This is a genomic window from Streptomyces sp. NPDC054834, assembly GCF_053611185.1.
In genome coordinates, this window is sequence record NZ_JBSGZV010000031.1 from 56,048 (window position 1) to 110,613 (window position 54,566).

At 71.8% G+C, this 54,566-nt stretch carries 53 protein-coding genes and 1 pseudogene (1 of these 54 cut by a window edge); 22 read left to right on the top strand and 32 right to left on the bottom strand.

What is annotated here, in order from left to right; translation table 11 throughout:
- The 4 genes in view from ACWGJM_RS32700 to ACWGJM_RS32715 are tightly spaced (at most 34 nt apart) and all read right to left on the bottom strand, a layout consistent with a single transcriptional unit that may run on beyond the window.
- Nucleotides 1-666, bottom strand: the 5' portion of a protein-coding gene (locus ACWGJM_RS32700) for an SDR family NAD(P)-dependent oxidoreductase (protein ID WP_453415352.1). The gene continues 105 nt to the left of window position 1, outside the view; the window shows 666 of its 771 coding nt (coding positions 1-666); its start codon is at nt 664-666; the stop codon falls past the left edge of the window.
- Nucleotides 663-1,964, bottom strand: coding sequence for a histidinol dehydrogenase (gene hisD / locus ACWGJM_RS32705; RefSeq protein ID WP_453415353.1), 1,302 nt, complete (start codon nt 1,962-1,964; stop codon nt 663-665). Before hisD ends, ACWGJM_RS32700 begins: the two co-directional genes overlap by 4 nt.
- Before the next feature lie 34 nt (nt 1,965-1,998).
- Nucleotides 1,999-2,934 carry a VOC family protein gene (locus ACWGJM_RS32710; RefSeq protein WP_453415354.1) on the bottom strand — a complete coding sequence of 312 codons (936 nt, stop codon included), beginning with the start codon at nt 2,932-2,934 and terminating at the stop codon, nt 1,999-2,001.
- Nucleotides 2,931-3,896, bottom strand: a complete 966-nt coding sequence (locus ACWGJM_RS32715) for a fumarylacetoacetate hydrolase family protein (protein WP_453415355.1) — start codon at nt 3,894-3,896, stop codon at nt 2,931-2,933. Before ACWGJM_RS32715 ends, ACWGJM_RS32710 begins: the two co-directional genes overlap by 4 nt.
- Before the next feature lie 223 nt (nt 3,897-4,119).
- On the opposite strand from ACWGJM_RS32715, the gene ACWGJM_RS32720 reads away from it, so the two are divergent.
- The 8 genes from ACWGJM_RS32720 (at nt 4,120) to ACWGJM_RS32755 (ending at nt 11,922) form a co-directional block, all read left to right on the top strand.
- Nucleotides 4,120-4,443, top strand: coding sequence for an antibiotic biosynthesis monooxygenase family protein (locus ACWGJM_RS32720; RefSeq protein WP_453415356.1), 324 nt, complete (start codon nt 4,120-4,122; stop codon nt 4,441-4,443).
- Nucleotides 4,444-4,494: 51 nt separating this feature from the next.
- On the top strand, nt 4,495-5,619 hold the full coding sequence (locus tag ACWGJM_RS32725) for an FAD-dependent monooxygenase (protein ID WP_453415357.1): 1,125 nt from the start codon (nt 4,495-4,497) through the stop codon (nt 5,617-5,619).
- Nucleotides 5,616-6,623, top strand: coding sequence for an amidohydrolase family protein (locus ACWGJM_RS32730; RefSeq protein WP_453415358.1), 1,008 nt, complete (start codon nt 5,616-5,618; stop codon nt 6,621-6,623). The genes ACWGJM_RS32725 and ACWGJM_RS32730 overlap by 4 nt, the downstream gene beginning before the upstream one ends.
- On the top strand, nt 6,620-7,597 hold the full coding sequence (locus ACWGJM_RS32735; protein WP_453415359.1) for a cyclase family protein: 978 nt from the start codon (nt 6,620-6,622) through the stop codon (nt 7,595-7,597). The genes ACWGJM_RS32730 and ACWGJM_RS32735 overlap by 4 nt, the downstream gene beginning before the upstream one ends.
- 8 nt (nt 7,598-7,605) lie before the next feature.
- Nucleotides 7,606-8,976 carry an FAD-binding oxidoreductase gene (locus ACWGJM_RS32740; protein ID WP_453415360.1) on the top strand — a complete coding sequence of 457 codons (1,371 nt, stop codon included), beginning with the start codon at nt 7,606-7,608 and terminating at the stop codon, nt 8,974-8,976.
- Nucleotides 8,977-8,979: 3 nt separating this feature from the next.
- The gene (locus ACWGJM_RS32745; protein ID WP_453415361.1) at nt 8,980-9,936 is read left to right on the top strand and encodes a fumarylacetoacetate hydrolase family protein; all 957 of its coding nucleotides are present in this window, start codon (nt 8,980-8,982) and stop codon (nt 9,934-9,936) included.
- A gap of 143 nt (nt 9,937-10,079) precedes the next feature.
- Nucleotides 10,080-11,090 carry a LysR family transcriptional regulator gene (locus ACWGJM_RS32750; RefSeq protein ID WP_453415362.1) on the top strand — a complete coding sequence of 337 codons (1,011 nt, stop codon included), beginning with the start codon at nt 10,080-10,082 and terminating at the stop codon, nt 11,088-11,090.
- Nucleotides 11,091-11,145: 55 nt separating this feature from the next.
- Nucleotides 11,146-11,922 (top strand): SDR family NAD(P)-dependent oxidoreductase, encoded by a 777-nt coding sequence (locus ACWGJM_RS32755; RefSeq protein ID WP_453415363.1) that lies wholly within the window; start codon nt 11,146-11,148, stop codon nt 11,920-11,922.
- Here ACWGJM_RS32755 and ACWGJM_RS32760 read toward each other — a convergent pair.
- The 5 genes from ACWGJM_RS32760 to ACWGJM_RS32780 form a co-directional block, all read right to left on the bottom strand.
- A complete protein-coding gene (locus ACWGJM_RS32760) occupies nt 11,912-12,832 on the bottom strand; it encodes a hypothetical protein (protein WP_453415364.1) in 921 nt (306 codons plus the stop codon). The two genes, ACWGJM_RS32755 and ACWGJM_RS32760, sit on opposite strands and share 11 nt — an antisense overlap.
- Nucleotides 12,833-13,233: 401 nt before the next feature.
- Nucleotides 13,234-14,760, bottom strand: a complete 1,527-nt coding sequence (locus tag ACWGJM_RS32765; protein WP_453415365.1) for an MFS transporter — start codon at nt 14,758-14,760, stop codon at nt 13,234-13,236.
- Nucleotides 14,757-15,173 (bottom strand): VOC family protein, encoded by a 417-nt coding sequence (locus tag ACWGJM_RS32770; protein WP_453415366.1) that lies wholly within the window; start codon nt 15,171-15,173, stop codon nt 14,757-14,759. Before ACWGJM_RS32770 ends, ACWGJM_RS32765 begins: the two co-directional genes overlap by 4 nt.
- 6 nt (nt 15,174-15,179) lie before the next feature.
- A complete protein-coding gene (locus ACWGJM_RS32775; protein WP_453415367.1) occupies nt 15,180-15,950 on the bottom strand; it encodes an SDR family NAD(P)-dependent oxidoreductase in 771 nt (256 codons plus the stop codon).
- 138 nt (nt 15,951-16,088) lie between these two features.
- Complete coding sequence (locus ACWGJM_RS32780; RefSeq protein ID WP_453415410.1) at nt 16,089-17,303, bottom strand: cytochrome P450 family protein; 1,215 nt, start codon at nt 17,301-17,303, stop codon at nt 16,089-16,091.
- Nucleotides 17,304-17,844: 541 nt separating this feature from the next.
- Here ACWGJM_RS32780 and rho point away from each other — a divergent pair.
- Complete coding sequence (gene rho / locus ACWGJM_RS32785; RefSeq protein WP_453415368.1) at nt 17,845-19,035, top strand: transcription termination factor Rho; 1,191 nt, start codon at nt 17,845-17,847, stop codon at nt 19,033-19,035.
- Nucleotides 19,036-19,123: 88 nt separating this feature from the next.
- Nucleotides 19,124-19,987, top strand: a pseudogene (locus ACWGJM_RS32790) (D-alanyl-D-alanine carboxypeptidase family protein); the annotation flags it as partial.
- 11 nt (nt 19,988-19,998) lie between these two features.
- Here ACWGJM_RS32790 and ACWGJM_RS32795 read toward each other — a convergent pair.
- From ACWGJM_RS32795 to ACWGJM_RS32860, 14 genes are all read right to left on the bottom strand, one after another.
- Nucleotides 19,999-21,384, bottom strand: a complete 1,386-nt coding sequence (locus tag ACWGJM_RS32795) for a glycosyltransferase 87 family protein (protein ID WP_453415369.1) — start codon at nt 21,382-21,384, stop codon at nt 19,999-20,001.
- Nucleotides 21,381-22,775 carry a polyprenol phosphomannose-dependent alpha 1,6 mannosyltransferase MptB gene (gene mptB / locus ACWGJM_RS32800; RefSeq protein ID WP_453415370.1) on the bottom strand — a complete coding sequence of 465 codons (1,395 nt, stop codon included), beginning with the start codon at nt 22,773-22,775 and terminating at the stop codon, nt 21,381-21,383. Before mptB ends, ACWGJM_RS32795 begins: the two co-directional genes overlap by 4 nt.
- A gap of 125 nt (nt 22,776-22,900) precedes the next feature.
- Nucleotides 22,901-23,830, bottom strand: coding sequence for a glutaminase (locus tag ACWGJM_RS32805; protein WP_453415371.1), 930 nt, complete (start codon nt 23,828-23,830; stop codon nt 22,901-22,903).
- A 59-nt stretch (nt 23,831-23,889) separates the two neighbouring features.
- A complete protein-coding gene (gene aspA / locus ACWGJM_RS32810) occupies nt 23,890-25,302 on the bottom strand; it encodes an aspartate ammonia-lyase (RefSeq protein WP_453415372.1) in 1,413 nt (470 codons plus the stop codon).
- An 896-nt stretch (nt 25,303-26,198) separates the two neighbouring features.
- Nucleotides 26,199-27,215, bottom strand: a complete 1,017-nt coding sequence (locus ACWGJM_RS32815; RefSeq protein WP_453415373.1) for an asparaginase — start codon at nt 27,213-27,215, stop codon at nt 26,199-26,201.
- A 44-nt stretch (nt 27,216-27,259) separates the two neighbouring features.
- Complete coding sequence (locus tag ACWGJM_RS32820; RefSeq protein ID WP_453415374.1) at nt 27,260-28,696, bottom strand: amino acid permease; 1,437 nt, start codon at nt 28,694-28,696, stop codon at nt 27,260-27,262.
- Nucleotides 28,693-29,424, bottom strand: coding sequence for a FadR/GntR family transcriptional regulator (locus ACWGJM_RS32825; protein ID WP_453415375.1), 732 nt, complete (start codon nt 29,422-29,424; stop codon nt 28,693-28,695). The genes ACWGJM_RS32820 and ACWGJM_RS32825 overlap by 4 nt, the downstream gene beginning before the upstream one ends.
- 126 nt (nt 29,425-29,550) lie before the next feature.
- Nucleotides 29,551-30,387 (bottom strand): undecaprenyl-diphosphate phosphatase, encoded by an 837-nt coding sequence (locus ACWGJM_RS32830; RefSeq protein ID WP_453415376.1) that lies wholly within the window; start codon nt 30,385-30,387, stop codon nt 29,551-29,553.
- Between the two features lie 75 nt (nt 30,388-30,462).
- Complete coding sequence (gene crcB / locus ACWGJM_RS32835) at nt 30,463-30,828, bottom strand: fluoride efflux transporter CrcB (RefSeq protein WP_453415377.1); 366 nt, start codon at nt 30,826-30,828, stop codon at nt 30,463-30,465.
- Nucleotides 30,825-31,340, bottom strand: coding sequence for a fluoride efflux transporter CrcB (gene crcB, locus ACWGJM_RS32840; RefSeq protein ID WP_453415378.1), 516 nt, complete (start codon nt 31,338-31,340; stop codon nt 30,825-30,827). Before crcB (ACWGJM_RS32840) ends, crcB (ACWGJM_RS32835) begins: the two co-directional genes overlap by 4 nt.
- Nucleotides 31,341-31,418: 78 nt before the next feature.
- Nucleotides 31,419-32,381 (bottom strand): SMP-30/gluconolactonase/LRE family protein, encoded by a 963-nt coding sequence (locus tag ACWGJM_RS32845; protein WP_453415379.1) that lies wholly within the window; start codon nt 32,379-32,381, stop codon nt 31,419-31,421.
- Nucleotides 32,382-32,429: 48 nt separating this feature from the next.
- Nucleotides 32,430-32,717: an ArsR family transcriptional regulator gene (locus tag ACWGJM_RS32850; RefSeq protein WP_453415380.1), complete on the bottom strand. Its 288-nt coding sequence runs from the start codon at nt 32,715-32,717 to the stop codon at nt 32,430-32,432.
- Between the two features lie 193 nt (nt 32,718-32,910).
- Entirely contained in the window at nt 32,911-34,470 is a 1,560-nt protein-coding gene (locus tag ACWGJM_RS32855) for a glycosyl hydrolase 53 family protein (protein WP_453415381.1), read from the bottom strand.
- A gap of 121 nt (nt 34,471-34,591) precedes the next feature.
- Complete coding sequence (locus ACWGJM_RS32860; protein WP_453415382.1) at nt 34,592-36,619, bottom strand: beta-galactosidase; 2,028 nt, start codon at nt 36,617-36,619, stop codon at nt 34,592-34,594.
- Nucleotides 36,620-36,849: 230 nt separating this feature from the next.
- Between ACWGJM_RS32860 and ACWGJM_RS32865 the strand changes: the two genes are divergently transcribed.
- From ACWGJM_RS32865 to ACWGJM_RS32880, 4 genes are read left to right on the top strand one after another with little or no spacing between them, the layout of a single operon-like run.
- On the top strand, nt 36,850-38,166 hold the full coding sequence (locus tag ACWGJM_RS32865; protein ID WP_453415383.1) for an ABC transporter substrate-binding protein: 1,317 nt from the start codon (nt 36,850-36,852) through the stop codon (nt 38,164-38,166).
- Nucleotides 38,163-39,086 (top strand): carbohydrate ABC transporter permease, encoded by a 924-nt coding sequence (locus tag ACWGJM_RS32870; RefSeq protein WP_453415384.1) that lies wholly within the window; start codon nt 38,163-38,165, stop codon nt 39,084-39,086. Before ACWGJM_RS32865 ends, ACWGJM_RS32870 begins: the two co-directional genes overlap by 4 nt.
- Entirely contained in the window at nt 39,083-39,988 is a 906-nt protein-coding gene (locus ACWGJM_RS32875) for a carbohydrate ABC transporter permease (RefSeq protein WP_453415385.1), read from the top strand. The genes ACWGJM_RS32870 and ACWGJM_RS32875 overlap by 4 nt, the downstream gene beginning before the upstream one ends.
- A complete protein-coding gene (locus ACWGJM_RS32880; RefSeq protein WP_453415386.1) occupies nt 39,985-41,019 on the top strand; it encodes a LacI family DNA-binding transcriptional regulator in 1,035 nt (344 codons plus the stop codon). Before ACWGJM_RS32875 ends, ACWGJM_RS32880 begins: the two co-directional genes overlap by 4 nt.
- A 35-nt stretch (nt 41,020-41,054) precedes the next feature.
- Here the strand turns inward: ACWGJM_RS32880 and ACWGJM_RS32885 are convergent, their stop codons facing one another.
- Both ACWGJM_RS32885 and ACWGJM_RS32890 read right to left on the bottom strand, forming a co-directional pair.
- A complete protein-coding gene (locus tag ACWGJM_RS32885) occupies nt 41,055-41,738 on the bottom strand; it encodes a response regulator (RefSeq protein WP_453415387.1) in 684 nt (227 codons plus the stop codon).
- Nucleotides 41,735-42,583, bottom strand: coding sequence for a sensor histidine kinase (locus ACWGJM_RS32890; protein WP_453415388.1), 849 nt, complete (start codon nt 42,581-42,583; stop codon nt 41,735-41,737). The genes ACWGJM_RS32885 and ACWGJM_RS32890 overlap by 4 nt, the downstream gene beginning before the upstream one ends.
- Nucleotides 42,584-42,723: 140 nt before the next feature.
- Between ACWGJM_RS32890 and ACWGJM_RS32895 the strand changes: the two genes are divergently transcribed.
- From ACWGJM_RS32895 to ACWGJM_RS32910, 4 genes are all read left to right on the top strand, one after another.
- On the top strand, nt 42,724-43,431 hold the full coding sequence (locus ACWGJM_RS32895) for an ABC transporter ATP-binding protein (RefSeq protein ID WP_453415389.1): 708 nt from the start codon (nt 42,724-42,726) through the stop codon (nt 43,429-43,431).
- A complete protein-coding gene (locus tag ACWGJM_RS32900) occupies nt 43,428-45,737 on the top strand; it encodes an ABC transporter permease (RefSeq protein WP_453415390.1) in 2,310 nt (769 codons plus the stop codon). Before ACWGJM_RS32895 ends, ACWGJM_RS32900 begins: the two co-directional genes overlap by 4 nt.
- Before the next feature lie 117 nt (nt 45,738-45,854).
- Nucleotides 45,855-46,205 (top strand): VOC family protein, encoded by a 351-nt coding sequence (locus ACWGJM_RS32905; protein WP_453415391.1) that lies wholly within the window; start codon nt 45,855-45,857, stop codon nt 46,203-46,205.
- An 84-nt stretch (nt 46,206-46,289) separates the two neighbouring features.
- A complete protein-coding gene (locus ACWGJM_RS32910; protein WP_453415392.1) occupies nt 46,290-46,688 on the top strand; it encodes a MarR family winged helix-turn-helix transcriptional regulator in 399 nt (132 codons plus the stop codon).
- On the opposite strand, the gene pqqB is transcribed toward ACWGJM_RS32910, so the two are convergent.
- From pqqB to ACWGJM_RS32925, 3 genes are read right to left on the bottom strand one after another with little or no spacing between them, the layout of a single operon-like run.
- Nucleotides 46,685-47,575 carry a pyrroloquinoline quinone biosynthesis protein PqqB gene (gene pqqB, locus ACWGJM_RS32915; RefSeq protein ID WP_453415393.1) on the bottom strand — a complete coding sequence of 297 codons (891 nt, stop codon included), beginning with the start codon at nt 47,573-47,575 and terminating at the stop codon, nt 46,685-46,687. The two genes, ACWGJM_RS32910 and pqqB, sit on opposite strands and share 4 nt — an antisense overlap.
- A gap of 58 nt (nt 47,576-47,633) precedes the next feature.
- The gene (locus ACWGJM_RS32920; protein WP_453415394.1) at nt 47,634-48,749 is read right to left on the bottom strand and encodes a hypothetical protein; all 1,116 of its coding nucleotides are present in this window, start codon (nt 48,747-48,749) and stop codon (nt 47,634-47,636) included.
- A 48-nt stretch (nt 48,750-48,797) separates the two neighbouring features.
- Nucleotides 48,798-49,205 carry an SseB family protein gene (locus tag ACWGJM_RS32925; protein WP_453415395.1) on the bottom strand — a complete coding sequence of 136 codons (408 nt, stop codon included), beginning with the start codon at nt 49,203-49,205 and terminating at the stop codon, nt 48,798-48,800.
- A 227-nt stretch (nt 49,206-49,432) separates the two neighbouring features.
- Between ACWGJM_RS32925 and ACWGJM_RS32930 the strand changes: the two genes are divergently transcribed.
- A complete protein-coding gene (locus ACWGJM_RS32930; protein ID WP_453415396.1) occupies nt 49,433-49,558 on the top strand; it encodes a hypothetical protein in 126 nt (41 codons plus the stop codon).
- A 146-nt stretch (nt 49,559-49,704) separates the two neighbouring features.
- Nucleotides 49,705-50,166: a hypothetical protein gene (locus tag ACWGJM_RS32935; RefSeq protein WP_453415397.1), complete on the top strand. Its 462-nt coding sequence runs from the start codon at nt 49,705-49,707 to the stop codon at nt 50,164-50,166.
- A gap of 51 nt (nt 50,167-50,217) precedes the next feature.
- Here ACWGJM_RS32935 and ACWGJM_RS32940 read toward each other — a convergent pair whose 3' ends face one another.
- Both ACWGJM_RS32940 and ACWGJM_RS32945 read right to left on the bottom strand, forming a co-directional pair.
- A complete protein-coding gene (locus tag ACWGJM_RS32940) occupies nt 50,218-51,186 on the bottom strand; it encodes a pyridoxal-phosphate dependent enzyme (RefSeq protein ID WP_453415398.1) in 969 nt (322 codons plus the stop codon).
- A gap of 186 nt (nt 51,187-51,372) precedes the next feature.
- Nucleotides 51,373-51,849, bottom strand: coding sequence for an SRPBCC family protein (locus tag ACWGJM_RS32945; protein ID WP_453415399.1), 477 nt, complete (start codon nt 51,847-51,849; stop codon nt 51,373-51,375).
- 152 nt (nt 51,850-52,001) lie between these two features.
- Between ACWGJM_RS32945 and ACWGJM_RS32950 the strand changes: the two genes are divergently transcribed.
- The gene (locus tag ACWGJM_RS32950) at nt 52,002-53,180 is read left to right on the top strand and encodes a PP2C family protein-serine/threonine phosphatase (RefSeq protein ID WP_453415400.1); all 1,179 of its coding nucleotides are present in this window, start codon (nt 52,002-52,004) and stop codon (nt 53,178-53,180) included.
- 29 nt (nt 53,181-53,209) lie between these two features.
- Here ACWGJM_RS32950 and ACWGJM_RS32955 read toward each other — a convergent pair whose 3' ends face one another.
- Together ACWGJM_RS32955 and ACWGJM_RS32960 are read right to left on the bottom strand one after the other, a co-directional pair.
- Nucleotides 53,210-53,527: a DUF2795 domain-containing protein gene (locus tag ACWGJM_RS32955; protein WP_453415401.1), complete on the bottom strand. Its 318-nt coding sequence runs from the start codon at nt 53,525-53,527 to the stop codon at nt 53,210-53,212.
- Between the two features lie 91 nt (nt 53,528-53,618).
- Nucleotides 53,619-54,164 carry a hypothetical protein gene (locus ACWGJM_RS32960; protein ID WP_453415402.1) on the bottom strand — a complete coding sequence of 182 codons (546 nt, stop codon included), beginning with the start codon at nt 54,162-54,164 and terminating at the stop codon, nt 53,619-53,621.
- 172 nt (nt 54,165-54,336) lie between these two features.
- Here ACWGJM_RS32960 and ACWGJM_RS32965 point away from each other — a divergent pair, with 172 nt between their 5' ends.
- Nucleotides 54,337-54,531 carry a DUF2795 domain-containing protein gene (locus tag ACWGJM_RS32965; RefSeq protein ID WP_453415403.1) on the top strand — a complete coding sequence of 65 codons (195 nt, stop codon included), beginning with the start codon at nt 54,337-54,339 and terminating at the stop codon, nt 54,529-54,531.
- The last annotated feature ends 35 nt before the right edge of the window (nt 54,532-54,566 follow it).

A 54,566-nucleotide genomic window follows, 5' to 3' on the forward strand; every position in this document is an offset into this window, starting at 1 on the left:
GAGGCGGCCCAGGGCGGCCCGGGAGGCGAAGTCGCGTTCCGCCTCCTCGGCGGTGCAGCCGGTGAGGTCGGCCGTGAGCCGGAAGTTGCGGTCCATGCGCGGCCCCCTGACCGGGCCGGGCGAGAGCGAGTTGACCGCGACGCCCCGTGGGCCGGCTTCGCCCGCGAGGGTGCGGGTCAGGCCGATCAGCGCCATCTTGGAGGCGGTGTAGGGGGTGCGGTTGAGCAGGGGTCGCTTGCCGCTGACGGAGGCGACGTTGACGATGTCGCCGCGTCCCGCCGCGAGCATCGGCGGCAGGAAGGCCCGGCACATCAGGTAGGCGCCGCGTACGTTGACGGCGAACACCTCGTCCCACTCGTCGGGCTCGACCTCGGTCAGGGGCCGCACCGGGCCGGCGATGCCCGCGTTGTTGACCAGCAGCGACACGTCCTCGTCGGCGAGTCCGGCGGCCAGCGCCCGGACCGAGGCCGGGTCGGAGACGTCGCACACGGCCGTGCGCGCCAGGCCGCCCTTCCCGGCCACCCGGGCCGCCGCTTCCGCCAGGGCGCCTTCGGTGCGGCCGGCCAGGATCACCCGGGCCCCGGCCTGAGCCAGGGCGAGCGCGAACGCCCGCCCCAGGGGTCCCCCGCCGCCGGTGACCAGCGCCGTCCGCCCGTGGAGGCTCACGTGTGGTTCCACGGCAGCTCGTCGCCGGCGGCCCGGGCGGCCCGTACGTCACCGGAGCGCGCGTGCCCCTCGAACAGCTCCACGCGCGAGGCACGCCCGCACAGCCGGCCGAGCAGGGCCTGCGAGGCGGTGTCGGTGACCTCCTGGTACGTGACCGTCCTGAGGTACTTCCCCACCCACAGGCCGCCGGTGTAGCGGGCGGCGCCCCTGGTGGGCAGCACGTGGTTGGTGCCGATCACCTTGTCGCCGAACGAGACACAGGTGCCCTCGCCGAGGAACAGGGCGCCGTACTGGGTCATCCGCTCCAGGGCGAGACGCGGCTCGGCCGTGAGCACCTCCACGTGTTCAAAGGCGAACGCGTCGGCGAGTTCGTACAGCTCGTCGAGGGAGTCGACGACGTGCACCTGCCCGTGGTCGCGCCACGCGGGTCCGGCGAAGTCCCGGGTGGGCATGGTGGGCAGCAGGCGTTCGACCTCGGCGACGGTCCGCTCGGCCACCTCGCGGGAGGTGGTGATCAGGACGGCCGGGGAATCCGGGCCGTGCTCGGCCTGGGAGAGCAGGTCGACCGCGCACACGAACGGGTCGGCGTGCTCGTCGGCGAGGACCAGGATCTCGGTCGGCCCGGCGAACAGGTCGATGCCGATCTCGCCGAACAGCTGCCGCTTGGCCTCGGCGACATAGGCGTTGCCGGGCCCCGCGATCAGATCGACCGGCTCCATGCTCGAGGTGCCGACGGCCATGGCGGCCACCGCCTGGACCCCGCCGAGCAGCCAGATCTCGTCGGCGCCCGCGAGATGCATGGCGGCGACGGTGGCGGCCGGGATCTCGCCCCGGATGGGAGGCGTGCAGGCGACGACCCGGGGCACGCCGGCGACCTTGGCGGTGACGACGGTCATGTGGGCGGAGGCGGTGAGCGGATAGCGTCCGCCGGGGATGTACGCCCCCGCGGCCTGCACGGGGATGTGCTTCTGGCCGAGCTTCACACCCGGCAGGGTCTCCACCTCGAACTCCCCCAGGGAGTCGAGCTGGTGGCGGGCGAAGGTACGCACCTGCTCCTGCACGAACCGGATGTCGTCGATGACCTGCTGCGGCACCGACGCGACGATCTTCTCGACCTCCTCCTCGCTCAGCCGGAAGGAGTCGGGGCTCCAGTCGTCGAACTTCTCGGAGTACTCGCGCACGGCCTCGTCGCCGCGCTCGCGGATGTCCGCGATGACCGAGGAGACGGTCGCGCGCACCTGGTCGAGGGAGGCGGTGACCTCGGCCCTGGGTACGGCGTGCTTCAGGATCTCTGCCACAACGGCGGCCTTTCTCGGGAGGGAGTCGGTCGGATCACACGGGGGGCGCTTCGAAGAGCACGTCGGGGTCGTTGAACTGCTCCTTGGCGACCGACTCGCTCATCGGGTCGGCGGTCCCCCACTGGTCCTGGGTCATCGGGTCGTCGACGTCGTGCCGCCCCGGGTGCCACAGGTCCTCCTCGAGGACGGCGAGCTCGGTGGTGTACTCGACGGTGTTGCCGTGCGGGTCGTGGAAGTAGGAGAAGGTGTTGTCGCCCGCGAGATGACGGCCCGGCCCCCAGGTCAGCCGGGTCCCGGCCCGCAGCGCCCGCCCGGTGCCCCGCAGGTACTCCTCCACGCCCCGCATCTCGAACGAGGCGTGGTGCAGGGACACATGGGGCCCGCGCGCGATGGCGAAGGAGTGGTGCAGGGGGCTGCACCGCAGGAAGTACATGAGGTCGCCCATGTGCGTGGAGTACAGGGTGTCGGTGAGCCGGAAGCCGAGGTGGCGGACGTAGAAGTCGCGCAGGCCCTGCGGGTCCTGGGAGTTGACCACGCAGTGCGACAGGCGCACGGGGACGGCCTCGCGCTCCTCGATCCTGCGGTGGGTGCGGGTGGCGACCTCGGCGGAGACCTCGACGACCCGTCCGTCCGGGTCGAAGAAGCGGATGCCGTAGCCGCCGCCGGGGGTGTCCAAGGCCTTGGGTTCATGGACGAGTCGGATCCCGGCACGCCCGAGCCGCACCGCCAGTTCGTCGACGGCCGCCGGGGAGACGGCCCCGAAGGCGACCAGGTCCATCCGCTTCCGCTCGTCCCGGCGGATCCGGACGACGTAACTCTCGGGGCTGCCCTCGGCGGCGAAGAAGGCGAGGCCGCTGTCGTCGGCGACCTCGGTCAGGCCCCAGGTGGTGCCGTAGAAGGCGCGCTGGATGTCGAAGTCCGGTACGGCCAGGTCGACATGGCGCAGATGGGTGATGGGCTGGAAGCTCATGCGTGGCTCCTGACGGTGTTGCGCTGGTGACCCAGGCCCGTGATCTCCGCCTCCAGCACGTCACCGGGGCGCAGGAAGACGCCCCAGTGCGCGCCGTTGCCCGCCGGTGACCCGGTGAGCAGCAGGTCGCCGGGGCGCAGGGTGGTGGTCGTGGAGACGTACGCGAGGAGCCGGGGGATGTCGAAGATCATGTCCTTGGTCGACTCGTCCTGCCGGACGACGCCGTTGTGCCGCAGGGTGATCCGCAGGTCGTCCGGGTCGCCGGCGAAGGCGGCCGGGACGAGGAAGGGCCCGGTCGGCAGGAAGGTGTCGGCGTTCTTGGCGGTGAACCAGTCGGTGCCGATGGCCTTCAGGTCGGGCCGGTAGAGGCGGTCCCGGGTGGTGAGGTCGTTGCAGATCGTGTAGGCGGCGACGTACGACATCGCTTCTCCGGCCGGGATGTTCCTGCCCGATCTGCCGATGACGAGGGCGAGTTCGAGCTCCCAGTCGTGCTGTTCGCCGAGTTCCGGGAGCAGGATGTCGTCGCACGGGCCGCACATCGCGCGCGGCGAGCCGAGGAAGACGTACGGCACTCCGCCCCGGATCCGCTCGTCCATCATCTTCTCGGCGTCGGCGCGGGCCTCCTCGGGTGTCGCGCCGTGCACGCTCTCCGTCTCCGCCGCGACCAGGTCGACGACGTGCTTGCGGTAGTTGGCGCCGCTCTGGAGGATCTGGCCGGGCTCGATCGGGGCCAGTACGCGCAGTCCGGCCAGGTCGTGCCAGCTGCCGTCGGCCGAGCCGGCGAGGTCGTGCAGTCGGGGCAGCCAGCGGTCCCAGCCGTCGATGAGGGCACGCACGGACGGCACCCGGTCGGACAGGTCACGCACCCGGGTCCCGGTGACCAGGCCGGGGAAGGCCTCTGTGGCGCTGCTGAAGGTGCCGAGCGCGAACGGTCCGGCATGGGTGGGGAGTGGATGGGGCACGGGCGGCTCTCCTCGGACGGATGCTGGGGGCTCGCCTCCGACGCTAGGCAGCGGCGCCGGGCGGCGGAAATGGCCGTTCGCGATGCCTGCCATCGGCGGCGCGACCGGCGCCTCCATCGCCGTACGGGATGGATGACGTCCCCCTTGCCGATGCCTCGATCCGTTGACCCTGCATCGCCCGCCGATCAGGCTCGGAGCACCCCACCACCCCTAGGAGAACGACGTGGTAGTCGAGCATGCCGAGCTGGCCGTCGAGGCCGGCCGGGAAGCGGAGTTCCAGGAGGTCTTCGGCAAGGCCCGCGAGGTGCTCGCGGAGGCCGACGGGTTCCGCTGGGCCGAACTGCTGCGGTGCGAGGAGCGGCCGCGGACCTTCCTGCTGCTCGTCGGCTGGGACTCCGTCGAGGCGCACACGGCCGGATTCCGCGAGTCCGAGCGCTTCGGCCGCTGGCGGGCCATCGTCGGCCCCTTCTTCGCCGAGCCCCCCGTCGTGGAGCACTACCACGAACTCGGGCCGCGGCGGGGGCCCGGGGGCCTGCCCCCGGAATGAACACAGCCCGGGTGGCACCTGTCATCTTCTCTACCTTCGCAAGGATCGCCCATGACCGTACACAAGGTGCTCGTCGTCGGCGGCGGCATCACCGGAAGCGTGCTCGCCCTCGCGCTCGCCCGACGCGGCGCCGACGTGGACCTCGTCGAGATCTCCCCCCAGTGGTTCGGTGTGGGCCATGGCATCACCATTCAGGGCAACGCGCTCAAGGCGCTGCGCTCGGTCGGCGTGCTGGACCGGGTACTGGACCGGGCCGTGCCGTTCGACATCATGCGGCTGCGGCGTGCGGACGGCGGGCTGGTCACCGAGCTGGCCACCCCGCACACCGGTGGCCCGGACCTGCCCTCCACGGCGGGCGCCCTGCGCTCGGACCTTCAGAACGCACTGTGCGACGCGGTGTACGCGCAAGGGGTCCGGGTCCGGCTCGGACTGACCGTGACGCGGCTCGACCAGTCGCCCGTACACGTGGACGTGGCGTTCAGCGACGGCGCCACCGGCCGCTACGACCTCGTGGTCGGCGCCGACGGGATCAACTCGGCGATGCGCGGACTCATCGGCATCGCCCAGCAGCCGAGCCCGGTCGGTATGTCGATATTCCGGGTGGTCGGCGAGCGCCCCGCCGAGATGGACTGCGCCGAGGTGTACTACGGCGGCCCCCGCTTCAAGGCCGGTTACAGCCCGATCTCCGCCGATCAGTGCTACGCCTACCTCCTCGACGAGAACCTCGACGCCGCTCTGATCGGCCCGCGCGCTCCGCTGTCGCTGATGCGGGAGCGCGGCGCCGGTTACGGCGGCACCTGGGGCAAGGTCATCGCCTCGCTGCCCGACGACACGACGGTCGACTACCGCTGGATCGAGGCGGTGCTGATCGACGGGCCGTGGCACCGCGGCCGCACGATGGTGATCGGCGACGCGGCGCACGCCTGTCCGCCGCTGATCGCGCAGGGCGCGGCCATGTGCCTGGAGGACGCGGTGCTGCTGGCCGAACTGGTCATGGGTTGCGAGCCGTTGGAGAAGGCGCTGGACCACTTCATGTCCCGGCGGTTGCCCCGGGTGCGCATGGTGCTCAGGAACTCGCTCCAGCTCGCCGACTGGGAGATCCACCCGGGCACGCCCGGCGCCGACCCCGCGCGGATCATGTCGGAGACGCTGACCTCGCTGACGGCGGCGGCATGAGCGGCGGACCTGTCGTCGACTTCCACGGTCATCTCGCCGTACCCGCCGCCGACGCGCTGATCGCGGGCGCACCCGGCCTCGCCGCCGAACTGGCCGCGGAGCAGCGTGCCCACTCGGCCGAGTCCCTGTCCGTCAACCGTGCCCAACTCCGGCGTCTGACAGCGAGGTTGACCAACCCTCGGGTACGGCTGGCCGACCTCGACGCGATGGGCGTCGACATCCAGGTGGTCGGCCCCATGCCGATGCACCACTACTGGACCCAGCCGGATCCGGCCGCCCGCCTGGCCGGCACGGTCAACGAGGCGGTGGCCGCGCACTGCGCCGCCGACCCCGACCGCCTGTACGGGCTGGGCACGATCCCGCTCCAGCACCCCGGCCTGGCGGTCACCCTGCTGGAGAGGGCGGTCGTCGACCACGGTCTGTACGGCATCAGCGTCTCGACGACCGTCGACGGCCGTGAGCTGGCCGACCCCGCGCACGACGAGGTGTGGGCGCGGGCCGAGGAGCTCGGCGCGGTCGTCTTCGTCCACCCCTGGGGCTGCTCGCTCGGCGCGCGGCTGGCGACCCGCTACCTGGGCAACACGGTCGGCCAGCCCGTCGAGACGACCGTGGCCCTCTCCCACCTGATCTTCACCGGCGTCCTGGACCGCTTTCCGCGCCTGAAGCTGGTGGCCGCGCACGGGGGCGGCTATCTGCCCACGTACATCGGCCGTTCGGACCACGCCTGGCAGGTGCGGCCGGACGCGCGCGGCTGCGCGGAGCCGCCCAGCTCCTATCTGCGCCGCATGTGGTTCGACGCGCTCGTCTACACCCCGCGTGCCCTGCGGCACCTGGTCGAGGAGGTCGGCGCGGACCGGGTGGTCCTCGGCACGGACCACCCCTTCGACATGGGCGTCGACGACCCGGTGGCCCGCCTGGACGCCGCCGGGCTGGACCCGGCCGACCGGGCCGCGATCGCCGGGGGCAACGCCCTGGACCTGCTGCTGAAAGGACGGATCCGATGACAACCACGCCCCTCGGCCCGATCGAGGAAGAGCTCGCCAAGGCCCGCGCCGCCTACCGGAACTGGGGCCGCTGGGGCGAGGACGACGTGCTGGGCACGCTCAACTTCATCGACGACGCGATACGGGCCCATGCGGCCGGCCTGGTGCGGCGGGGACGGCCCTTCTCGCTCGCACTGGAGTTCAACGAGGACGGACCCCAGCGCGGATTCCGCGGTCGCATCAATCCCGTCCACTACATGAAGGACACCGGCTCCGACGCGGCGGCGGGCACGCAGGGCTTCCCGCACGGCTTCGGCGGCGCCGACGACCACATCGTCATGCCGCTCCAGGCCTCCACCCAGTGGGACGGGCTCGGCCACATCTACGACAACAAGCAGGCGTGGAACGGCCGTCCGTGCACCATCGTGAACGGCGACGGCGACGCGGTCACCGGCATCGAGCACATGCGGGACGCGTTCACCGGACGCGGTGTCCTGCTCGACGTGGGCCGGGCGGCCGGCGACGAGCACGGTGAACTCCCCGACGGCTTCCCCGTCCTGGAGGAGCATCTGCGGGCCACGATCGAGGCGCAGGGCGCCACTTCCACGGTCCGTCGGGGCGACCTGGTGCTGGTGCGCACCGGGCAGATCGGACGGGTACGGCGACTGGGCGGTTGGGGCACCTACGCGGCCGGTGACGCGCCCGGGCTGTCCTTCACCACGCTGGGCTGGCTGCACCGCACGGAGATCGCCGCGGTCGCCTCCGACACCTGGGGCCTGGAGGTGCGCCCGTACGAGTTCGCCGAGCCCGCGATGTCACCGCTGCACCAGATCGCCATCCCGAACATGGGCCTGCCGCTGGGCGAGATGTGGGACCTGGAGGCCCTCGCGGAGGACTGCGCGGCCGACGGCGTGTACGAGTTCCTGCTGGTCGCCGCTCCCCTGCCGGTGACCGGCGCGGTGGGCGCGCCCGTCAACCCGATCGCGGTCAAGTGAGGGCCCGAGTGATCATGAACCGTTTCTCCGGCACCCTCCACCTCCCCGGCGACGAGGACTTCGAAGAGGCCTGCTTCGGGCGGGTGTTCAACGCCCGCCGGCCGGCGGACCGTAGCCCCGCGGCCGTGCTCGATGCACGGACCGAGCAGGACGTCGTCGAAGGCGTACGCCTCGCCCTGGAGCGCGGCTGGCAGGTCGCCGTCCGCTCGGGCGGGCACAGCTGGGCCGCCTGGTCGGTGCGCCGGGACGCGCTGCTGATCGACCTCGGCCACTTCCGTGAGATGGCGTACGACGAGTCGACCAGGATCGTGACGGCGACTCCCAGTGTGCGGGGCGGCGACGAACTCAACCCGTATCTGGGCGGATTCGGCCGCTTCTTCAACGGCGGCCACTGCCCCTCCGTCGGCATCGGCGGGTTCCTGCTCCAGGGCGGGCAGGGCTGGAACGCGCGCGGCTGGGGCTGGGCGGCGGAGAACATCGTCGCGATCGACGTCGTGACCGCCGAGGGCGAGCTGGTCCGGGCCGACGAGACACGGCACAGCGACCTGTTCTGGGCGGCACGCGGCGCGGGCCCGGGCTTCTTCGGCGTGGTGACCCGCTTCCACCTGCGCACCCGGCCGCTGCCCCGGCATCTGGCGCACACGGTCCACGCCTATCCGCTGGACCTCTTCGACGAGGTCATGACCTGGCTGCACGGTATGCACCACACCGTGTCCGGCCTGGTGGAGATCGTCGCGCTCACCCAGACGCCTCCCGGCTCCGAAAGCCCGGTGCTGCTCGTCACCGGCGTGTCCATGACCGACACGCCCGAGCAGGCCGCGCAGGCACTGGCACCCCTGCACGCGAACCCGTACGCGGACCGCGCGCTGCTGCGGATCGAGGCCGAACCGACGACACTCGCCGAGCAGCTCCAGGGCCAGCGCACCGCCAACCCGGAGGGCCACCGCTACCTGGTGGACAACGCCTGGCTCACCGGGCCGGCCGAAGAGATCGTCCCCGCGATCCGCAAGGCGTTCACCGAACACCCGACCCGGCAGACCTTCACCATCTGGTTCTCCATGGCGCCGCTGCGTGAACTGCCCGACATGGCCTTCTCGTTGCAGTCGGAGATCTACTGCGCCGCCTACGTCGTCCACGACGAGCCCGAGCGGGACGCCGAGCTGCGCGCCTGGCTGGACGGGGCGATGGCGGCGATGGAGCCGGTGACCGCCGGCCAGTACCTCGGGGACTCCGACTTCACCGTGCGGCAGCTGCGGTTCATGGGCGACGCGCAGTGGCACCGGCTCCAGGAGATCCGCGCCGTACGCGATCCCAAAGGCCTGTTCGCGGGCTATCTGAGCACCGGGGCCGTCACCAACACCAACCACTGGGAGCAGTGAGGCATGCGTTTCGCGACATACGAGCACCAGGGCGAGGAGCGCGCCGGGGTGGTGCGGGGCGGGGTGATCCATCCACTGCCGGAAGGGGTCACCCTGCTGACGCTGATCGAGCGGCAGGAGCTGCACGCCGCCGGCGCGGAAGCGCTCAGCGCCGCCGGTGATCTAGCGGTCGGCCGGGTGCGGCTGCTGCCCCCGCTGAAGCCGCCGTCCATCCGGGACTTCGTCGGGTTCGAGGCGCACATCGAGGGCGTCTCCAAGTCGCTGGACGGGCTGGAGCACGTGCCCGAGGAGTGGCACCGGGCGCCCAACTTCTACTTCACCAACCCGCACGCGGCCTACGGCGCCCACGACGACGTGCCCGTGCCCGCGGGCTGCTCGGTGCTGGACTTCGAGCTGGAGGTGGGCGCGGTGATCGGCGAAGAGGGCCGCGACCTGACCCCCGAGCAGGCCCGCGACCACATCGTCGGCTACCTCGTCTTCAACGACTGGTCGGCGCGCGACCTCCAGAAACCCGAGAAGAACCTGGGACTGGGCTTCTCCAAGGGCAAGGACTTCGCCAACACGCTCGGGCCGTTCCTGGTCACCGCCGACGAGGTGGAGGACCGGCGGGACGCGGACGGTTTCCTGGACCTGGAGATGACGGTCACCCTCAACGGCGAGCTGATCGGCCGGGACACCCTCGCCAACGTCTCCTGGACCTTCGAGGAGATGGTGGCCTACGCGGCCCGGGACGCCTGGGTGCGCCCCGGGGACGTCCTCGGCTCGGGCACCTGCGGCTGGGGTTCGCTGGCGGAGTTCTGGGGCCGGCTCGGCGAGCGCACCCCGCCTCCGCTGGTGCCCGGCGACGAGGTGACGCTGACGGTGGAGCGGCTGGGCAGCGTCTCCAACCGGGTGGTCGCGGGACGCACGGACGCCTATCTTCCGCGGGCCCGCAAGCGGGGCCGGACACCGCGCCCCTGAGCGGGCCCGGGCCGGCCGTATCCGCTGGTCCGATGCCTGCTATCGGTTTCCTGTGACTTGGCCGCCGCGGTCTTCCTCGGCGGAAACCCGCTCGTTACGCTCCGGTTCCACGAGCTTCAAGGACGCGGCCGGAAGGAGACAGCATGGGTCTCGGAGCGATCGACCTGAATCTCCTGGTGGCGCTGGAAGCCCTCCTGGAGGAGAAGAACGTCACCCACGCCGGTGTCCGCCTGTCCACCAGCCAGTCCGCGATGAGCGGCTCCCTGGCCCGGCTGCGGCGGCACTTCAACGACGAGCTGCTGGTGCGCGTGGGCCGCGAGTACGAGCTGACACCGCTGGCGGAGCGGCTGCTGCCGGTCGTACAGGCCTCCCTGTACAAGGCGGCGGAGGCACTGTCGCTCACCAGGCACTTCGACCCGGCGCTCAGCCGGCAGCGGTTCTCGGTGGTGATGTCCGACTACGTGATGACGGTGCTGGTGGAGCCGCTGCTGCGGGTGATCGCGGCCGAGGCGCCGGGGGTCCGTATCGACTTCCACCCCATCGTGCACGGGCAGCTGGAGACCGAGACGCATCTGCGCTGCCACGACCTGATGATCGTTCCGCTGGGCTACCAGCTGCCCGGCGTCAGCGAGGCCGTGACGCACGACCGGTTCGTCTGCCTGGTCGACCCGGACAACCCGCGTCTGCTGGACGGCCGGCTCACCCTGCGCGACCTCGCGGAGATGCCGCACGCCGCCTGCGGCATCGGCAAGCTCACGCCCGCCGACCGCCAGCTGGAGACCCTCGGCATCACACCGCGGGTGCAGGTCAGCACGCCCGGGTTCACCGCGCTGCCGTTCGTGGTCAGCGGCACCGATCTGGTCGCCCTGGTCCCGGAGCGGCTCGCCCGGCGCTACGAGGGCTTCGCGCGCTGTGTCGCCGTACCGACGCCGTTCCCGGACGTGCCGCTGGTGGAGGCCATGTACTGGCACCACAACCGGCATTCCGATCCGGCGCACCGCTGGCTGCGGGAGACCCTGCGCAGGGTCGGTGCCTCACTGGCGGAGCCGGCGGGCGGGGAGACCGCCGGACAGGAGACCGCCGGACAGGAGACCGCCGGCGCGGATGGCACCCATGCCGATCGCGCGTTTCCGGAGCTGAGCGCGGCTTCCTAGCGTGGAAGGGAGACATCCGGGGATCCCGGGAAGCCCGCACCCACTGGAGGAAGCCGTGAGCCGCATGCGTCTGGCGGGTCGTACCGTCGTGATCACCGGAGCCGCACAGGGCCAGGGCGCCGCGGAGGCCGCGGCGACGGCCCGTGAGGGGGCGACGGTGATCGCCACGGACGTGTCGGACGAGTCCGGTGAGAAGCTGGCCGCGGCCCTGCGCGGCGACGGCCTGGACGTCCGTTACCGGCACCTCGACGTGACGTCCCCGGACGACTGGGCGGCCCTCGCCGAGTCCCTGGGCGTCGTGCACGGACTGGTCAACAACGCGGGCATCCCGATGCGGGCCCGGCTCGGGCAGGTCGAACTCGCCGACTGGAACCGGGCGTTCGCGGTGAACACGACCGGCCCGCTGCTCGGCGTCCAGGCGCTGGCCCCGCTGATGCCGGCCGGCTCCTCGATCGTGAACGTCGGCTCGGTGGCCGCCCTGACCGCCCACCACGCGGTGGCCTACACCGCCAGCAAGTGGGCGCTGCGCGGCCTGTCGAAGGTGGCCGCGCTGGAACTGGCCCCGCGCGGCATCCGCACGAACCTCGTGCACCCCGGCTACATCGAGACACCGCTGATGGAGTCCGCGAACCCGGTGTTCGTCCGCGCCCACCTCGGCCTGACCCCGCAGGGCCGCCCCGGCACCGTCGACGAGGTCGCACCCCTGGTCGTCTACCTGCTCTCCGACGAGGCGTCGTACGTCAACGGCGCCGAGATCACCGTCGACGGCGGCTACACGGCGCACGGCGGGGTGAAGGCGATCACGAACGCGCTGGACGGCGTCAGCCCTTGAGGTTCTCCAAGGTGGCCTTCGTGTCCGACTTCAGCCAGTCGGTCACCTCGTCGAGCTTCGGCGGGTCCTTGTCCGTGTCGTACGAGGACAGGTAGGCGCTGTAGCTCATGGTGTACGTCATCCAGCCGTCCCGCACGGCCAGCGTGGCGTAGCGGGAGCCGCTGGAGGAGCCGCTGGTGGTGTCCTCGGTGACGAGGTACGCCTCGTCACCGATGCCGTTCACGTTCTCCACGTCGTAACCGGAGTGGCTGTCGTCGTAGTTCTTCCAGGTGGCCGTGAACTCCGGCCCGGGGTCCGTCTTCTTGTGCAGGTCCATCTGGACGGTCAGGTAGGCGTCCGCGTAGCTCGAACCCGTCTTCTTCAGGCTGAGGCTGCAGTAGCCCTCGTCGAGGGCGTCGGCCTTGAGCGAGTTGTGGGTCGGGGAGCTGTCGTTGTCGGGGTACTCGTCCTTGAAGGAGGAGTAGTCGCCTCCCGAGCAGAGGTTCGAGGGTGCGGAGTAGCCGCGCAGGTCCGCGCTGTCCTTGCCGCCGATCAGGAAGACGCCGGCCGCCCAGGCCGCCGAGGCCACCACCGCGCCGACCACGGCCCACAGGACCGCCCGTCCGGCACCGCCGTTGCCGCCGCCGGGCGGCGGGACGGGCACCGGGCCGTAGGGACCCTGCTGCGCGTACGGGTTGTCCTGCTGCGGCTGGCCGGGCTGGGCCTGCGCCGGCTGGCCGACCAGGGTCGGGTAGGCGTAGAAGCCCTGCTGGGCCTGGCCCGGGACCGCCGGGGACGCCGGGGGCGGGAAACCGGCCGGCCCGCCGGGCGGCGGCGACTGTGGGTTCGGGTAGGGGTACGCGGTCGGCTGAGCGGGCGCGTCCGACGGTTGGTCGGGCGGCTGCTGCTGCGGCGTGGGCGGCGTGGACATGACGTGAAGATAATGCATGTGGGCGGTCAAGTCCCGTCACGTCAGGGATCGTTATGGTCTGGGGACATCTGGTGCGGCTCGGTGACAATCGGGCCCGGGCCGCTCCACCCCACCGACCCATCGGCCGCGCCCGGACCGACACTGCGCGAGCCGCCGTTCCAGGAACCACCTTTCCGCGTCGTTGTCGACAGTTCCAGCGCCTGCGCATACACCTGGGGCGGCCTCCCCGCTGCGGCCCATGCGGCGGTGTCCTCGGCCGTGGCCGCGGTGGTGTGGCAGGCCGCGATGGCCGCCTGGATCTGGCACGGGCCGGGACATCGGCGGACTTTTCCGGCGGACTTTTCCGGGAACACCGACGAGGCCGGGGCGCGGGCCCCGGCCTCGTCGGTGGTACGGCGTGCTCACGCGGACGCGACCTGCACCGCCGGCTCGTCGGCCCCGGCCGTCGCTCGCGCCGCGTTCTTGCGGACCAGCAGCAGCGTGACCAGCGCGCCCGCGAGGGAGGCGCAGCCGCAGATCACCACGCCGATCGCCATGCCGTGGGCGAGGGCGCTCTGCGCGGCGGCGCGGGCGCTGTCGCTGCCGGCGTTGACGACGGCGAGCGGACCGGCCGCCGCCTCCATCCCGGCGTCCGCGCCGCTGAGCTTGCCGGCCAGCGCGGAGGAAGCGGCGCTCATCGCGATGGTGCTGATGACGGCGGGGCCGAGGCCCTGGCCGAACTCGCGCACCAGGCTGGTGGCGCCGCTGGCCATGCCGGTCATCTCGATCGGCACGGCGTTCACGGCGGCCGAGGTGAGCGAGGAGACGACGCAGATGAAGCCGACGCCGAGCAGCAGCACCGGGCCGATGAAGGCGGCCAGGGAGGTCGTGGTGATGGGCAGCGCGGCGATCCAGAACTGGCCGACGGCCATCGGCAGCAGCCCGCCCATGAGCAGCCATCGCGGCTCCACCCGGGTGAGCATCCGGCTCAGCACCGGGGCCAGCAGCAGCGGGATCAGCTGGAGGATCACGAACGGCATGCCCGCCCTGAGCGCGCTCAGGTGCATCACGGCGCCGAGCCGGATGGAGACGCAGTAGGCGGTGCCGATGAAGCCGAACATCCCGGTGAGGGCGACGACCGCGGCGGCGGCGAACGACGGGATCCTCAGCAGGCCGAGGTCGAACATCGGGGAGGCGGACCGCTGTTCGGCGAACACGAACCCGACCAGCGCCACCGCGGCCAGGGACAGCGCGCCCACGATCGCGGGGCTGCTCCAGCCGCGGTCGCCGCCCTCGATGATGCCCCAGAGCAGGGCGGTCAGGCCGACGGCGACGGTGATCTGGCCGGTCCAGTCCAGGGCACGGCCCTCGGGCGCCTTGGAGTCGGTGACCAGGAGCCAGGAGGTGACGCCGACGGCCAGGCCGAGGACGACCGGCGGGACGAACGCGAAGCGGAAGTCGGCGACCGTGGCGAGCACACCGGAGGACAGCGGGCCCGCGGCCGAGGCGATGGAGATGCTCAGCGCCCAGGTGGAGACGGCCTTCGCGCGGTCCTTCTCCTCCGGGGTGGCCGCCGCGATCACGGCGAGGGAGCTGGGGAACAGCGCGGCGGCGCCGATGCCGGCGAGGGCCTGCCCGGCCCAGAGCATGCTGATGTTCTGGGAGGTGGCGTTGAGGAGTTCACCGAGGGCGAGGACGAAGCCGCCGAGCACCAGCAGCCGTTTGCGGCCGAAGAGGTCGCCCACCACACCGAAATTCAGCTCGAGAATCGCGGTGGGGAGAATGAAGGCGGAGGTGACCCAGGCGACCTGGGATCCCGATGCCCCGAAAGCGGCCTGGATTTCCCCGTTGATGGGCGAGGGAACGGTAATGCACAGCTGCGCGGCGGCAACTGCCAGACAGCACGCTATGAGGGTGCCCGTGTCGAGTTTTTTCACAGCGTTGGTCATTCCGTACTCCATCGCTCTATGAGTTCGATGAGGTTTCCCTCGGGGTCGCCGACCCAGGCCATGCGTATGCCGGGTTCGGGGGAAGGCCCGGGTTTCATGACCTCGTGGGCTCCGTGGGCCAGCAGGGCCGCGTGAACGGGGTCGAGCCGGGGGGTGGTGACCGCGAAATGCCCGTATCCCTCGGTGAGGACCGCGGTCACCGGGTCCGGCGCTCTCAGACCGGGGGCGGAGCCGGGGCGGGCGAGGAGTTCCAGCCGCCAGCCGTCGGGGTGTTCGAGGACGACGCCGGTCAGGCCGGGGCCCTCCAGGTGGAACTCGAAGACGGTCGTCAGACCGAACGCCCGCCGGTACCAGGCGGTCTGGGCGGCGAGATCACGTACGTTCACGCCCACGTGGTCGAGTCGTGCGCGCACGGCCGCTCAGCCCGCCATCGCGCTGTCGCCGCCGTCGACCATCAGGTTGGCGCCGTTGACGAAGGCCGCCTCGTCGGAGCAGAGGAAGGCCGCGGCGCGCGCGATGTCCTCGGGTTCGCCGATCCGGCCGACCGGGATCCGCGCCTCCAGCTGCGCCCTGGGCCCTTCGGGATCGTCCAGGAAGGGCGCGGTCGCCGACGTGCGGGTCATTCCGGGAGCGATGGTGTTGACGCGGATGCGGTGCGGGGCGCCGGCCGCGCACAGGTGCTTGCTCATCGCCAGCACCCCGCCCTTGGCGGCGCCGTGCGGCACCATCGGCATGAAGGGGGCGCCGCGCACGGCGGCCACGGAGGCCACGTTGAGGACGGCTCCGCCGCCGCGTGCGATCAGGTACGGCCAGGCCGCCCGGGTGCAGAAATAGGGGATGTCCAGCTCGTTGCGGATCGTGAAGTACCAGTCGTCGGCGGGCATCGTCTCGAACGGCCCGTTGCGCAGTGCGGAGGCGTTGTTGTAGAGGATGTCGATCCCGCCGAAGGACTCGATCCCGGCCTCGATCCACTCCCGTGCGCCGGCTTCGGTGGACAGGTCGACGGGCGCGAGCGATCGCATGACTCCGCCGGCCTTCTCCACGAGTTCGACGGTTTCCGCGGCGTTCTTCTCGTCGATGTCGCAGCCGAATACAAGTGAGCCCTCTGCCGCGAAAACCTGTGCCGCCGCCCGGCCTATTCCGGCTCCCGTCCCACTGATGAAAGCGATTTTTCCGGCCAGTCGGCCCATGATTGCCAAGTCCCTTGTCCCATGCCGCCCGAGTGCGGTGGTGGCAGCGTAGGGAGGGGCTTTGACCGGAACAAGAAATGCGTCAGGGAAGGGCCATCGGGGGTTCGTATGGCTGGTATGCGGTTCGGACGCGGGCTCTCAGGGCGTCAGCCGCACGGGGAGCGCCCGTACGCTGTTGCCCACGAAGCCGGCGTGCCGTGCGAGGGCGGTCTCCGGTTCGGCGAGGTCCAGGCCGGGGAAGCGGGTGAACAGCCGCTCCAGTGCGATGCCGGCCTCCAGGCGGGCCAGCGGGGCGCCCAGGCAGTAGTGGGCGCCGTGGCCGAGGGACAGGTTGCGTACGGCGTCCGGGCGGGCGGGCCGGGTGACGTCGAACCGGTCGGCGTCCGGGCCGTGTGCGGCCGGGTCGCGTCCGGCGGCCGAGTATCCGGCGAGGACGGGTGTGCCCTTGGGGATGACCGTGCCGTCCACGGTGAGGTCCCGCACCGGGTACCGGAACGGGAAGTAGCTGACCGGCGCGTCCCAGCGCAGCGTCTCCTCGACGACGTCGCCCCAGCTCGCCTCGCCCTTCAGCACCAGGTCGAGCTGGTCTCGGTGGCCGCACAGGGCCCGCACGGCGTTGGTGATCAGGTTCAGCGTGGTCTCGTGCCCGGCGATGATCATCAGCACCAGGGTGCCGATCAGCTCCCGCTGGCTGAGCCGGACGCCGGCCTCGTCACGGGCGGCGATCAGGGCCCCGGTGAGGTCGTCGCCGGGCCGCTCGGCCTTGGCGGCGGCGATCGCGCCGAGCACCTCGACGAGTTCGCGGTTGGCGGCGACGGCCTCGCGCGGCCCGATGTCGGTGGCCACGACCTGGTCGCACAGACGGTGCAGCCGGTCTCTGAACTCCTCGTCCACTCCGAGCAGTTCGCTGATGACACCCATCGGAAGCGGCAGCGCGAAGTGCCGCCGCAGATCGGCGACCCCGCCCTCCGCCTCCGCCGCGCGGGCCAGCTCATCGAGCAGAGACTCCGCCAACTCCCCTACGCGGGGTCTGAGTTCCTCGACCCGCCGGGGCGTGAAGGCCCGGCTGACCAGCGACCGCAGCCGACGGTGGTCCTCCCCGTCGGCGGTGGTCATGCCCTCCACGGTCGCGAAGGTCATGAGCGGCCACCCTTCGGCGATCCGCCCCTCGCGGAGCGCGGTGAAGTGCCGGGCGTCCTTGGCCACTTCGGGATGCTGGAGGAACTCCTTCAGTGCCTCGTGCCCGAGCACCACCATGCCCGCGATCTCCCCGGGCAGCACCACCGACGCCACCGCGCCCCGCGCGAGCAGCCGGGAGTTGTCGGCATGCGGGCAGCCACCGGAGGGGTCCATACGGTGCGGCGGTGCGGAGGACGAACTCTCCAACGGGATCTCCTGACGACCGTACGAGGAGTGCGGCTCGCCCGATCGTAGGCTCATCCGGCGCCGTCCGGAGCGGTGTTCCGAGTCAACTCGCGTTCCGTGCTCCGTGGTGGCTGCCGAGCATGGAGCCCACCGCCAACGCGGCCTCCCGCCCGGCCGATGCTCTGAGGATGCCGCTGCCGCGACCGCCCAAGGCTCGCCCGGCGGATCGTGGCGCAGACACGGGGGCATGGGAATAGGCCCGACCGATGCCATGTTGACGGATGCGGGACCGCTGGTACAGTGCGATCAGCATCAAGGTGCGCCCCGTTTCGGGCGCCGGTGCCCGTTCCACTTCGCTCAGCCGATCCGCCCGTCGCTTCGCGACCGGCACACCGGCTTCTCCGCACCACCTCGTGAGCAGGACGTTTCCGCCGCAGGCGCGTCGTGTCCGCGATCACCCGAGGTGCTGCTTCCGCCGCCGGAGGCGTGTTCCCACGCCCTCCCCCTCGCGGCCAGATCCCCCCTTCTCATGCCTTCGTACCAACCGTCCGGAAAGGACCTCACCCCTATGACCAGCACCACACTCGAACACCCTCCCGCACGGCAGCAGCGCCCGGCCGAGCAGCTCGTCACCGGTGTCCTCGACATCGACACGCACGGGAAGGGGCACCTGCGCGCCGAGAGCTGCCTGCCCTCGTCCGCCGACCTCCAGGTCTCCCCCGCGCTGATCCGGCGGCACGGCCTGCGCCGCGGCGACCTCGTCGAGGGCGTCCGCGGAGAGCGGCGCACACTGACCGACGTGGCGCGCGTGGGCGGACGCACGCCCGAGGCGCTCCGTGGACGCCGCCACTTCCGTGACCTGACTCCGCTGCACCCGCGCGAGCGGATCCGCCTCGAACACCCGGCGTCCGGACTCGCCGGACGCGTCGCCGACCTGTTCACCCCCGTCGGCAAGGGCCAGCGCGGGCTCATCGTGGCCCCGCCGAAGACCGGCAAGACCGTGCTGCTCCAGCAGATCGCCGCCGCCGTCGCGGGCAACCACCCCGAATGCCGGCTGATGGTGCTGCTGCTCGACGAGCGCCCCGAGGAGGTCACCGACATGCGGCGCTCGGTCCGCGGCGAGGTGTACGCCTCGACCTTCGACCGGTCGGCCAAGGACCACATCGCGCTCGCGGAACTCGTCGTCGAGCGCGCCAGGCGGCTCGTCGAGGACGGCGAGGACGTCGTCATCCTGCTCGACTCCCTGACCCGTCTGTGCCGGGCCCACAACAACGCGGCCTCCGCCGGCGGCCGCACCCTCACCGGCGGCGTCGACGCGGGCGCCCTCCTCGGCCCCAAGCGGTTCTTCGGCGCGGCACGGCACGCCGAGGAGGGCGGCTCGCTCACCATCCTGGCCACCGCCCTGGTGGACACCGGCTCCCGCGCCGACGGCCTGTTCTTCGAGGAGCTGAAGAGCACCGGCAACATGGAGCTCCGCCTGGACCGGGAACTGGCCTCCCACCGGTTGTTCCCGGCCGTCGACCTCGACGCCTCCGGCACTCGTCGCGAGGAACTCCTGCTCACCCCGGCCGAATTGACCACCGTACGAGGTCTGCGCCGCGCGCTGCGGTCGCGGGACGGTGGCCCGGCGAACCTGGAGACGCTGCTGCGGCGGATGCGCGAGACCCCCGACAACGCGACGTTCCTGAGGCAGGTCCAGCCGACGCTGCCGACGGACTGATCCGCGTGCGGCATCCGGGTGCCTCCCGGTGCCCTCCGGCCCGGGCAACGCGGTCCGCGGCACGTCCGTTCCTACGTTGATTCATATGATGATCGGATTCACTTCCCGGGTGGCTGCCTCGACCTGCGCCCTGTGCGTCGCGGGGGTGCTCGCCCTCGCCCCGGCGTCGGCGGACCCCGCCCCGCCCGGACGGCCGAGGGCAGCGGTCCCGCAACCGTCGCTCCTCTACCGTTCCGGCACACAGGTCCGTCCGCACCCAGGGGTGCCCGAGATCCCGGCCGTCTCCGCGCTGTCGTGGCTGGTGGCGGACGCCGGCAGCGGTGAGGTGCTGGCCTCGTCCGACGCACACCGCAGGCTGCCGCCCGCCAGCACCCTCAAGACGCTGTTCGCCCTGACCGTGCTGCCGACCCTGCCCGGCGGCTTCCGGCACACCGTCGACACGAAGGAGCTGGCGGACGTCGGCGAGGGCAGCAGCCTGGTCGGCGTGGTCGAGGGGCACACGTACCGGGTCGCCGACCTGTGGCGAGGGGTCTTCCTCAGCTCGGGCAACGACGCCGTGCACGTCCTGGCCTCCCTCGCCGGCGGCTGGCAGACCACGGCGGACCGGATGCAGGTCAGGGCCCGCGCCCTGGGCGCCCTGGACACCAGGGTCGTCTCGCCGGACGGCTACGACATGCCCGGCCAGGTGTCGTCGGCGTACGACCTGGCGGTCTTCGGCCGTGCCGGGCTGCGCAACGGCGACTTCGCGCGGTACTGCTCCACCGCCCAGGCCCAATTCCCCGGCGACGACGGCGGGTCGTACGGCATCGAGAACACCAACCGGCTGCTGACCGGCGAGGACGGTGTGAAGCCGTACCCCGGTCTCATCGGCATCAAGAACGGATACACCACCAACGCGGGCAACACGCTCGTCGCCGCCGCGCGCCGGGACGGGCGCACGCTCGTGACGACTGTGATGAACCCTCAGGAGGGCGGCGGCTTGGCCGTGTACGAGGAGGCGCGCGCACTGCTGGACTGGGGCTTCGCCGCGTCCGGTCGCGTCGATCCGGTGGGTTCGCTGGACGCCCTGATCCCGCGCCCGCCCCACCCCGCCGCGTCCGCGCCACCCGTGGCGGCCCCGCCGCCGCCCCCCGCCGACACTGGATCCGACTGGCCGGACGCCGGGGTCATCGCGGGCGCCGCCTGTCTCGGCACGGCGGCCGTGGCACTGGCGCTGCGCGCCAAGGGCAGCCGGAAGGCGGACGGCTGACCGGCCGGCAGGCCGAACAGCAGGCCGAGGGTGATCCACGTGTAGGCATTGCTGCCCAGGAACCCGCCGAGGCCGGACGCGTCGTCGTACCAGAGCCACACCACACTGGTGCACAGCACCGCGTACAGGGCGCCCGCCAGGCGCGGGTGACCGGCGCGGACCAGCACGGCGAAGGACGGCAGCAGCCACACCAGGTGGTGCACCCAGGTGATCGGGCTGACCAGGCAGGCGGTGAGGCCGGTGAGGGCCAAGGCGGCCGGCCAGTCACCGGCCGCGACCGCCCCGCGCGCCCGCCAGGCCCACACGCACAGCACCAGCAGCACGGCCGTCGCCCACACCGGACGGCCCGGTTCGCCGAGCCGGGCCAGCACACCCTGGAGCGACTGGTTCGAGACGTAGTCCAGCCGGCCGACCCTGCCGGTGTCCCACAGCGCCTCGGTCCAGTAGAAGCGGGAGGCTCCGGGATCCGCCCAGGCCGCCAGCGCGGTCGCCCCGGCGGCTACCGCCGTCGCCAGCGCGGCGGCCCGCCACCGGCGGGCGAGCAGCAGCAGACCGATGAAGACGGCCGGGGTGAGCTTGATCGCGGCGGCCACTCCGATGCCGGCGCCCGCCCAGCGGCCCCGACCGGTCGCGAGCAGCCGGCCGTCGGCCAGCACCAGGGCCAGCAGCAGCAGGTTGACCTGGCCGAAGCTGAAGGTGTCGCGCAGCGGCTCGAACAGCGCGAGCAGACAGGCGGCCAGGGCCCAGCCGTACCAGCCGTGTCGGCGCCAGGCGGTCCCGGCCAGGATGCGCAGCACCACCGCCAGCGCCGCCAGGTTCAGCAGCAGGGACGCGGCGATCGCGGCGCGCAGGGGCAGGAGCGCCATCGGCAGCATGGCCAGGGCGGCGAACGGCGGGTAGGTGAAACCGTACGGCGTCCCCGGCACCCGGTAGTCATAGATCCGGCCGCCGTGGTGGACCCAGCCGTCCACGGCCCCGTAGTAGACGCGCAGGTCGAAGAAGTCGCGCAGCAGCGGCACGGTCGCGGTGAAGACGGTCACGGCCGCGCCGAGGGCCAGGACGAGGAGCACCCGCCCCCGGTCGGTGCCCGGCCCCCTCACGCCGCACGCCCCAGGACCGGTGCCCGGGCGGCCTGGTGGGCCTGTGCCAGGACGACGACCGCGAGAGCACCGCCGGAGACGGCGAGCACCAGCTGCCCGGTGTCCGCGGGGCCGCCGCTGGGCAGCACCGCCAGCGCGAGCACGCCCGTGACAGCGGCCACCCGCCGCCGTATCGAGGTGCTGGGCGCGGCGGCCGCGATCAGGAACAGGCCCCACAGTGCGTACCAGGGGCGGATCGCCGGGCCGAAGGCGGCCACCACCGCGAGGCTCAGGCCGAGGGCGTAGACCGGGGCGGGTCGCAGCCGCATCCAGATGAGGAGGACGGCGGCCGCGGTGACCGCGAGGCCGAGCACGTGCCAGGCCGGGACGGCCAGCGGGGCCAGGTCGCTGCCGAGGCGTTCGAGCAGGGCGCCGGTGGCGCGGCCGAGCAGGCTGGTGAGCGCCCAGTTGTGCGGGGAGACCGGCGTGTCCAGCGCGGTGATCCAGCCGTACCCGGTCCCGGCGACGGCGGTCGCGACGGCCGTGGCCGCGCCCGCCGCCAGCGAGGTCGTCAGCACGGCCCGCACCGGTCTGTGCCCCGCGCGCACCTGGACGACGACGATCGCGAGCAGGCCGAGCGCGGCGGGCGCCTTCACCAGGGCCGCGAGCGTCACGAGTACGGCGCCCACGACCGGCCGACGCCCCAGCGCCGCCACCAGGCCGAGGCCGAGCAGGCCGAGCATGATGGCGTCGTTGTGGGCCCCGGCCACCAGATGCAGCAGCACCAGCGGGTTCAGGGCGCCGAGCCACAGGGCGGCGGCCGGGTCGGCGCCGCTGTGCCGGGCCAGGCGAGGCAGCGCGGCGGCCATCAGGGCCACACCCGACAGCGCGAGGAGACGCATCCCGAACAGCCCGGCGGGCAGCTCCCCCCGGGTCAGGCCGGCCAGGGCGGAGGTGATCGCCAGGAAGGCAGGGCCGTACGGGGCACCGGTGTTCCGCCACACCGGGGCGACCTCGTCGGCGAGCGGGCCGCCGAGCCGGGCCGGCCCGTGCGCGTACACGTCCATGTGGGCATCGACCATGGCGCCCTGCGCGAGGTAGCTGTACACGTCCCGGCTGAACAGCGGCGGTGTCAGCAGCAGCGGGGCCGCCCACACGGCGAGGACCAGGAGCAGCGCCCGTGGGGTGGGCGGACGGTCGCCGCGCACCAGGCGTCCCAGCAGCAGCCAGGCCGCGATCAGCAGGACGACGCCGAAGTACACGCCGACCAGGCCGAGGGCGGCGCTGACGGAGGCGGGGCCGAGGAGTTCCCGCACGGGCAGGGCTCCGGCCGTCTCACCGCCCAGCGCGAGGCAGGCGGTGCCGGCCAGCCCCAGTACCTGGCAGCGGCGGAGATCGACGGGAAAAGCCATGGCCAACACTGGGGCAGCGTGTCAACGCCGAATGACCGGAAGGCGACCTGGCCCCCTCCGAAGGGCGGCCTGCGCGTGACCGGAACGTGATCGGACCCGAAAGCCTGTGTACGGACCGTGGAGGATCAGAACACCGACAGTCCGGTCAGGGTCGTGAACCGGTCGAGGGCCGCCACACCCGCCACGGAGTTGCCGCGCTCGTCGAGCCCCGGGCTCCACACGCACAGCGTGCAGCGGCCCGGTACGACCGCGATGATCCCGCCGCCTACCCCGCTCTTGCCGGGCAGGCCGACCCGGTAGGCGAAGTTCCCGGCCGCGTCGTACGTCCCGCAGGTCAGCATCACCGCGTTGACCTGCTTGGCCTGGCTGCGGGTGAGCAGGCGGGTGCCGTCGGCGCGGATGCCGTGCCGGGCCAGGAAGGTGGTGGCCAGGGCGAGGTCGGCGCAGGAGGCGGCGATGGAGCACTGCCGGAAGTACTGCTCGAGGAGGACCGGCACCGGGTTGTCGATGTTGTGGTAGGACGCCATGAAGTGGGCGAGGGCGGCGTTGCGGTCACCGTGCGCGGTCTCGGACGCGGCGACGTCCTTGTCGAAGTCCAGGGCCGCGTTGCCGCTCTCGGCGCGCAGGAAGGCCAGCAGTTCTCCGGACGCGTCGCCGGTACGGGTCTGGAGGCGGTCGGTGACGACGAGGGCGCCCGCGTTGATGAAAGGATTCCGCGGGATGCCGTTCTCGTACTCCAGCTGCACCAGGGAGTTGAACGGGTTGCCGGAGGGTTCGCGGCCCACGTGCTCCCAGAGGGCGTCGCCCTCGCGGGCCAGGTCCAGGGCGAGTGTGAAGACCTTGGTGATGGACTGCGCCGAGAACGGCTGCCGCCAGTCCCCCACCCCGTAGACCGTGCCGTCCAGCTCGGCGACGGCCATGCCGAAGCGGCGGGGGTCGCACGCCGCGAGCGCCGGGATGTAGTCGGCGGGACGCCCGCGGCCGGGCGTCCGCTCGATCTCCTCGGCGATGCGCTCCAGGACCGGCAGGAAGGTGAAGGACGACGTCGTTGTCATGATCACTATTGTGCCTCCGGCCGGTCCCGATGCGTCCGTCGCTCCTGCGCCGACGCAGGTCAGGCGAGGGGTGCCACGCTGCCCGCGAGGATCTCCGGGCGCAGCAGGCCGGCGAGCGTCTCGGCGGGCAACAGGCCCTTCTCCAGGACCAGTTCAGCCACGCCGCGGCCGGTGGCGAGGGCCTCCTTGGCGATGTCGGTGGCGGCCGTGTACCCGATGTGCGGGTTGAGGGCGGTGACCAGACCGATGGAGTTCTCGACGGTGGCGCGCAGGGCCTCGGTGTTGGCGGTGATGCCGTTCACGCAGCGCTCGGCGAGCGTGAGGCAGGCGCTCCGCAGGTGCGTGATGCTCTCCGAGAGGGAGTGCAGGATGATCGGCTCGAAGGCGTTGAGCTGGAGCTGTCCGGCCTCGGCGGCCATGGTGATGGCGACGTCGTTGCCGATCACCTCGAAGGCGACCTGGTTGACGACCTCGGGGATCACCGGGTTGACCTTGCCCGGCATGATGCTCGAACCGGCCTGCACGGGCGGGAGGTTGATCTCGCCGAGGCCCGCGCGCGGCCCCGAGGACAGCAGGCGCAGGTCGTTGCAGCTCTTGGAGAGCTTGACCGCGATGCGCTTGAGCACGCCGGACATCTGGACGAACGCGCCGCAGTCCTGGGTGGCCTCGACCAGGTTGGCGGCGGTGACCAGGGGCAGCCCGGTGATCGCGGCGAGGTGGCGGCGGGCGGACTCGGCGTACCCGGCGGGGGCGTTGAGCCCGGTGCCGATCGCGGTGGCGCCCAGGTTGATCTCGTGGATCAGCTCGACGGCCTCCGCGAGCCGGCTGCGGTCCTCGTCGAGCATGACCGCGAACGCCGAGAACTCCTGGCCCAGCGTCATCGGCACCGCGTCCTGCAACTGCGTGCGCCCCATCTTCAGCACGTCCCGGAACTCGACCGCCTTGCGGGCAAAGGAGTCCTGGAGCACGGCCATCGCCTTGAGCAGCCCGCGCACCGCGAAGACGGTCGCGATCTTGACGGCGGTCGGGTAGACGTCGTTCGTCGACTGGCCGAGGTTGACGTCCTCGTTGGGGTGCAGGTGCGCGTACCGCCCCTTCTCGTACCCCAGCAGCTCCAGCGCCCGGTTGGCCACGACCTCGTTGGCGTTCATGTTGGTGGACGTGCCCGCACCGCCCTGGATGACGTCCACGACGAACTGGTCGTGCAGTTTGCCGTCCCGGATCTCCCGGCAGGCCTCGACGACGGCGGCCGCCTTCCTCGGCTCCAGCAGCCCCAGTTCCTCGTTCGCCAGCGCGGCGGCCTCCTTCACGGCGGCCAGGGCGTCGATCAGGTGCGGGTAGGCGGAGATCGGCGTGCCGGTGATGGGGAAGTTCTCCGTGGCGCGCAGGGTGTGGACACCCCAGTACGCGTCGGCGGGGACGTCACGGTCTCCGAGCAGGTCGTGTTCGGTGCGGGTGGTGGCGGCGGTCATGGGGTGCGGGCCTCTTTCGGAGGTACGGAGGTGATGGTGGGGTGGGTCGGTGCGGGCGGGTTGGGCGGCATGGGTGGCCGCGCGGGCTTCGGCGGGGACCGCGACGGGGGCTGACCACCCGCAAGGGGAAACGGAATCGGGCCGGGCCTCGACGCCTCGGACGCGACGGGCACGGTCGGGCCGGCCTCCGCCGACGGATCCCGTGCTGCGGGCAGGTCAGGCCGACGGTCCCGGCATCCACCGCCGGGGCACGCATCCCCCGGCGCCCGTCCGCCGGACGGCAGCCGCACCCTGGACACCGGCTCGGCATCGAACCCGGACCGGCAGTACGGCCCGACCGGTCCGGCGCCCTGACGCCGTCGCAGGGCAGGCGGTCGTCCGTCTCCCTGCGCCAACGGCACGGCTCGGCGCCGTACCGGGCGAGGTTCCGGCCGCGTCCCCGGCCGAACCGGCGCGGCAACACCCGAACATGACCGCCCGCACCGTCGGAACCACATCCGGCGGCCGGCCGCGGTCCCGCGCAACCGCCGGGGTGCACGGCCGGACACAGCCATGCCGGTGGCGCCTGCCCGGCGACCGGCCCCGAGCGGCACCCCGGGCACCGCAGGCCGACCGGACCCGACCGGCCCCACGAACACCGCCCACCGAGCCGACCGCCCCCGCGCCGCAGACCCGGCCGAAACCACGAACGCCGCCCGGCGATCACACCCGACGGGCACCGCCCGGCAATCGGCCCCGGCCGACACCACCGACGCGGCCCGGCGATCACACTCAACGAACACCACGGACACCGCCCGTGAACCAGACCCGACCGGCCCCACGAACACCGCCCACCGAGCCGACCGCCCAAGCGTCGCAGACAACACCGCGGACCCCGCCGAAACCGAGCGTCGCGGCTACGCGCAGGCCGTCAGCGGGACCGGGTCGAGGGCGCGGACCGCGCGTACGCAGCCCACGGGCTCCCCGCCGCCGAGCAGCGGCTCGCCCGCGAACTCGGTGAGGAGGGCGGGGTCGACGCCCGCGCGGGCGAGGGCGGCGGCGGCGACCGGGACGCGGGCCCGGTTGGCGCCGTCGGCGATCTTGACGGCGACGGCGCGGCCGTCCGGGAGGGCCGCGACCTGGACGCCCTCGAAGCCGTCCTTGGCCAGCAGGCCGGGCACGGCCCGCATCAGGGCGGCGACATCACGGCCGGAGCCGGAGGCCATCTCCGCGTGCTCACGCATGGCGTCGGCCACCTGCGCCTCCGCCGTGCTGGGCGCCGCGGTGGTGATCCGGGCGGCGGCCCGGGCGAGGCCGTGCAGGGAGACGGAGAACAGCGGGGCGCCGCAGCCGTCGACGGTCACGCGGGCGATGCGCTGGCCGGTGAGGTCCTCGACGGTCTCCGCGATCGCCTGCTGGAGGGGGTGCGCGGGGTCCAGATAGTCCTTCAGGGACCAGCCGTTGAGCTTGGCGGTCCACAGCATCGCCGCATGCTTGCCGGAGCAGTTCTGGGCGAGCCGGGAGGGCAGCCGGCCCTCCCGCACCCAGGCGTCCCGGACGACGGGGTCGTACGGCAGGTCGGGGACGTTGCGCAGGTCGTCCTCGGTGAGCCCGGCGAGTTCGAGGATGCGCCGGGTGCCGGCGAGGTGGTACTCCTCGCCGGAGTGGCTCGCCGCGGCCAGGGACAGCAGGGCGCCGTCGAGCGGCAGCCCGAGCCGCGCCATGGCCACGGCCTGTACGGGTTTGAGGGCCGAGCGGGGGTAGAAGGCCGCCTCGATGTCGCCGAGTTGGAGCCGGACCTGGCCCTCGCCATCGAGGACGACGACGGAACCGTAGTGGACGCCCTCGACGATCCCGCCGCGTATCAGGTGGGCGACGGGAGCGTGGAGCGGCTCGCGGACGAGGGGTGCCTGCGCGGGGGAACTGCTGTACATCACTGCCTGTATCACTGGTTGGGTGTGGTGGACCGGCGCGCGGTTCACGCGTCGGTCCCGGCGGACTGGCGCGCCGTACGGCCGCGGATGGCGTACCAGCCGGCGACCAGCGCTCCGACGATCAGCGGCAGGCACAGCACGGTGGTGCGTCCGGCGCCGCCGTCGGCGTACATCAGGACCAGGACGGAGACGAGGAACGCCAGCGTCACGAGTTCGGTCCAGGGGGAACCCGGCAGCCGGTACCCGGGCCGGGTCAGTTCGCCCTTCTGGGTCTTCCGCCAGAAGAACAGGTGACAGATCATGATCATGCCCCAGGTGGCAAGGATACCGATCGCCGCGAAGTTGAGCACGATCTCGAAGGCGTCCGCGGGGACGACGAAGTTGAGGCCGACGCCCAGGACACAGATACCGCTGGTGAGCAGGATCCCGCCGTACGGCACCTGGCTGCGGCTCATCCTCGCGGTGAACTTCGGGGCCGAGCCGCTGACCGCCATCGAGCGCAGGATGCGGCCGGTGGAGTACAGGCCGGAGTTGAGCGAGGACATCGCCGCGGTGAGGACGACCAGGTTCATCACGCCGCCGGCCGCCGGGACACCGATGTTGGACAGCACCGTGACGAAGGGGCTCTCCCCCGCCGAGTACTTGTTCCAGGGCAGCAGCATCGACAGCAGGACGACCGAGCCGACGTAGAACAGGCCCACCCGCCACATGATCGAGTTGATGGCCTTGGGCATGATCTTCTCGGGGTTCTCGGTCTCACCGGCGGCGACGCCGACCAGTTCGACGGAGGCGTAGGCGAAGACGACGCCCTGGATGATCAGCAGCATGGGCATCAGGCCGCCCGGGAAGACGCCGCCGTTGTCGGTGATCAGGGACGGGCCGGGGTGGTTGCCGTCGACCGGGTGCTGGGTGACCAGCAGGTAGATGCCGATGCACATGAAGACGACGAGCGCGCTGACCTTGACGATCGCGAACCAGAACTCCAGTTCTCCGAAGACCTTCACCGAGATCAGGTTCACGGTGAGGACGACGGCCAGGGCGATCAGCGCGATCACCCACTGCGGGATGTCGGAGAACATGCCCCAGTAGTGGGTGTAGGTGGCCACCGCGGTGATGTCGGCGATGCCGGTGGTCGCCCAGTTCAGGAAGTACATCCAGCCCGCGGTGTACGCGCCCTTCTCGCCGAGGAACTCCCGGGCGTACGACACGAAGGCGCCGGAGGACGGCCGGTACAGCACGAGTTCGCCGAGGGCGCGGACGACGAGGAAGGCGAAGACGCCGCAGACCGCGTACGCCACGAACAGGGAGGGGCCGGCGTCGGCGAGACGGCCGCCGGCGCCGAGGAAGAGGCCGGTGCCGATGGCGCCGCCGATGGCGATCATGTTGACGTGCCGGGACTTCAGGGACTTGCTGTAGCCCGCGTCTCCGGCGTCGACGTGACCGGACGAGGGGCGCGTCTCTTCTTTGAGGTGCTCGCTCACGCCTCGGGTCCGCCTTCCGTGGGGGTGTCCGCGCGCGGGGAGCGCACGATGTCGGTCAGGGTCGTCTCGACGCGGTCGAGGTGGTGACTCATGGCCTCCACCGCGTCGTGCTCGGAACCGTCGGTCAGCGCCTCGACGATCGCCCGGTGCTCGCGGTTGGACTGCTCACGGCGGCCGCCCAGCTCGTTGAGGAAGGCCGACTGACGCGCCAGTGCGTCGCGGATCTCCTCGATGACCCGGCGGAAGACCGGGTTCTGGGCGGCCTCGGCCACGGCGAGGTGGAAGAGGGTGTCCATCGCGACCCACACGGTGGTGTCCGTCTCCCGCTCCATGCGGTCGAGCAGGTGGGCGAGGTGGTCGAGGTTCTCGGGGGTGCGGCGCACCGCCGCGTACCCGGCGACCGGGATCTCGATGTGCCGGCGCACCTCGAGCAGGTCGCTGGCCGCGTAGTCGCCGAAGGTGGGGTCTTCGACGGCGCTGGCCACGACGAAGGTGCCCTTGCCGGTCCGGGAGACCGTCAGGCCCATCGTCTGGAGGGCCCGCAGCGCCTCCCGGAGCACGGGCCGGGACACCTCGAGCGTGCGGCAGAGCTCCGCCTCGGAGGGGAGCTTGTCGCCGATCGCGTACTCGCCGCGTTCGATGGCACCGCGGAGGTGGCCGAGTACGGCTTCCATCGCGCTGACGCGCCGGGGAACCGGGCCACCTGTCTGGCTGTCTGACAGGTTCACGGGCTCGATCCTGCGGGTTACGGGACGGCGGTGTCAAGGCACACCCGGAAAGGAAACATTCACGGGGTGTGATGCATGAAACTCTGCATCACACCCCGCGGGAGAACACGGACGGCCTCAGGTCCGTCAGCCGTCGAGCACCCCGGAGCCCAGCAGACCGAAGAGCGCCACGCCGATGACGATCCGGTACAGCACGAAGGCGTTGAAGGAGTGCTTGGCGACGAACTTCAGCAGCCACGCGATGGAGGCGTAGGCGACCACGAAGGAGACGATCGTGCCGACGGCCAGCGGAGCGGCGCCCACGCCCGCCCCCAGGGCGTCCTTCAGCTCGTACAGGCCTGCGCCGGTCAGGGCCGGGATGCCGAGGAAGAAGGACAGACGGGTGGCGGCGACGCGGTCCAGGTCGAGGATGAGCGCGGTGGACATGGTGGCACCGGAGCGGGAGAAGCCGGGGAAGAGCAGGGCGAGGATCTGGGAGCAGCCGACCAGCATCGCGTCCTTGAACGAGGTGTCGTCCTCGCCGCGCTTGTGCCGGCCCATCTGGTCCGCGGCCCACATCACGCCGGACCCGACGATCAGCGAGCCCGCGACCACCCAGAGCGAGGCGAGCGGGCCGTCGATCAGCGGCTTGGCGGCCAGGCCCACCGCGACGATCGGGATGGTCGCGTAGATCACCCACCAGGCGAACTTGTAGTCGTGGTGGTAGCGCTCCTCCTTGTTGCGGATGCCGCGGCCCCAGGCGGAGACGATCCGCACGATGTCCTTGAAGAAGTACACCAGCACGGCGGCGATGGCGCCGACCTGGATGACCGCCGAGAAGCCGACCACGGACTTGTCGTCGACGGGGATGTTCATGAGCCCCTCGGTGATCTTGAGGTGGCCGGTCGAGGACACGGGGAGGAATTCGGTCACCCCCTCGACGACACCGAGGACGACGGCTTGACCGACGGAGATGGCGCTCATGGGATCCAGTTCTGCTGAGAAGTTGGTCGACAGTGCTGTAGACAGTCTTACTATGCCCGGTTGTGCGGCCCGTGCCTACGCCCACACCGTCTGGGCGAGCGACACGCCGGCGAAGGTCGCACCGAGGCCCGCCGTCACACTCGCGACGGCATTGGCGGCAGCGTAGAGCCCCGCACCGGTCTCGGTCAGCCTGAGGGTCTCGTACGAGAAGGTCGAGTACGTCGTCAGCGCCCCGCACAGGCCGGTGCCCAGCAGCAGCCGCAGGTGCGGATCGGCCGAGGACGCCCCGGTCAGCAGGCCCAGGATCAGACAGCCGGTGACATTCACCACGAACGTGCCCCAGGGCAGGCGCGAGTCGTGCCGGGACTGTACCGCGCGGTCGGTCAGACAGCGCAGTGGAGCACCGACCATGGCCCCGAGGACGACCAACAGCCAGTTCACAACGACTTCTCACCTTTCCCGGCCGTTTCGCCCGGAACCGACCCTTCATTCGGGCCATGTCGTGGCTTGAGGATGCCGCGGGTCACCGCGGCGGCGGCCCACACCGCCGTCAGGGCCGCGAGCAGGGTCGCGGCGAGATAGGCGAGGGCCGTGCCGGGGTGGCCGCCGTCGAGGAGCTTCTGGATGTCGACGGCGTAGGTGGAGAAGGTGGTGAAGCCGCCGAGTACGCCGGTGCCGAAGAACGGGCGGACAAGTGGGTGGGCGGCCCACGCCTCGGTGACGACCACCATGAACACGCCGATCACGGCGCAGCCGCCGACGTTGGCCCAGAAGGTCGCCCAGGGGAAGCCGCCGGGGGGCGTGGGCCATGCCAGGGACAGTGCGTAGCGGGCCGTCGCGCCGAGCGCGCCGCCGAATGCGACCACCACTACCACGGGTGCCTGCGCGCGCCGGGCCGGTCGCCGCGCGGGGCCGGGCCGGACGCGGAGGCTCTCGGCTTCCGGGGCTGTCATGGTCGTACGTCTCCTGATCCGGCCCCGTCGACTGGATCACGGCCGGGCATCAGGGTACCGCCCGGGCGTACCCGCGGGTCACCTCGCGGCGGGCGCCTCGCAGACCGCGACCCCGCGCTCCCACAGGCTGCCCAGGACCAGGTGGCCGGCGGTCTCGCAGACGCTGGTGACCATGCGGAAGCCGGAGTGGTGGCGGGTGAGGTGGTGAACGGTGGTGCCGTCGTCGTCGACGGCCAGGACGCCGGCGTAGCCCGTCGGGCGGAAGGGGGCGTGCGCGGCGGCCCGGGCCGCGGCGCGGCGTACGGCGGGCGGGGTGCGGTGCAGCAGGTCCAGCGGAGGGACCGGCGGTCCGGCCAGGGCCACCCAGACAGGGCCGGACTTCCCGGCCCGCCAGATGTTGTCGGGCAGGCCCGGGAGGCCGTCGGCGAAGGGCTCGGCGGTGCCCGCCCGGGGGCCGGTGAGCCGGAAGCGGGTCAGCCGGCGGGCGCCGGTCTCGGCCACGACCAGGAAGGACTCGTCCGCGCTCGGGGCGACGCCGTTGGCGAATTGCAGCCCCTCCAGCAGCACCTCGGGGCTGCCGCCGCCGGGCGGGAGGCGCAGCAGGCGTCCGGTGCCGGTGTGTTCGACCAGGTCGGCCATCCAGTGCCGCAGCGGGTGACGGCGGCTGGAGACGGTGAAGCAGAGGCTGCCGTCGGACAGGGCCACCACGTTGCTGGAGAACCGCAGTGGCTCCCCCGCCACCGAGTCGGCCAGCACGTGGACGGAGCCGTCTTCGGGTCCGACGCGCAGCAGGCCGCGTTCGGCATCGCACACGATCAGGTCGCCGTCCGGGAGGATTTCGAGGCCGAGGGGCCGGCCGCCGGTCTCGGCGAGCACCTGGACGCGGGCCGTGCCGGGGTCGGTCAGGCCGTCGAGGCGGAGGATGCGGCCGTCCTCGACGCCGGTCAGGACGCGGCCGCGGTCGTCGGCCACGACGTCCTCGGGGCCCCGGCCGCCGATCGCCACGTAATGGCGGGGGACGAGTGCCGTGGGACGGTCCATGCGCGCCTGCCCTTCGCTGTCGAAAGAGACCCGGTCCGTAGGTTGCCCCTACCAGCCCTTCTCGAACATCCGGGCCACCTCGGCGATCCGTACCTCGTCCCGCCGGTAGTAGATGCGGCGCCGGATCCGTTTGGCGCGCAGCAGGCCGACGCGGGTCAGCAGGCCGAGGTGGGTCTCGGCGACCCGGCAGGACACGCCGAGCTTGGCGGCGACGGCGCGTGCGGTGACGCCGTCCTCGGCCAGGTCCGCGTGGCGTTGCGGCGGGAAGTGCGCGGCCGGATCCTTGAGCCACTCCAGGATCTCCAGGCGCCGTTCGCCCGCAGGAGTCCTCAGCATCGCATCGCCTCCGTCCGCGCCTCCCCAAGTTCCGTCTTCCCACTCTTGCGCAGCCGCTACCACCGCGTACGGGACTCACCTGCCCTTTGTCCGGTACCGAACGGCTCATGCGGTCAGCGGAGTTGGGGCTTAGGCCCGGTAGGAAGCCGGATGGGCCCAGCCGCCCCCACACGGCCGGGCCCGTCGGTGCGGTTCAGCGGTGGCTGAACCACGTCATGGAGGACAGGGCCTTGTCGTCGTAGCCGAACAGGGCCTGGTTCTCCCAGCCGTTGCCGGAGGTGGCGTCGGTGGGGTCCCAGCCGTTGCCGGTGACAGCGGTCCAGGTGGCCTCCCAGTAGAAGACGCCGAGGCCGCGGCCGTTCGGGACGGCCTCCACGATGCTGGCCACGTCGTTCATCCACCGGGTCTGGCCGGCCACCGTCGCCGGGTAGCCGGAGACGAGCTCGCCGGTGGTGTCGATCTGGTTGGTGAGCGAGTCGTCGCTGTCGAGGCGGAAGGGGTAGGCCGTCTCGGCGATGAAGACCGGCTTGCCGTAGCGGGATGCCGCGTCGTCCAGAGTGGTCTGCGCGGCGGCCAGTGAGCCGTGCCAGTAGCCGTAGTACGACAGGCCGATCACGTCGTAGGCGATGCCGTAGGTCTTGGCGTTGTCGAACCACCAGCGGACGGTGGCGTCGTCACCGGCGTTGGCCAGGTGCAGCGCGACCTGCGTGCTCGAGGACACCGCCTTCGTGGCGCTGTAGCCGGAGTTGATCAGGCCGGCCAGCTGCGGCCAGTTGTCCGTGGAGCCCTCGGACCACAGCATGCCGCCGTTGATCTCGTTGCCGATCTGCACCATGTCGGCGGTGGTGCCCTGTGCCTTCAGCGCGTTCAGGACGTCGTACGTGTGGTTGTAGACGTCGGTCTTGAGCTGGCTGTAGGAGTGCGAGGCCCAGGCGGCGGGCTTGGTCTGCTTGCCCGGGTCGGCCCAGGTGTCCGAGTAGTGGAAGTCGACCAGCAGTTTCATGCCGGCGGCCTTGATGCGCTTGGCCATGGCCAGTACGCGCGTCTTGTTGTTGTAGCCGTCGGCCGGGTCGACCCAGACCTTCAGGCGCGCGTAGTTCATGCCGGCGTTCTTCAGGATGGTGACCGCGTCGCCGGTGGTGCCGGAACTCGTCTTGTACACACCGCCCTTGGCCTCGCTCTTGGCGAGGGAGGAGATGTCGGCGCCCTTGACGGCGAGGCCGGTCCTGCCCGAGGTGAAGCTCAGGTCGTCGACGTTGATCCAGTTGCCCGCGTTGGCATCGGAGTCGACGCTGATCGTGCACTGGTTGTTCGTCACCGCGACGGAGGTGACGATGCGGACCCAGCTGCTGGTGGACACCGGCAGGTCGGTGCGCTGCTCCGAACTCCCGCAGTTCTTCAGGGATATGTAGGCGGAGTTCTGCCCGCCGCTGGAGCGGACCCAGGCGGTCAGGGTGTAGTTGCCGTTGGTCAGCCCGGACAGGTACTGGTACGTCTCCACCTTGTAGGCGGCGGACGAGTAGTGGCTGAGCCGGTAGCTCCCGCCGTGACCGCCGGACTCGGTGTACGAGGCGGCGGTGTCGCCGTACTCCGACCAGCCGCTGGGCGTGGCCGCGCCCGTGCCGTCGGACTCGAAGCCGCCGTTGGTGAGGGTGCTCGCCGCCTGGGCTGTCTGCGCGGGCAGGGCGGTGAGGGCGAGCCCGGCCGCGAGCGGCAGCAGCAGGGCCCTCAGGGTGCGTCTGGGATGGAACATCGTCGTCCGTCGTCCCTTCGACATGTTGGGTTGGGGGTGTCCTCCGCGGGGGCGGAGGAGAGCCCCTCCGCCCGCGGCTCGTACGGCTCGCGCGGGCGGAGGGGAGCCGGTGGGGCAGCGGCTAGCCGTCGAGTCGTACGACCCGGACGGATCCCGCGGGGACCGCGAGGCGGCCCGCGGCGCGTTCGCCCGTCAGCAGTTCGGTGCCGGGCGTGTCCAGCGGCACCTTGGCGTCGGTGGCGGTGTGGTTGATCGCGAACAGGAAGGTGCGGGTGCCCGACTCGTCGGTGCGGCGCACCACTTCGACGTCCCGGGGCAGGTCGGCGCGCGGCGTGATGCGGGCGTCCGCTGCGGCCCGGGCGAGCACCTCGTCGAGGCCGTGGGTGTCGAGGCGGGTGGAGACGTACCAGGCGGTGCCCTGGCCGAGCCGGTGCCGGGTGACGGCGGGGCGGCCGGCGGTGAGGCCGTCGGCGTACGTCCAGACGGTCTCGGCGCCGCGCGGCACCACGAACTCCGTCCACACGTCCCCGGTGAGCTCGTTGGCGTCGGGGCCGGAGATGCGCACCCGCTGGTTCTCGAGCAGGGGCGAGAACTCCTCCACGGTCAGACCGAGGACGTCCCGCAGCGGGCCCGGGTAGGCGCCGTCGTGCACGGCGTCGTGCTCGTCGACGATGCCGGAGAAGTACGACACCACGAGGGTGCCGCCGTTCTCCACGTACTCCTTGATGTTGTTCCCGGCGGCCTCCGTCATCAGGTACAGCGCCGGTACGACGACAAGGGGGTAACCCGACAAGTCGGCTTCCGGGTGGGCGAAGTCGACGGTGAGGTGGCGGTCGTAGAGGGCCGCGTAGAAGGAGTCGGCGCGCTCGCGGGGGTCGTGGTCCTCGCTCGGGCGCCACTGGAGGTTCTGCGCCCACCAGGACTGCCAGTCCCACAGGACGGCCACGTCGGCCCGGGTGCGGGTGCCGCGGATCTGGCTCAGCGAGTCGATGCTCGCGCCGAGTTCGACGACCTCGCGCCAGACGCGGGTCTCGGTGCCGCCGTGCGGCAGCATCGCCGAGTGGAACTTCTCGGCGCCGCGCCGGGACTGCCGCCACTGGAAGAACATGGCACCCTCGGAGCCCCGCGCGACGTGCGCGAGGGAATTGCGGGCCATCTGGCCGGGGGCCTTGGCCGGGTTGCGGGGCTGCCAGTTGACGCCCGAGGTGGAGTGCTCGAGCAGCAGCCAGGGGGCTCCCCCGGCGACGGAGCGGGTGAGGTCGGCGGCCATCGCGAGGTTGACGTGGGTGCGGCGGCCGTCGGTGATCAGATAGTGGTCGTTGGTGACGAGGTCGACCTCGCGGCCCCACGCCCAGTAGTCCATGGAGTCGCACTGGCTGAGCGCGGTCATGAAGTTGGTGGTGACCGGGATCCCCGGTGAGAGGCGGTGCAGGATGTCCCGCTCCGTGCGGAAGTTCTCCCGGATGGTGGCGTCGGCGAACCGCTTGTAGTCCAGCGACTGGCCCGGGTTGCCGACCGTGGGGGTCGCGCGGGGCGGGTTGATCTGGTCGAGGCCCGTGTAGTGCTGGCCCCAGAAGGCGGTGCCCCAGGCCTCGTTGACCGCGTCGACGTCGCCGTAGGTGTCCGTGAGCCAGCGGCGGAAGTGTGCGGCGCAGGAGTCGCAGTAGCAGGCGGAGACGGGGACGCCGTACTCGTTGTGGACGTGCCACATCGCCAGGGCCGGGTGGTCGCCGTAGCGCTCGGCGAGCCGGGTGGTGATGTTCGCGGCGGCGGCGCGGTAGTCGGCGTTGCTGTGGCAGATCGCGCCGCGTGAGCCGAACTCGTGGCGCACGCCCTCGGCGGTGACCGGCAGGGCCTCGGGATGCGCCCGGTAGAACCACGCGGGCGGCACCACGGTGGGAGTGCCGAGGTCGACGCGGATGCCGCCCTCGTGCAGCAGGTCCAGGATCCGGTCCAGCCAGCCGAAGTCGTACTCCCCGGGCGAGGGCTCCAGCAGCGCCCACGAGAAGATCCCGGCACTCACCATCGTGACGCCGGCCTCCCGCATCAGCCGGACGTCCTCGAGCCAGACGCTTTCCGGCCACTGCTCGGGGTTGTAGTCCCCACCGAAGGCGAGCCTGGTGAGGCCCCTGGGGGTGGTCTCCGGCATGGATCTCTCCCGGGTTATCGATCATTTGGGAACGTGCACACACATCGGCGGCGGTGCGATGCCAACATAACCGCACAGCAACAACCATTGACAAGTGTCCGGGATGTTTCTCTACTGTGAACGCTCACAGAAGCAGGACAGGGCCTCGCGACAGGCGAGGGCCCAGGTCAGCCGGTTTCTGCATGGCAGGTTCCCGCAGCGGGCGGGGACCCAGGTCAGGGGAGAGATCCATGCCGCACACGAAGCGCCGTCGCCTCGTGACAACCGCCGTCGCCGTCTCGCTCGGCGCCACCGCCCTCGCCGCCTGCGGCTCCGAAGACGGCAGCAAGGCCCAGTCGGGCCCGGTCTCGCTGACGTACTGGACCTGGACGCCCGGTATGGACAAGGTCGTGGACCTGTGGAACAAGGGGCCGGGCAAGAAGGACAAGATCACGGTCACGGTGAAGAAGCAGGCGTCCGGCGACACGCTGGTCACCAAGATCCTCACCGCGCACAAGGCGAAGAAGGCACCGGACCTGGTGCAGGCCGAGTACCAGGCGCTGCCGACGCTGGTCAGCAATGACGCGCTGGCGGACATATCCAAGGAGGTCGGCGACGTCAAGGGCAAGTTCGCCGACGGCGTCTGGCAGCAGACCACGCTGGGCACGGACGCGGTCTACGCGGTCCCGCAGGACATCGGGCCGATGATGTTCTACTACCGCGAGGACCTGTTCAAGAAGTACAAGCTGAAGGTCCCCACGACCTGGGAGCAGTTCGCCGAGACCGCCCGCGCGCTGAAGAAGGCCGCCCCCGACAAGGACCTGACCACCTTCTCGGCCAACGACTCCGGTCTCTTCGCGGGCCTCGCCCAGCAGGCCGGCGCCAAGTGGTGGACCACCTCAGGCGACAAGTGGAAGGTCGCGATCAACGACGCGGCCACCCAGAAGGTCGCCAAGTTCTGGGGCGGCCTGGTCAAGGAGGGCGTCATCGACAACCAGCCGATGTACACCCCGTCCTGGAACAAGGCGCTCAACACCGGCACGCAGATCGCCTGGGTCAGCGCCGTGTGGGCGCCGGGCACGCTCACCACCGCCGCGCCCGACACCAAGGGCAAGTGGGCCATGGCCCCGCTCCCCCAGTGGTCCGCGAGCGAGAACGTCACCGGCAGCTGGGGCGGCTCCTCGACCGCCGTCACCACCGACTCCCAGCACCAGGCCGCCGCGGCCAAGTTCGCCACCTGGCTGAACACCGACCACGACGCGCTCAACGCACTGGCGAAGGACAGCGGCATCTACCCGGCCTCCACCTCCGCCCAGCTCACCGGTGCCTTCAGCAACCCGCCGGAGTACTTCTCGAACCAGGCGGACTTCTACCCGCAGGCCGCCAAGATCGCGAACACCACCGCGCCGTCCGCCTGGGGCCCGAACGTCAACGTCGCCTACGCGACCTTCAACGACGCGTTCGGCGCCGCCGCCAAGGACAAGTCGGACTTCGCCGCCGCCCTGGCCAAGATGCAGGACGCCACGGTCGCCGACATGAAGAAGCAGGGCTTCGAGGTTTCTCAGTGACCAGCACAAGCCGGAAGGCGTACGGGGTCAAGGGGGCCCCGTACGCCTTCCTCCTGCCCGCAACGGTCCTCTTCGCCCTGTTCTTCGCACTGCCCATCGGATACGCGGTCTGGCTCAGTTTCCGCAAGGTGCACGTCTCCGGCCTCGGCCTAGGATCGGGCGCCCGGAAGGAGGTCTGGGCCGGCCTGGAGAACTACACCGACGCCCTCGGTGACAGCGAACTCCTCGACGGCGCGCTGCGCGTGCTCGGCTACGGCTGCATCGTCGTCCCGGTGATGCTCGGCCTCGCCCTGTTGTTCGCGCTGATGCTCGACTCCGAGAAGGTGCGGTTCGCCCCGTTCACCCGGCTCGCGATCTTCCTGCCGTACGCCATCCCGGGCGTGGTGGCCGCGCTGCTGTGGGGCTTCCTGTACCTGCCGGACGTCAGCCCCTTCTACTACCTGCTCGACAAGTTCGGCCTGCCGCAGCCGGACCTGCTGGACGGCGGTCCGCTCTATCTCGCCCTGTCGAACATCGCGGTGTGGGGCGGCACCGGCTTCAACATGATCGTCATCTACACCTCGCTGCGGGCCATCCCGGCCGAGGTGTACGAGGCGGCGAGGCTGGACGGCGCCACCCCGCTTCAGATCGCGCTGAAGATCAAGATCCCGATGGTGGCGCCCTCGCTGGTGCTGACCTTCTTCTTCTCGATCATCGCGACGCTCCAGGTGTACAACGAGCCGACCACCCTCCACCCGCTCACCAACTCCGTCAACACCAGCTGGAGCCCGCTGATGAAGGTGCACCAGGACGCCTTCCACCGCAACGACATCTACTCGGCGGCCGCCGAGGCGACGCTGATCGCCCTGGTGACGCTGGTCCTGTCGTTCGGATTTCTGCGGGCCGCGAACCGCCGCAACAAGCAGGAGGAAGCGCGATGAGTTCTCTTGCCGTCCGCAAGGCAGCCCCGGCCGCGGGCACCACCCCCGGCACCGCCCAGGGCCCGCCGCTGCGCCGCCGGATCGCGCTGGTCCCGACCCTCACCCTGCTGCTCGGCGCGATCTACACCCTGCTGCCGGTCGCCTGGGTGGTGATCGCGTCCACCAAGTCCGGGCACGAGCTGTTCTCCACGTTCACCTTCCTGCCGGGCACCGGCCTCGTCGGCAACCTCAAGGACCTCAGCGCCTACCGCGACGGCATCTACTGGAAGTGGCTGGGCAACTCCGCCCTCTACGCCGGTCTCGGCGCCCTGCTGTCGACCGCCGTGTCGGCGTGCAGCGGGTACGCGCTGGCGACCTACCGGTTCCGGGGCCGCGAGACCATGTTCAGCGTTCTGCTCATGGGCGTGCTGATGCCGCCGGTGATCCTCGCCGTGCCGCAGTACCTGCTGCTGGCGAAGGCGAACCTCACGGACTCCTACCTGTCCGTGCTGCTCCCGCAGATCCTTTCCCCGTACGGCGTCTACCTCTCGCGTATCTACGCGGCCGCCGCCGTGCCCGGTGACGTGGTCGAGGCCGGGCGGATGGACGGGGCGAGCGAGTGGCGGATCTTCACCCGGATCTCGCTGCCGATGATGGTGCCCGGCCTGGTGACGGTGTTCCTGTTCCAGTTCGTGGCGGTGTGGAACAACTTCCTGCTGCCGTTCATCATGCTGAGCGACGACGAGAAGTTCCCGATCCCGCTCGGCCTGTACACGCTCCTCGAACAGGGCTCCAACACCCCGGCGCTGTACACCCTGGTGATCACCGGTGCCGCCCTGGCCGTGCTGCCCCTGATCGCCCTCTTCCTGGTCATCCAGCGGTTCTGGAGCCTGGATCTGCTGTCCGGGGCCGTAAAGTCATGACCATGAGCAGCAATGCGGGGGGTCGGCGCAGACCGCCGACGATCCACGACGTGGCGCGCGAGGCGGGGGTCTCACGGGGCACCGTCTCGCGTGTGCTCAACGGCGGGCACTACGTCAGCCCGGCCGCGCAGGAGGCGGTGAACGCCGCCATCCGCAGGACGGGGTACGTCGTGAACCGGCACGCCCGTTCGCTGATCACGGGGCGTTCGGACTCCGTCGGCTTCCTGCTGACGGAGCCGCAGGAGCGGTTCTTCGAGGACCCCAACTTCAACGTCCTGCTGCGCGGGTGCACGCAGGCGCTGGCCGCGCACGACGTGCCGCTGCTGCTGATGCTGGCCGGCACGGAGGACGAACGGCGGCGCATAGCGCGCTACATCACCGCCGGGCACGTCGACGGGGTACTGCTGGTCTCCAGCCACTCCGGCGACCCGGTGGCCGAGGAACTGCGGAAGGCAGGCGTGCCGCTGGTCGCCTGCGGCAAGCCGATCGGGCTGGGCTCGAAGGTCAGTTACGTGGCCGCCGACGACCGCGACGGGGCCCGTGACATGGTGCGCCATCTGCTGTCGCTGGGCCGCCGCCGGATCGGCGTGGTCACCGGCCCGCTGGACACACCCGGCGGTGTCGAGCGGCTCGCCGGTTACAAGGAGGTGCTCGGCGAGGCGGGTGCCGGCGTCGACGACAGGCTCATCGTCTCCGGCGACTACAGCCGGGTCAGCGGCGAGGCGGGCGCGGAGCGGCTGCTGGCGCAGGCCCCGGACATGGACGCCGTCTTCGTCGCCTCCGACCTGATGGCGCAGGGCGTGCTCACGGCGCTCCAGCGGGCGGGCAAGCGGGTGCCGGACGACATCGCTGTCGGCGGCTTCGACGACTCCCCGGCGGCCACCGCCTCCACTCCGGCCCTCACCACCATCCGTCAGCCGTGGGACCGGATCAGCAACGAGATGGTGCGGGTGCTCCTCGCCCAGATCGGCGGCGAGGACCCGGCCGCGGTGATCCTGCCGACGGAACTGGTGCGCCGGGATTCTGCCTGAGCCGGCCCCTCCCTCCCGCGTCCCTCCGGGGCGCGCTACCGCTCCCCCCGTCTGACCAGCCCCGTCTCGTACGCGAGCACGACCGCCTGGGCGCGGTCGCGCAGGCCCAGCTTGGCGAAGATGCGGGCGACGTGGGACTTGACCGTGGCCTCGCTGAGGGTCATCTCGACGGCCAGTTCGGCGTTGGACAGGCCGCGGCCCAGCAGGGTCAGCACCTCACGCTCGCGGGGCGTCAGGGCTGCCAGGTCGGCGGGGGCGGTATCGGGCGTCCGCTCCGCCTCGGCCGCGTACCGCTCGACCAGGCGCCGGGTGATCTGCGGTGCGAGCAGGGCGTCGCCGGTGCCGACGAGCCGGACGGCCGCCGCCAGGTGCTCCGGGGTGACGTCCTTGAGCAGGAAGCCGCTGGCTCCGATCGACAGGGCCGTGTACACGTACCGGTCCAGGTCGAAGGTGGTCAGTATCAGCACCCGGCAGTCGGCGGCCCGCTCCAGGATGCGCCGTGTGGCTTCCAGGCCGTCCATGGTGGGCATGCGGATGTCCATGAGCACGACGTCCGGCTTGAGCTCGAGTGCCGCGGCGACCGCCTCGGCCCCGTCGGCGGCCTCGCCCACCACCTCGATGCCCCGGGCGGTCAGGATCAGCCGGAAGCCGGTCCGGATCAGCGTCTGGTCGTCGACGATCAGCACGCGGGGCGCCCGCTCGGGCGCGGCCGAGGTCATGGGCGGTCCAGCGGTATGCGGGCCCGGACCCGGTAGCCGCCGCCGAGTCTGCGGCGGGCGTCGAGGTCGCCGCCGTACACGGCGACCCGCTCGCACAGGCCCAGCAGGCCGCGGCCCGCGCCGTCATGGCGCCGCGGTGCGGGAGGGGTGCCGGTGCCGGTCAGCACGCTGGGACCGGTGTTGAGGACCTCGACGCGCAGCGCGTGGTCGGCGTAGCGCACGGTCACCTCAGCCTTGCCGCCGTCGCCGTACCGGAGCGCATTGGTGAGGGCCTCCTGGATGATGCGGTACGCGGTCACGTCGATGCCCTGCGGGAGGCGGCGCGGGTCACCGGATATCCGTACCTCGACGGGCAGTCCGGCGAACGATATCCGGTCGACGAGGGAGCCGAGGCGGTCGAGGCCGGGCTGTGGGGTCAGGTCCGGGCGGGCCCCCGCCGGTCCCGGGTCCTCGTCCGCACCGTCCTCGCCGCTCGGCGACGGCGCCAGCAGCCCCAGCAGATGCCGCAGGTCGGTCATCGCGCCGCGCCCCGCGTCCTCGACGGCCCGCAGGGCGGACGCGGCCTCGTCCGGCATCGTCCCCAGCACTTCCCGGGCCGCGCTCGCCTGGACGACCATGAGGCTGACGTTGTGGCTCACGATGTCGTGCAACTCGCGGGCGATGCGGTCCCGTTCGGCGGCGACCGCCGCGTGCGAGGCGCTCTCCCGCTCCCGCTCGAGCAGCCAGCCGCGCTCCCCCACGGCCGCCTGCCACCGGCGCCGGGTCCGCAGCAGCGCGACGGCCAGCCCCGCGACGGCCGCGCACGCCACCCCCAGCAGCACCACCAACAGCTCCCGTTCCCCCATGTCCTCACTCTGGCAGACGCCTCTGACATCCGGCATCGACCTGTGGATCCAGCTCCCTGCATCTGGGGGATGAGGCGCGGACCGAGGTGCGATCCGGGGAGGGATGCCGGGCGACCGGCCGCGCCCTTAGCGTCCTCACCATGGTCACTGGGGTGCAAACGGGAGAGGCCGTCGTGCGACTCGACGGCGTGCGCAAGGAGTACGGCGAGACGGTCGCGCTCGACGGGGTGTCACTCGAGATCCGGGCCGGGGAGGCGGTCGCGGTGATGGGGCCCTCGGGGTGCGGCAAGTCCACGCTGCTCAACATGATCGCCGGGCTGGACCGGCCCACGGGCGGCGCGGTCGTCGTGCACGGCGAGAACGTCGGGGAGTTGAGCGAGAAGGGCCTCGCGCTGTACCGGCGGCGCCGGATCGGCATGATCTTCCAGTTCTTCAACCTCATCGACGACCTGTCCGCCCTCGACAACGTGGCGCTGGCCGCCCAGTTGACCGGTACTTCGGCCCGGCAGGCCCGGCGCCGCGCGCTGGAACTGTTCGAGGAGCTGGGCATCGCCGACCGCCGCAACGCCTATCCGGCCGTGCTCAGCGGCGGTGAGCGGCAACGCGTGGCCGTGGCCCGGGCGTTGATGAACCGGCCGGCGCTGCTGCTGGCCGACGAGCCGACCGGTGCGCTGGACAGCCGGGCCGGTGAGCAGGTGATGGATCTGCTGATCGACCTGAACCAGATCGGGCAGACGCTGGTCATCGTCACGCACGACGAGCATCTCGCGCAGCGGTGTGCCAGCCGGCTGGTGCGGTTGGCCGACGGCCGGGTCACCGGTGAGCACGCCCTGGAGCCGTCCGTATGAGCGCGGTGTGGAAGGCCGCACGGGCGGCCGTGCGCAGGCGGAGACTGCAGACGCTGGTGATCTGGCTGGTCACGCTGGTGTCGACAGGGTCGATCGTGGTCGCGCTGGGGCTGGTGGACGCGGCGTCGGCTCCGTTCGACCACGCCTTCGGGAAGCTGCGCGGACCGCATGTCGTGGCCGCGTTCGACAGCGGCAAGGTGTCGGACGCCCAACTGGCGCGCGCGGCACGGCAGCCGGGGGTCGAGGCGGTGGCGGGGCCGTTCCCGCGGGCGACGGCCGACCTTCCGCGCGACGCGGCGGACTACGGTCTCGGCGGCGAGATCACGGTCGTGGGCCGGTCCGGTCCCGGAGGTCCGGTGGACCGGGTCGACCTGTGGGCAGGCCGGTGGCCCACCCGGCCGGGCGAGACAGTCCTGAACCGGCAGTCCGACTGGACCGCCGACGACCTCGGCAAGAAGCTCCAGGTGCCGTCGGGCCCGACCCTCACCATCGTCGGATTCGCCTTCGATCTGAGTCACACGGCAGACGCATGGGTCACCCCGGGCCAGATCCGGGCCCTGCATCCGACCGGCAGACAGCTGCTCCTGAGGTTCCGCGACGCCTCGTCGGAGAGCGCCCTGCGCGCCCAACTGTCCGAGGTGACCGACGGACTGCCGAGGGGCGCGCTCGCCGGATCGCAGACGTACCTGGCACTGAGGCACCGGATCGGCAGCAACGCGCGCGCCTACGCGCCGTATCTGATGGCGTTCGGTGTCCTCGGCATCCTGGTGGCGGTGCTCATCGTCGCCAACGTGGTGGGCGGTGCCGTGGTCTCGGGGTTCCGGCACATCGGCATCCTCAAGGCGCTGGGCTTCGCTCCGGGGCAGGTGCTGGGCGTCTACCTGGTGATGATCTCCGTGCCCGCCGTGCTGGGCTGTGCGCTCGGCACGTTCGTCGGCAACCTGTTGGCCGGACCGTTCTTCCGGTTCGTGTTCACCGGGCCGGCTTCGGGGATGCTGCACAGCAGCGTGGGGATCGCGCCCTGGGTGAATCTGCTCGCGCTGCTGGGCATGCCTCTGGTCTGCGTGCTCGCCGCGCTGGGCCCCTCCCTGCGGGCGCAGCGGCTGTCGGCGGCGCGGGCCATCAGCGCCGGCAGTGCCCCGCGTGCCGGACGGGCGCTCGGCATCCAGCGGCGCCTGGCAACCGCCCGGTTGCCCCGGTCGGTGACTCTCGGCGCGGGCCTGCCGTTCGCCCGTCCGGCGCGCAGCGCGCTCACGCTGGCCGCCGTGGTGCTGGGTGTGACGACGGTGACGTTCGCGACCGGCCTGGCGGCAACCCTGAACAGCTACGGGAACGACGGTCACCAGCCCTACGACGTCACCGTCTACGTGGGCAACTACCGGCACGGCAAGGAGGTGCAGCCGGTGCACAGCGACCGTCAGCTCCAGTCGCTGCTCGCCTCGTTGCCGGGTGCGACCCATGTGGTGGCGCGTTCGGACGACGACGCGCTTCTGGCCGGCAGTACCCAGGTGGTCATGTTCGAGGGCCGGCGCGGCGGCCTGTCCCTGGACAGCGTGCTCCTCAGGGGTCACTGGATGCACCGGACCGGAGAAGTCGTGGTCGGGACGCCGTTCCTACGCCGCAACGGAGTGCACCTCGGGGACCGTCTGCGGCTGCGGCAGGGCGACCGCGAGGAGGAGGTGACCGTCGTCGGCGAGACGATGGACACCGACGACCGGCTGGTGATCGGCGGCTGGCCGACGGTCACCGCCCTGATGCCGGACGTGAAGCCCATCGCCTATCACGTCAAGTTGCGCGAGGGCACGGCCCAGGAGGCGTACGCCCGCGCCGTCCGGGCCGCCGACCTGGGGCTGTCCGTCCAGCTGAGCGGCTCGAACAGCGTCACCGGCACCATCGTCGGCTCCGCGACCGGCCTCACCCTGATGCTGGCCCTGGTCGCCTCCCTCGGCGTCTTCAACACGGCCGTCCTCAACACCCACGACCGGCGTCGCGACCTCGGCATGCTCAAGTCGATCGGCATGACCCCGCGCCAGGTGACGGCGATGACGTTGACCTCGATGGCCGTGCTCGGGGCGCTGGGGTCCGTGCTCGGCATCCCCCTGGGCATCGCCGCCTACGAGGTGGTGATCCCCCGCATGGCGGCGGGGGTGGACATCACCCTGCCGTCGTACATGACGGACGTCTGGCATGCGCCGGTCCTGGCGCTGCTGGCCCTGGCAGGCGTCCTGATCGCCGTCATGGGCGCCCTGATCCCGGCCCGCCGCGCGGCCCGCCTCACCGTCGCGGAGGTGCTGCACAACGAATGACGGCGGCGCGGAGCCCGTAACCGGTCAGGATCGAAGAAGCCGGAGCGTGCTCCCCGGCCCTAGCGTGAGAGCACCGACGGAAACCCGTCGGGCCGCCCACCCCGAGGAGTGAGTTCCATGAGCGCCGGCCTGCAGACGATCATCTACCCCGTCAAGGACCTGGAGAAGGCCAAGTCCCTGTTCACCGCCCTGCTGGGCGTCGAGCCCTACGCCGACGCGCCCTACTACGTCGGTTTCAAGGCCGCGGGGCAGGACGTCGGCCTCGACCCGAACGGGCACGCGCAGGGCATGACCGGACCGGTGCCGTTCTGGCACGTCACCGATCTCCGTGGGCGGCTCGCCGCACTGCTCGAGGCGGGCGCGGAACTGCTACAGGACGTGCGGGACGTCGGCAACGGCCGGCTGATCGCCTCGGTGAAGGACCCCGACGGCAACCTGGTGGGGCTGCTCCAGGACCCGGCCGCCTGAGCCTCGTACGACTCCTCGCCAACTCCTTGCACCCGCACTAGTTGCATGCTCAACAATTGGCCGAATCGGTGCTACGGTGCGGGTATGGCAGCAAAGACGGCCGACGCACGGCTCGAGGAACGGTGGCGGGACATCCTGTCGGTCCACGCGCGCACGATGTGCGAGATCGACCGGGCGCTGCACCCCCACGGGCTGGGCGCGAGCGACTTCGAGGTGCTGGACCTCCTCGCCTCCGAGCCGCGCGAGCAGGGCGACCAGTGCCGGGTGCAGAACCTGGTCGGCCGGGTGCACCTCAGCCAGAGTGCGCTGTCCCGCCTCATCGGGCGGCTGGAGAAGGACGGCCTCGTGGAGCGCTCGGTCTGCGCCGAGGACCGGCGGGGCGTCTGGGTCGCGCTGACCGGCAAGGGCCGCGAACTGCACGCGCAGGTGCTGCCGCTCCAGCGGGCGGCGCTGGCCCGCATGCTGGAGGAGCAGCCGGCCTAGAGGATGAACCCGGCCCCGTCCGCAAGGACTTCCGCGCCGGTTCCGGCCACCTGCGCCCGGGCCGGGGAGGCGGCATCCAGCAGCGGGTTCGTGTGGTCGAGGTGGGTGTAGATCCGGCGCGGCCGCGGGTGACGGGCCAGGGCGGCGAGACTGCCGTGCGGGCCGGTGACCGGCAGATGCCCCATGGCCGCCTGTCCGCTCCCGGACCGCACCGCCGCGCCCATCTCGTCGGCCGCGAAGAACGTGCCGTCCAGCAGCACGCAGTCGGCCGTCGCGCACAGCTCGTCCAGCACCTCGCCCCAGGCGGGCACACAGGGCGCGTACACCAGCACTCCCCCGGTGGCCAGGTCCTCGATGCGGTACGCCGTCACCCGGCGGGCGTCCGGGGCGGGGGTCGGCAGGTACTTGGGGGCCTTGGCGCCGACCGGGTGGGCCGTGACCACCAGGCCGCCTGCCAGCACGAAGCCGCCGTCCGCCAGGCTGTCGCACCACTCCCAGGGGGCGTAGCGGTCGAGGGCGCCGCGGACCGGGGCGAGTGCGGCACGGACCGGCGGGGCCGCGTACACCCGCAGGCCGGCCGCGCCGCGCAACACGGTCAGGCCCATGACGTGGTCGGCCTCCGCGTCGGTCAGCAGCACGCCCCGCAGCGGGGTGTCGCGGGGTCCGGGGCCGGGCCGGAGCGCCGGGGTGGCGGTGAGCTGGGTACGGATGTCGGGCGAGGCGTTCAGCAGCCACCAGTCGCGGCCGTTGCCGGTGAGGGCCGCGCACTCCTGGGTGCGCGAGGGCAGTTTTCCGTCCCGGGCGGCCGAGCACAGCGCGCAGGCGCAGTTCCACTGCGGGAAGCCGCCGCCGGCCGCCGTACCCAGCAGGACGATCCTCACGGCCATCCGTCCCTCTCGCTCACCCGGACTCTCCGGTGGGATCTTCCCTCCCGAGCCGCGCGGACTACCCCCTCTCAGGGGGAAGTTCCGGCCGACCTCGGCCGGGCGGTCGCCGGTCCACCGGCCGGCGGGGCGGGATGGCGCCGCCCGGGAAGTCGCGCGGGCCGGTCCACAGGGCGGGTACGGCGTCGCAGCGACGGCACAGGGCGTAGGCGAGGGGCTCGTAGTTGACCCGCCAGCCCTGGAAGTGCGGCCAGGCGTCCTTCGTCGCGCGCTCGGGCCGGAAACCGGTGCTCTCCAGCATCTCCGCCGCCGCGTCGAACTCGGCGTAGGTCAGCCGGATCCCGGTGTCCGGGGCCGGGTCGGGGTCGAAGGGGATGCGCAGCACGCGGGCGATGTCGCGCAGCGCGGTGAATCCGGCGCGCAGCACCAGGCGGGCCTCCGGCGGGGCGCCGCGCGGGGACAGGGCGAGCTGGAGGGCGGCCGCGTCCATGACGGCGACCAGGCCGACCAGCCAGCTGCGGTGCGGGCGCGGGGAGCGGAAGGTCAGCAGGATCGGGTACGTGGAGTGGCTCTCGCCCATGTCCGAGGCCAGCCGCTCCCAGGCCCGGTACAGCTCCGGGAGCGCCGTCTCGGTCTCGACCAGCCACTGCCGGGCCAGGATCTCCGGGCCCCAGGCGGGCTCACCGGCCCGGGACTGAAGGAGGGTGACCTCCAGTTCGCGCCGGTTGTAGGCCCCGTACAGGGTGGGCAGGTAGGCGATCTGGAGGGCGATGAGGACGGGGCCGGTGGCGGCGGCGACGAAGTCCAGCACGGACAGCTTCAGCCGGTCGCCGCCGGCGAAGCCGAGGGTGAACATGCTGGAGCCGGCCTCCCGGAAGGAGGTCGTCCAGGACAGCGGGGACAGCGCGTACAGCAGCAGACCGAAGGCGAGCAGGGCTCCGGCGAGCCAGCCGGTGAGCATCCCGATCAGCATCAGCGGGGCGAGCCAGGTCTGGGCCCGGTCGATGGCGTCGTACCCGCCGCCGGGCGTGGTGAGGCGCAGCAGGCGGCGCAGCACCCACCACAGGCGGATCACCAGGCCGGAGTACAGCCCCCGGGGAACCACGAGGGTGCGCAGGACACTGCTGAGGACCAGTGCCAGAACCAGTGCCCCGGCCACACCGGAGAGCCATTCCATGCGGTCATTGTGAACCGCGGCCGGGGCCGCTGCCGGAATCGGCCGCGCTCAGCCCGCCGCGCGGGCCAGCAGGGTGCGTACCCCCTCGGAGGTGAGCGTCAGGCCGTGATCGGAGCTGCCGTCGATGGTGAGCGAGATGTCGTCGGCCGGCCACTGGGAGGCGAGCGCGCCCAGGGGCACGAGGCGGTAGCGGGAGACGAAGGGCAGCAGCTCGGCCATCTCCAGTTCCGAGGTGAACACCGGCACGACGGGGTTGTCCCCCGGCCTCTCCAGGACGGGCAGTGCCACCGCGGAGGGGTCGGTGGCGTCCTCGGCGGCGGCGTCGTCCGGCACGGGGAGCAGCACGTCGCTGCTGGCGAGCGTGTACAGCGCGGCCGGGTCCTCGGCGTTCTCGGCCAGCGCGTCCAGCGCCTGCTGGGCCGGCGTCGGCATGTCGTCGTACGCGGGTGTCTCCATGGCAGATCCCCTGCTAGCGGCGGTCGTGCGGTCGCCCGTTGGCACTCGGCCGCGGGCGCGGTCCTGAGCGCGTACCCAGCAGGCCCGGGGGCATGCCGACCGGATGGAGCCTGGCGGATGACGGTGCGGCGAACCGTGGCGGATCCCGAAGGGTGACCGCGGGTGCCGGTCGGCCGACCGGGACATCGGCGTCGGCGACCGTGCTGCCTGGGCCGAACGTGTTCAGCGTGCAGACGCCAGGGCCGGTGCCGGGCGTCGAGGATCACGGGCGTCCTGCCCGGACGCTCGACCGCCTGGCCGACGATCACGGTCTCGACGCCGTCGACGCGAAGCCCGCCCAGGTCCCGCGTTGACGAACCGGTAGAGGTGCGTCAGGTCGCGCACCCGGACCGCGACGTGCGGGTTGGCGGCGCCGGTGGTGGCGAACGCGCCGTGCACCGCCGGGTGGCGGGCCGGGGTCCGGTCGACCGCGTCGAGCCGGTCGAGGGCGACGCGCATCATGACCGTTGGCGTCGATGTCCGGTCCGAGCCGCCGTGGGTCGACGACAACCTGGGTGAGCAGGCGTCCGGTCTCCCCGAGCCGGGCGACGCGTCGGCGCACAGTGGACTCGGGGCGGCCGGTGCGCGCGGCCACGGCCGCCGGGGCCCGTGCGTCGTCGCCGAGGGCGGGCAGGACGGCGCGGTCGACGTCGGGTTCGCCGGGCGCGGGCGGGCGGGTGGGGCTCAGGGCGGTGCGTTCGGCATCGGTCAGGACGTCGTGCACCGCCGCCGGACGCCGGGACGCCTTCTGGCAGTTCGGCCGGGACGCCGCCGACCTGCGCCCGGCGCCCTGGTCGCCCGGGAGGCGGGCGTGGTGCTCAGCGACGCCTGCGGCAAGGCCTGGACGGCCGCCTCGGACAGCTTCCTCGTCACCTCGGCCGGGCTGCACGGCCACTTGGTGGAGGCCTTGCGTCTCGGGTGATGCCGCGCCGGGCCCGCAACTCGCCCCGGGGCTGCTCGGCCGGGCGGGCCGTCAGGCGCCGAGGAGTTCGGCGAAGCGCTGGGCGCCGATGTTGCCGCCGGAGAGGATGACGCCGATCCGGCGGGGAAGCGGCTCCACGCGGTGGGCCAGCAGGGCGGCCAGGGCGCTCGCGCCGCTCGGTTCGACGACGTTCTTCAGGCGCTCGAAGGCGAACCGCATCCCCTCGCGGATCTGGTCGTCGTCGACCAGGGTGATGCCGTCGAGCAGCCGCCGGTTGATGGAGAAGGTGAGTTCGCCGGGGATGTCCGCGGCCTGGCCGTCGGCGATGGTGCGGGGCACGGGGATGGAGACGCGCCGGCCGGCCTCCAGGGACCGCTTGGTGTCGTCCCCGGCCTCCGGTTCCACGCCGATCACCCGGATGTCCGGCAGGAGGCCCTTCGCCGCGGTCGCGCTTCCGGCGATCAGCCCACCGCCACCGACCGGCACGACCAGGGCGTCCAGGTCGCCGGCCTCCTCGATCAGTTCCAGGGCCGCCGTTCCCTGCCCGGCGATGACGTGGGGGTGCTCGTACGGCGGGATCAGCTCCAGGCCGCGGTCGGCGGCGAGGGCCTCTCCGATCGCGACCCGGTCGCCGGTGTAGCGGTCGTAGGTGACGATCTCGGCGCCGTACCCGGCCGTCGCCTCCAGCTTGGCGCGGGGTGTGTCCTCGGGCATCAGGATGACGGCGGTGGTGCCGAGCTCACGGGCGGCCAGCGCGACGGCCTGGGCGTGGTTGCCGGAGGAATAGGCGGCGATGCCCTTGGCCAGGCGTTCCGGGGACAGCCGGGACGCGGCGTTGTAGGCGCCCCGGAACTTAAAGGCGCCGACCCGCTGGAGGTTCTCGCACTTGACGAAGACCTCGGCGCCCACCAGCTCGTCCAGGGTCCGCGAGCGCAGCACGGGCGTCCGGTGGGCGACGCCCTTGATCCGTGCGGCGGCGTCGCGGACGTCGTCGAGGCTGACGGGCGGGGTGTCGGGCATGTTCGAACTCCGTTCTGGGCGCTGCCGGCCGCTGCGGTCGACGGAAGCCGGATGTTGCCGGATGCCGGATGCTGAACCTTCCGGGCTGGATTCATTGTCCAGCATCTAGACAGAAAGTCCAGCCCCGGCCCCCCGGTCGTTTCCGGGACCGGCAGCGCTCAGCCGGAGTCGTGGGCCTGCCCGGCCTCAGAGCACCTGACCGGGGTCACCGGGCTTGATGCGCCCGCGCCACGCGCCGGTCTCGCCGCCGCGGTGCTCGATGTAGTCCTTGAAGCGGCGCATGTCTCCCTTGACCCGCCGGTCGATCATCCCCAGGGCGTCCGCGCCCTTCTCCGCCATGCCTTCCGGCTCGATGTCCATGACGAGCTCCACGCGCGTGTGCGTGTCGTCCAGGCGCTGGAAGCGGACCGACCCCTTCTGATCGGTGTCGCCGCTGATGGTGCGCCACGTGATCCGCTCGTCGGGGAGCTGGTCGACGATCTCGGTGTCGAACTCGCGCTTCACTCCGCCGATCTTGGTGGTCCAGTGGTTGTGGCGGTCGTCGAGCTGCCTGACCTCCTCCACTCCCTCCATGAACTTCGGGAACTGCTCGAACTGCGTCCACTGGTTGTAGGCGGCGTGGAGGGGGACCTCGACCTCAACCGTTTCCTTGACCGTGCTCATGAGTCCTCCTTCATGGGTCGGATTTCATCGACCGGCTCTCGCCGGCCGGCCTACGGGTACCCCGGTGACCGGCCCGATCACAGGGGTGCGGGGATCGGCCCGGACAGATCGGCGCGATGGCCGGTCTCGCGGGTGTGGGGCACGCTGGTGGCATGAGCCCATGGCGGAACGTGGCAGCTCTGCGGCAGTCGTGGCAGTCGAGCCATGCGCTGCTGCTGCTTCCGATCGCGCTCATCGCGGTGATCACCGTGGTGGACATCCGCACGCCCGAGGACGTCCATCTGGGGCCCGCGCTGGTCATCGCCCCCGCGCTCACACCGTCGCTCGCGGGGCCCGTGGCGACCGGCCTGGTGGGTGTGCTCGCGATCGCGGCCCAATTCGTCATCGCGGTCTTCCACGGCGGGGTGGCCACCACGAACCACATCGTGCAGCTCATCACGCTCGCCGTGCTGACCGTCATGGTGGTGGTCTACAGCATGATCCGCGACCGGCGGCGCGCCCAGCTGGCGCAGGTCCGGTCGGTGGCCGAGGCCGCCCAGCACGTCCTGATGTGGCCACTGCCGGAGCACATCGGCCCGCTGCGGATCGCCTCGCTGTACATGGCCGCCGAGGACGAGGCGCAGATCGGCGGCGACCTGTACGCCGCCACCCGGTGCGACAGCACCGTACGCGTCATGATCGGCGACGTGCGCGGCAAGGGTCTCGCGGCGATCGGCGAGGCCGCGCTGCTGCTGGGCGCCTTCCGGGAGGCCGCGCACCGGCAGACTTCCCTGTCCGCGCTGGCCACCACCCTGGAGCAGAGCATGACCCGGTACAGCGCCGACTTCGAACCACCCGAAGAGGCCGGTGAACGCTTCGCCACCGCCCTGTTCGTCGAGATTCCCGACACCGATCCGACCACCAGGATGACCAGCTGCGGCCATCCTCCCCCGCTGCTGCTCAGCCCGGGTCACGTGGTCACCGTGCCGAGCCTGCACCCCTCGCCCCCACTGGGCGTCGGGGTGGCGGGCTCGGCGGAGCACACGCTGGACGTGTTCTCCTTCGAGCCCGGCGACACCCTCCTGCTCTACACCGACGGCGTCATCGAGGCCCGCGACGCCGACGGCCGCTTCTATCCGCTGGCGGAGCGCGTCGCGCGCTGGACCGAGGCCGGCCCCGAGGCGCTGATGCACCACATCCGCCGTGACCTCCTCACCCACACCGGAGGCCAACTGGACGACGACGCGGCCCTCATCGCCCTCCACCGCACGCCCACGGTCCAGCGCCGGCACGAGCGGCATCCCTCCTTCGCGGGGCTGCACCACGGCTCCGGTGCCCGGCCCCGGCCCTGATGACCGGACGGGGACGGCGACGCGGAGCGTCAGCGGTCCAGTTCCTCCTGGATCGGCGTCTTGGGCTCTTCCCGCAGATGCTGGGACAGCCCGGGCTTGCCGCCCTCGCGGGCCTGTTCGGCACGCTGCGTGGCATTGAGTCCGAGGTCCGAGTCCGGGTCCACCCGGACCGACCGGGCCACCTCCTCGCGGCTGGCGTACTGCTCCGGCGGGATGCCACGCAGCGCCTTGACCACCTCTTGCGAGGCGCCCGACGAACGCGCCGCGTCGACCAGCTGGTCCTTGCCGGCCGGGAAGTCGACATCCTTGATCGCGCCCAGCACCTCCGGAACGCTGGTGTGTGCCATGGTTCGGTCCTCCTTCCGCACCTGTCCAACGGTGTGCCTGGTGTTTGCTGTGGGGCGGCGAGTACCCGGGGGCCCGTGGGTGGACACCCGATCACCCGCGGGTGCGGAACACCTCCTGCGACATGCGCAGGCGGAGCTCCTCCAGCGTGCTCAGCTGCCGTTCGGCCCGGGCGAGCAACTCGTCGAGCTGCCGCGCGTCGAGGCGCCCGTCCACGTCCGCCAGCGGACGCAGCGCCCGCCAGCCGGCCGCCTTTCCCTCGACGCCGAGCCGGAGGAACTCAAGCTCGAGGACCGAGGAGAGCGGCGACCGGGCGACGATGCGCCCGTTGGGCTTCAGCCGTCCCGCACACTCGGCGGCGGCCGCCGCCACGACCTTGTACCGGCGCTTCGGGACCCCGAGCCGGTCCATGATGGCCAGCAGGCTCTCGCGATCCTCGGCGATCTCCCGCGCGATCCGTTCCAGCACGTCACCGAGCGGAGGGCCCTGGTGCGCCCGCGCCAGGTACCCGGCGCGGCGGGTGCCGACGGTGGATCCCGCCAGGTGGTCGTTGAGGTAGATGCCGAGCAGGTCCATCCGCAGCGCGCCGGCCGGCCGCGACCTGGTCGTTCCACTCCTCGGGACGTCGTGAGTACTCACCGCGGCCTCCTCGTCGAACCGGGCCCCCGCGTTCACCGAGGCCCCGGGTACCCACCCGAAGGCCCGAAAAGCCGGAATTGTCCCCCTGAGCGTGGGTACCTGGGCAGTCCGGCGTCCCTTCCGGCGCCGGTGTCACCGAGAACACTGGAACATCTCACCGCCTGGAGGAGCCATGGCGGCTGTCAGGCCCACCGATCTACAGAAAGCCCTGTCCGGCGCGGAGTACCCGGCCGACCGGGAACAGCTCCGGAAGGTCGCGGAGAAGAACCACGCTCCGAGCGAGATCACGGAGCGCATCTCCCACCTCGGGAAGAAGGAGTTCCAGAACCCGGCCGAGGTCAGCAAGGCCGTGTTCAAAGAGAAGTGACAGCACCTACGGACGCGTCGGCCGGAGCCTCGGGC

Coding starts and splice junctions, on each gene's coding strand:
- ACWGJM_RS32745 (WP_453415361.1), top strand. CDS start 8,980: ATGCGTTTCGCGACATACGAGCACCAGGGCGAGGAGCGCGCCGGGGTG.
- ACWGJM_RS32850 (WP_453415380.1), bottom strand. CDS start 32,717: ATGCTGAGGACTCCTGCGGGCGAACGGCGCCTGGAGATCCTGGAGTGG.
- ACWGJM_RS32885 (WP_453415387.1), bottom strand. CDS start 41,738: ATGACCTCGGCCGCGCCCGAGCGGGCGCCCCGCGTGCTGATCGTCGAC.
- ACWGJM_RS32765 (WP_453415365.1), bottom strand. CDS start 14,760: ATGACCAACGCTGTGAAAAAACTCGACACGGGCACCCTCATAGCGTGC.
- ACWGJM_RS32725 (WP_453415357.1), top strand. CDS start 4,495: ATGACCGTACACAAGGTGCTCGTCGTCGGCGGCGGCATCACCGGAAGC.
- ACWGJM_RS32730 (WP_453415358.1), top strand. CDS start 5,616: ATGAGCGGCGGACCTGTCGTCGACTTCCACGGTCATCTCGCCGTACCC.
- ACWGJM_RS32920 (WP_453415394.1), bottom strand. CDS start 48,749: ATGGAATGGCTCTCCGGTGTGGCCGGGGCACTGGTTCTGGCACTGGTC.
- ACWGJM_RS32925 (WP_453415395.1), bottom strand. CDS start 49,205: ATGGAGACACCCGCGTACGACGACATGCCGACGCCGGCCCAGCAGGCG.
- ACWGJM_RS32750 (WP_453415362.1), top strand. CDS start 10,080: ATGGGTCTCGGAGCGATCGACCTGAATCTCCTGGTGGCGCTGGAAGCC.
- ACWGJM_RS32935 (WP_453415397.1), top strand. CDS start 49,705: ATGACCGTTGGCGTCGATGTCCGGTCCGAGCCGCCGTGGGTCGACGAC.
- ACWGJM_RS32775 (WP_453415367.1), bottom strand. CDS start 15,950: ATGGGCCGACTGGCCGGAAAAATCGCTTTCATCAGTGGGACGGGAGCC.
- ACWGJM_RS32955 (WP_453415401.1), bottom strand. CDS start 53,527: ATGGCACACACCAGCGTTCCGGAGGTGCTGGGCGCGATCAAGGATGTC.
- ACWGJM_RS32890 (WP_453415388.1), bottom strand. CDS start 42,583: ATGGGGGAACGGGAGCTGTTGGTGGTGCTGCTGGGGGTGGCGTGCGCG.
- ACWGJM_RS32905 (WP_453415391.1), top strand. CDS start 45,855: ATGAGCGCCGGCCTGCAGACGATCATCTACCCCGTCAAGGACCTGGAG.
- ACWGJM_RS32830 (WP_453415376.1), bottom strand. CDS start 30,387: ATGAGCGCCATCTCCGTCGGTCAAGCCGTCGTCCTCGGTGTCGTCGAG.
- ACWGJM_RS32895 (WP_453415389.1), top strand. CDS start 42,724: ATGGTCACTGGGGTGCAAACGGGAGAGGCCGTCGTGCGACTCGACGGC.
- ACWGJM_RS32815 (WP_453415373.1), bottom strand. CDS start 27,215: ATGTACAGCAGTTCCCCCGCGCAGGCACCCCTCGTCCGCGAGCCGCTC.
- ACWGJM_RS32805 (WP_453415371.1), bottom strand. CDS start 23,830: ATGACAACGACGTCGTCCTTCACCTTCCTGCCGGTCCTGGAGCGCATC.
- ACWGJM_RS32965 (WP_453415403.1), top strand. CDS start 54,337: ATGGCGGCTGTCAGGCCCACCGATCTACAGAAAGCCCTGTCCGGCGCG.
- ACWGJM_RS32780 (WP_453415410.1), bottom strand. CDS start 17,303: ATGGACCCCTCCGGTGGCTGCCCGCATGCCGACAACTCCCGGCTGCTC.
- ACWGJM_RS32880 (WP_453415386.1), top strand. CDS start 39,985: ATGACCATGAGCAGCAATGCGGGGGGTCGGCGCAGACCGCCGACGATC.
- rho (WP_453415368.1), top strand. CDS start 17,845: ATGCCTTCGTACCAACCGTCCGGAAAGGACCTCACCCCTATGACCAGC.
- ACWGJM_RS32710 (WP_453415354.1), bottom strand. CDS start 2,934: ATGAGCTTCCAGCCCATCACCCATCTGCGCCATGTCGACCTGGCCGTA.
- ACWGJM_RS32735 (WP_453415359.1), top strand. CDS start 6,620: ATGACAACCACGCCCCTCGGCCCGATCGAGGAAGAGCTCGCCAAGGCC.
- ACWGJM_RS32855 (WP_453415381.1), bottom strand. CDS start 34,470: ATGTTCCATCCCAGACGCACCCTGAGGGCCCTGCTGCTGCCGCTCGCG.
- ACWGJM_RS32760 (WP_453415364.1), bottom strand. CDS start 12,832: ATGTCCACGCCGCCCACGCCGCAGCAGCAGCCGCCCGACCAACCGTCG.
- ACWGJM_RS32875 (WP_453415385.1), top strand. CDS start 39,083: ATGAGTTCTCTTGCCGTCCGCAAGGCAGCCCCGGCCGCGGGCACCACC.
- mptB (WP_453415370.1), bottom strand. CDS start 22,775: ATGGCTTTTCCCGTCGATCTCCGCCGCTGCCAGGTACTGGGGCTGGCC.
- crcB (WP_453415378.1), bottom strand. CDS start 31,340: ATGACAGCCCCGGAAGCCGAGAGCCTCCGCGTCCGGCCCGGCCCCGCG.
- ACWGJM_RS32865 (WP_453415383.1), top strand. CDS start 36,850: ATGCCGCACACGAAGCGCCGTCGCCTCGTGACAACCGCCGTCGCCGTC.
- ACWGJM_RS32950 (WP_453415400.1), top strand. CDS start 52,002: ATGAGCCCATGGCGGAACGTGGCAGCTCTGCGGCAGTCGTGGCAGTCG.
- ACWGJM_RS32860 (WP_453415382.1), bottom strand. CDS start 36,619: ATGCCGGAGACCACCCCCAGGGGCCTCACCAGGCTCGCCTTCGGTGGG.
- ACWGJM_RS32845 (WP_453415379.1), bottom strand. CDS start 32,381: ATGGACCGTCCCACGGCACTCGTCCCCCGCCATTACGTGGCGATCGGC.
- ACWGJM_RS32900 (WP_453415390.1), top strand. CDS start 43,428: ATGAGCGCGGTGTGGAAGGCCGCACGGGCGGCCGTGCGCAGGCGGAGA.
- ACWGJM_RS32910 (WP_453415392.1), top strand. CDS start 46,290: ATGGCAGCAAAGACGGCCGACGCACGGCTCGAGGAACGGTGGCGGGAC.
- aspA (WP_453415372.1), bottom strand. CDS start 25,302: ATGACCGCCGCCACCACCCGCACCGAACACGACCTGCTCGGAGACCGT.
- ACWGJM_RS32940 (WP_453415398.1), bottom strand. CDS start 51,186: ATGCCCGACACCCCGCCCGTCAGCCTCGACGACGTCCGCGACGCCGCC.
- pqqB (WP_453415393.1), bottom strand. CDS start 47,575: ATGGCCGTGAGGATCGTCCTGCTGGGTACGGCGGCCGGCGGCGGCTTC.
- ACWGJM_RS32945 (WP_453415399.1), bottom strand. CDS start 51,849: ATGAGCACGGTCAAGGAAACGGTTGAGGTCGAGGTCCCCCTCCACGCC.